Genomic DNA, 57,671 nt, shown 5'->3' on the forward strand with positions numbered 1-57,671 from the left:
GAAGCAGCGGGAGTGGAGCTCCCAGGGCAGGTCGCGCGGCTCCCAACCGGGCTGGGCGCGGCGGACGTCCTCGTGGTGGACGAGGAACTCCGCAGTATTCATGAGCCGGTCCACCGGACCCCAGCTCGCCGGGTTCCAGACCGGAGCACCCTCGGCCACACGGCCGACGAGCTGTTCCCAGGGCAGTGCGGTGAGTTCCGCCTCGGCGCCGGCGGCCCGCTCCTGCAGGAGCTGCGACTTCCCTGCGAGCGCGGGGAACGCATTGCCGACGAGGGCGTCCGGCCGACGGTCGCGGATCACGATGTGCACGGCGAGGTCCCGGGTCGTCCACCCCTCGCACAGGGTCGGGGCATCGGGGCCGATGGTGCGGAGCAGGGCGGCGAGGGAGCGGCGCTCGGAGCGGGCGAAGTTCGTCATCCGTCCAGTCTGCCCTGCCCGTGGGCGCCTGTCGACGCGGCGGGCTTGCGGGCTGCGGGCTGCGGGCTTGCGATCAGCCTGCGCCCTCCAGCGCGCCCTCCCAGGCCGCGAGGAAGTCCGCGACGCGGCTGACCGAGCGCAGCACCGGGAGCTCGTCGGCGCGCGTGGGGCCGTCGGTGACGACGACGACCGGCATCCCGGCCTTGACGGCCGCGCGCACGAACCGCAGCCCGGAGTGCACCGCGAGCGAGGTGCCGAGCACCGCCAGGCCCGCGGCCTCCTCGACGAGGGCGAAGGCCGCGTCGACCCGGGGCCGGGGCACCGATTCGCCGAAGTACACGACATCGGGCTTGAGGAGGCCGCCGCAGCGCGGGCAGTCGTAGACCCGGAAGCCCGCCGTGTGCTCGAGCTCGACGTCGCCGTCTGGCGCGGTCTCGAGCGTCTCCGGGGACACCGCGAGCTCGGCGAGGAAGTCGGGGTTGAGCGCGTCGAGCTCCTCCTGCACGCGGTCGCGGCCGAGGGTGAGCCCGCAGTCGAGGCACACCACTCGGTCGAGGCGCCCGTGGAGATCGATGACCGGTTCCGACCCGGCCGCCTGGTGGAGGCCGTCGACGTTCTGCGTGATGATGCCCAGCGGTGCGATCCGGGCCAGTGCCCGGTGCCCGGCGTTCGGATGGACCGCGGTCATCCGCTTCCAGCCGATCCACCCGCGCGCCCAGTACCGCGCGCGCTGCGCGGGGTGGGAGAGGAAGGTCTGCACGGTCATCGGGGTGCGCGCCGGGGAACCGGGCCCGCGGTAGTCGGGGATGCCGGAGTCGGTGCTGATCCCGGCACCGGTGAGAACCGCCCAGCGTGCGGGCGGGATCGGCGACATGGCGGCGACGATCTGCCCGTCCGTGTGCTCCGGTTCGGGGCGCACACGCCCGCGCAGCGGGTCCCGGACGACTCCCACTGCACCCTCCTCGCACATCGTGGTGCGGCGCTCGGCGCCGCCGGATCCCGCGCTCGGGGACCCCGGACCAGCCTACGGCCTCTGCGGTTGCCCGCACGCGTTCCAGGACCGCAACACCGACCCCGCTCGTGTGTCCGCACCGCACGGTAGTCTTGGTTCGGTCAGCCGCCCCCGAACCCGACCGGAGCCGTCATGGGAGACTTCCTCTCCACCCTTGTCACCGCCGTCATCGCCATCGGGATCGTGCTGGTGATCATCCTCGTCGTCAAGCGGATGCGCGCCTCCGATCGCCCGGTGCACGTCGATGCCGGCCCGCGCGCCCACGACCCGTTCGCGCCCGGGCAGGACACCGGCGGGGACCCGCTGAAGATCCACGCCGGCGACATCCTTGAGTTCGGCTCGGAGAAGCACTTCGTGCGCGGCACCCTGCGGATCGCGGAGGGCGGCTACACCTGGGCGGAGCACTTCTTCCAGGCCGACGGCAGCGCCCAGCGGCAGTGGCTCACCGTGGAGGAGGACCCCGACCTCCAGCTCTCGATCTGGAAGGACCGCCCGGACCTCGACATCGAGCCGCGCTCCGAGCAGATCGACCTCGAGGGCACCTCGTACACGCTCGTCGAGCACGGCACCGCGACCTACCGCTCCGAGGGCACCACCGGGCTGCGGCCGCAGGGCGCGCTCGACTACGTCGACTACGAGGCCGGTGACGGCCGTCATCTGTCCTTCGAGCGCTTCGACCACGGCCGCTGGGAGGTCAGCACCGGGCAGCCGGTGGCCCCCGGCTCCTTCACGATCTATCCGGGCAGCTGAGATGCACACCGTCGAAGTCCCGTTCGCCGACACCGCGGCGGCCGACCTCACCTTCTCCCTTACGCAGGGCCGGCTCCCGTCCGTCCACAGCTCCGTCGCCCACCTCACCGCGGGCTCCGGGCGGGCGCTGCGGGTGGAGCTCGCCGTGCTCGGCTGCTCCCACCAGGTGATCGTCAGCGGCGGCGGCACCGCTTTCATCGAGACGCTCGCCTGTCTGCCGAGCTCCGCCCCGACGCTGCCGGACAGCCGGCTCACCGCCGGGATCGCCGGTGCCGGGGTCCACGACTTCCGCTCCCGCGTCGAGCGCGTGGCGGCGGACCGGTTCCTCACCGCGGTCGACGACATCGTCCGGGCCGCCCGAGGCGCCGAGCACCACGCCGTCGTGTCCTTCCCCGGGCATCCCGGCGCCGTCACCGCGCTCGCCCTGGGCACCTCGGCAACGGCCGGTGACCCGGCAGAGACCGGGGCCGAGGCTGGTACCGACGCCGAGGCGGGCACCGCCGGCGGGCACCCGACCGGCGATGCCCTGTCGTGGCGGACCTGGCACTGCTACCCGCAGCACGGCGAGATCGTGCACACCCGCACCACCCTCACCGGACTCGCCCACGCCTTCCGTCCGTCCGCCGGCGCCCACCCGTGCCCGGCTCGACCGAGCGAGGTCTCGATATGACCTTCCCGCCCCCGAATCCGCAGCCCGGTCCCGGCGACCGCATCCCGCTGCCCGGCTCCGGCCCCGGCCGTCCGGGTCGCGGCCCATCGGGCCCGGGCCGTCCCAAGGTGACGATGAGCGGCCGGAGCTTCGACTTCGACGCGGAGAACGGCCGCGGCGGCCCCGGCGGCGGCCACCGGCCGTGGACGCCGGGTGAGAACGAGTCGGCCAAGCGCGGCGGCAAGGGCTGCGGCTGCATCATCGGTCTGCTCGTCGTCCTCGTCCTCCTCCTCTCCCTCATCGGCTCCTGCTCGAGCTCGGCGACCTCCGGCTCGGCACAGTGCGGCGACTACGACCTCGTCAACGGCGAGTACGTCAGCGCCCCGAACCGCGGCGACTACGACAAGCAGGGCGAGAACTACACCTACGTCGGCTGCGACTCCTCGACCCGTTCCGGCGGCGGGGGCTTCTGGTTCTTCCCGTTCATCTTCGGCGGCGGCTCCTCCGGCTCCGACTCGAACTACGGCGGCGGCCCCGGCTACCGCGGCGGCGGCTCGGGCACCGGCAAGTGACCGGCTCCCCCGCCCAGACCGGCGCTCCCGCACCGGCAATCGCACCCGACCACCTCAGCTGACATCCACCGTCCGAAAGGCCCATCATGATCGTCCCCCTCCTCATCGAATCCGGAGTCGTCCTGGCGTACGCGGTGGCCGGCCTCCTCCTCATGCTCGTCGGCTACGGCGTCGTCGACCTCATCACCCCGGGCAAGCTCCACGAGCTGCTGTGGACGGAGAAGTCCCGCAACGCCTCGATCCTCGTCGCCTCGAACCTGCTCGGCGTGGCGATCATCGTCGCGGTCGCGATCCGTGCGAGCGCCGGCGACCTCGTCTGGGGTCTCGTCTCGACGATCGTCTACGGCGTCATCGGGATCATCATCATGGCGGCGAGCTTCCTCATCGTCGACGCCCTGACCCCGGGCCGGCTGGGCGAGATCGTCCACTCCGAGACCATCCACCCTGCGGTGTGGGTCAACGCCTCGGCGCACTTCGGCATCGCCCTCATCATGGCCTCCGCCCTCCTGTGATCGGCTGACCCGCGTCCTCCGTGAGCACCGCCGCCGCTGAACAGGAGTCCCTGCGCCTGCCGGTGCGCCCCGGACCGGCGCGGTTCCTCGTCCTCTTCGCCGTCTTCCTGTGCGCCTCGTGCGGCATGGTCTACGAGCTCGCGCTCGTCGCGCTCGGCTCGTTCCTGCTCGGCGACACCATCGTGCAGGCCTCGATCGTGCTGTCGGTCATGGTCTTCGCGATGGGCGTCGGCTCGATCCTCACCAAGCGGCTGACCCACCTCGCCGCGGTGTCCTTCGCCCTCATCGAGGCCTCGCTCGGGATCATCGGCGGCCTGTCGGTCCTCGCCCTCTACCTCGCGTTCGCCTACCTCGACCTCTACACCGCGGCGATGATCGTCATCGCCTTCGTCATCGGCGTCCTCATCGGGGCGGAGATCCCGCTCCTCATGGAGCTCATCCAGCGCATCCGCGCCCAGCGCGCCTCGGCCGCGGTCGCCGACCTCTTCGCGGTGGACTACGTGGGCGGGCTCATCGGCGGCCTCGCCTTCCCGTTCCTCCTGCTGCCGCTCCTCGGCCTGCCCCGCGGCGTGCTCGCCGTCGGGATCGTCAACGCCGTCACCGGCATCCTCATCGTCGTGTGGCTGTTCCGGCACGAGCTCTCCCGGCGGGTGCGCATCGGGCTCACCCTGCTCCTCGTGCTCATCGTCGGCGTGCTCACCGCCGCCTGGGTGTACACCGATGCGATCGAGGTGACCTCGCGGCAGAAGATCTACCGGGACCCGATCGTCACCGCCGAGCGCAGCGCCTACCAGGACATCGTCGTCACCCGGCACCCGCGCACCGGCGACACCCGCCTGTTCCTCAACGGGGACCTGCAGTTCGCCTCGAACGACGAGCACCGCTACCACGAGTCGCTCGTGCACCCGGTGCTCGACGGCCCGCGCACCCGGGTGCTCGTGCTCGGCGGCGGCGACGGCATGGCCCTGCGCGAGATCCTCAGGTACTCCGACGTCGAGGAGGTCACGCTCGTCGACCTCGACCCGGCCGTCGTCGAGCTCGCCCGGACGGACGAGGCGTTCACCGAGTTCAACCGGCAGTCCTTCGCCGACCACCGCGTCGACTACGTGCCCGCCGACGCCTTCACCTGGCTGCGGGAGGAGAACGAGAAGGCCTACGACGTCGTCATCGCCGACCTCCCCGACCCGGACGACGTGTCGACCTCGAAGCTCTACACCATCGAGTTCTACGGCCTCGTCGAGCGCGCGATGAACCCCGGGGCGCGCCTCGTCGTGCAGGCCGGGTCCCCGTTCTTCGCGCCCGAGGCGTACTGGGGGATCGGGGAGAGCATCGCGCAGGCCGGCTTCGCCACCACGCCCTACCACGTCGACGTCCCGAGCTTCGGCGACTGGGGCTACTTCCTCGCCGCGACCGGCGAGGCACCGGAGATCGGGGTGCCCGCCGATGCGCCGGACGACCTGCGCTTCCTCACCCCCGAGGTGGCCCGCGCCTCCCTCGTGTTCCCGCCGGACCGCGACCGCGACTCCGTCGGCGCGGTGGAGCCGTCCTCCCTGCTCCACCCGCGGGTGATCGATCAGCAGCGCGGCGCCTGGGTGGGGTACTGAGCGCGTTCGGCAAGCGCACTCCCCCAGGTGACCGGACATCACTCCACCACGGGCCCGGACATGGAGCCGAGGCGCCCGCCGGCACCCTTCAGGTCACCGGCGGCGTCCGTCCGGAGGCCGGCGGCGTCCGGACGGAGGCCGCCGGGACCATCGACCGCGGCGCGCTCGATGCGTAGAGTGACTGCATGAGCACCGTTCTCCTCGTCCATCACTCGCCGTCCGATGCCACCGCCGCGCTCGCCGAGGCCGCGCGCGCCGGGCTGACCATGCCGGAGCTCGAGGGGGTGGAGCTCGTCGAGAAGGCCGCGCTCGAGGCAACCGTCGAGGACGTGCTCGCCGCCGACGCGTTCGTGCTCGGCACCACCGCGAACTTCGGCTACATCTCCGGGGCGCTCAAGCACTTCTTCGACACGACGTACTCCGCCACCCGCGAGCAGACCGCCGGCCGCCCGTTCTCCTACTGGATCCACGGCGGCTACGACACCACAGGTGCGGAGCGCGCAATGGAGTCGATCACCACCGGCTACGGCTGGGAGAAGGTGTGCGACCCGGTCGTCTTCACCGGCGAGGTCACCGAGGAGCACACCGCGGCGGTGACGGAGATGGCGGCCACGGTCGCCGCGACGACGATGGCCTGAGCCGCCCGAGCTTGAGCGGGAGGCGCGGCGCACCCCCTGAGCAGGCTGTTCAGCTGGGCATGCTGTTGAGCCGAGTGGATCGCTGAGCCGAGCGTGCTGTTCGGTTGAGCGGGTCGTTCAGCCGAGCAGGTACATCACCGAGTGGGCCGCGGCGGCGCCCGATTCGAGCGCTCCGTTGTGCGAGCTCGTCCGGTACCGGTCCCCGGCGACGACGATCGGCCCGTCGAGCGCGGGTTCGCGCCGGTCGAGCACCCCGACCCCGGAGGCGGGCAGGGCATGGGCGATGCGGTCGACCGCGACGACCTCCCAGCGGGCGGCGTCCACCCCGGAGAGGTCGGCTGCGGCGGCGCGCACCTCGCCCTCGGTGGGCTCCCGGTGCTCGGCCTCGCCGCCGGGTCCGGTCTCCCCCAGCGGCACGTTCGCGGCGAGCAGATGGCGGCCGCGCGGTGCGGCCTCGGGCACGGGGGCGGTGACCTCGGCCAGGGTGGTCACCGGTCCGCGCGGGTGCCGGCCGTCGATGCCGAGCAGCCGCTGCCTCTGCGGCGGCTCGTCCGCGGCGAACCACCACGTGGTCATCCCGCGGGTCCGCACCGGCGGCAGCGCCAGGCCGAGGTCGGTGGTGAGCCCGGCGGCGACGACGACCGCCGCCGCCTCGCGCGGGCCCGCGCTCGTCTCGAGGCCCACGCCGCTGCCCGTGCGCCGCACCCCGGTGACGCGGACGCCGGTCTCGATCACGGCGCCGGCCCGGTGCGCGACGGCGGCGAGCGCCTGCGCGAGAGCCTGCATGCCGCCGGCCGGGAGCATGGGTGTGGCCGAGGCGAGGAGCTTGAGCTGCCACAGCAGGTACTGGGCGCTCGAGGTCCGCGCATCCTGGGCGACGAGGCCGGAGGCGAAGGGCTCGATGACGGCACTGCGCAGCGGGCCGGTGATGCGGTGCTCGTCGAGCCAGTCCGCGAACGGGATGTCGATGGCCGGTGCGCGGCCGAGCAGGGCGGTGAGCCGCGGGATCTCGCGCGGGGAGAGCAGCCCGGAGCGCAGGGTGCGGAAGGCGAGCTGCGGTTCCCGGGAGGGGTCGGCGAGGACGACGCGGGACTTCGCGGTGCGCACCGACACCCCGGCGGGGAAGGCGGTGAGGTCGAGGGCGTCGACGTCGAGCGCCTCGCGGAGCGCCGGATAGGCGGGATTGACGAGCTGGAAGCCGTGATCGGGCCGGAAGGGGCCGACGGTGCGCCCGCCGATCCGGCCGCCCACGCGCTCGGCGGCCTCGAGCACGCTCACCTCGTGCCCGGCCCGGGCGAGGTGCGCTGCGGCGCGCAGGCCGGCGGCACCGGCGCCGACGACGATGATCTCGCTCACGACTGTCCTCCCTCACGCGTGCGCGGCGCCGGCCGCGCCACGGGATCCAGCGTAGTCGGACTGCGGTGAATGGCGAACGGGCCGGACGACCTGGTGGTCGTCCGGCCCGTCGAGCGGTGCCGTGCTCCGGCGCGGTGCGGCCGGGATCCGAGGCCCGGCCGTGAGCACAGCTCAGTACGTCGAGTACGAGGCGCTTCCCGCCACGACGACGAGGATGATGGCGAGGATGATGCCGATGACACCGAGGATCAGGAAGATGATGCCGAGGATGAAGCCCCACTTGCCGAGCGTGTTGTCGGCCAGGCCGGCCTCACGCGACTTGGTGCGGGCCATCTTGCCGCAGATGATGCCGACGATCGGGCCGATGATGGCGAAGCCGATGAAGGTCGACAGCGAGGCGATGAGGGCGACGATGCCGAGGGTCTGTCCCGGATCCTGCTGGCCCGCGCCCGCCGTTCCGGCCGGCTGCGAGTACTGGTTGGAGTAGGACGAGTTGTCCGAGTAGGACGAGTTGTCCGAGTAGGACGAGTTGTCCGAGTAGGACGAGTTGTCCGAGTAGGACGAGTTGTCCGCCTGCTGGGGATTCTACTGATCGTTCAAGACGACCTCCTTGGATGGTGGTCCACCGCTGGTCTGCGGCGGTACTTCAGGGAATGCCAGGCTCATCGTAACGCCACCGGGCGCCGGGTAGGAGTCACGACACTGTTCCGATCTCGTTACACCACCGGTGCAGGAGCGCACCCCGCGAGGGTGAGCGGACGGCCGCCGGGGCCGTCCGCCCGTCCCCGCGGGGACGGATCACTCGGCCCGGCGACGGGCGAGGAGCAGCAGCGCACCGCCGGCGAGGAGCAGGACCGCACCTGCGGCGAGTGCCGCAGTCGTCTCTCCGGCGCCCGTGCGCGGGAGCCGGTCGTCGCCACCCGGGTTCGTTCCCGGAGCCGGGTTCCCGGGCTCCTCACCCGGTGCGGGGCGGTTCGGCTCGTCACCGCCACCGGGTGCCGGAGCCTCCTCCGGCGCGGTCGTCGAGGGCTCCGGGGAAGCGGAGCCCGTGCCCGTCGGCGTCGGCGTCGCGGTCTCCGACGGGGACGGGGTCGCGGTCTCCGTCTCCGAAGGTGTGGGCGAAGCGGACTCGGACGGGGTCGGGGTCGCGGATTCCGAGGGAGTCGGGGTGGGCGATGCCGTCTCCGAGGGAGTCGGCGACGGGGTGGGCGACGCGGTCTCCGGGGGCGTCGGCGACGGGGTGGGCGATGCGGTCTCCGAGGGGGTCGGGGTAGGCGATGCCGATTCGGACGGGGTCGGTGATGCGCTCTCCGAGGGCGTCGGCGAAGCGGTCTCCGAAGGCGTCGGGGTCGGGGTCGGGCTGGGCGAGGCGGTGCCGGATCCGTCGCCGCTGCCGGACACCGTCACGACCTGGGTGTTCGTCGACCACTCATCGACCTCGTCGGCCGACAGGGTCGCGGTGTTCGTGTAATCGCCGTTGACGAGATTCGGGATCGTTCCGATGATCGGGTCGAAGGTCACCGTCGTGCCCGCGGGGAGGCGATCGATGCGGATCTCGAGCCGCTCCGGATCGCAGCTCATTGAGATCGTGCTGCGGTCGATCGACCCCTCCGGTGCGATCCGGGTGCTGCGCTCGGTGAGGAGGTTGGCCTCGATGTAGGCGCAGTTGAAGCTCCACTTCTCATCGGTCGATTCGTCGACGATGACGACATTGTTGAGGTCGGTGTCGTACTTCGGGGTGATGATCCGCCAGCTCAGCGCGCGCTGCGGGTTGAAGTACTGGTGGTCGACGGGCAGGGTCAGCCAGCCGTCCTTGCGGAACAGATCCGCCGGCGGCGGGGCGAGACCCGGCCCGAGCTCGATGGTGATCGTCTTGAGGTCTTCGAACTCGATGGGGTACTCGGTCTGCCCCTCCTGGTGGTCGACGATGATCCGGGCCCGGAACCGCAGTGTGCCGGAGAAGTCCTGCTTGCCCTCGACCTGATCGTTGAAGACGGCGGTGACGAGCCCGCCGCTGGACACCTCGGCGCATCCGACGATCGCACCGGTGCCGGGGTCGATGATGTCGAAGGTCGGCACGGCCTGCGCCCCGAGCGCATCGGCGGGCAGCTGGTAGGTGAACCAGTCGCCGCCCTGCGCGGCCTGCTTGAGCGAGTAGTCGAGGCGCAGGTTCGCGACGTCGTTCTCACGGTAGGACGGGGCGTCGATGACGACGCCGTTCTCGTCGACGAAGTTGATGTCGTCGACGCTGTTCGCCAGTTGGGCGCCGGTCGGCACGCAGTCGGCGGCTCGTGCCGGCGCGCCGGTCATGAGGATCAGGCCGCTGCCGAGCAGCCCGAGGATGAGGGTGATCACGAGGATCACTGCGCGTGGGTGGAAGGTTCTGACCATGGGGTGTCCTCGTGCTCGCGTTCCAGGGGCGGCGCACCGCGCGCTACCCGCTGGGACGATCCTACGTCAATCGTCTGGTCATGCACTCTCCGGGCTGATCAGATCGAACAGAAGTCCATACCGCGCCGCGGAGCGCGCTCGGCATCACTGGGATCACCGGGTCCACCGGGTCCACCGACATCACCGGGGTCGGGGTCGCACACCGGAGCACGGACCCACGATTGACTCGACGACCTCGGCGACGGCGAGCAGCCGGGAGTCGCAGTCCCGCGGTCCGATGAGCTGCACCCCGAGCGGCACCGGTCCCGGCGACTGCGCAGCGGGCAGGCTGAGCGCGGGGTGGCCGGAGAGATTGAACGGCGCGACCATGCGGGTGAGCGCGGCCGGGATCGGCATCCGGGTCGTCGTCAGTGCGGCGTCGACCTGCCCGATCTGCGGGGACAGGACCGGGAGTGTCGGGGTGAGCATGACATGGCACTCGGCGAAGGCCGCCTCGACCGCAGAGCCCCACCGCGCACCGACGTCGAGTGCGAGCGCATGGGCCTCGGCCGGGACGAGCAGGCCGGTCTCGAGCCGCAGTCGGACCGCTTCGGGCAGCACATCCGCGTCTGTCCGCAGGGTGGCGAGGTTCGACGCGAGGGCCTCGGCCCCCATCACCAGGCTCTGCGCGACCCCCGCAGCGCCGCCTGCCGTCAGCGCGACCTCGACGAGCCGGATCCGTTCGTCCTCCTCGAGCCGGAGCAGGACCGCATCGAAGGCCGTGCGGACCGCCGGCTCCAGCTCGTCGAGGAAGTACGCGCTCGGCATCCCGATGACGATCACAGCGCCGTCGTCGACCGCCGGGCCCCGGCCGGCCGCGCCGCGCGGATCGATCACCGAGAGCACTGCGGCGACGTCGGCCACCGTGCGAGCCAGGGGTCCCAGATGATCGAGCGAGGGTGCCAGGGGCATGACGCCGGCACCGGGGATGCGCCCGCGGGTGGGCTTGAGACCCACCACGCCGGTGAGGGCGGCGGGGATCCGGTTCGACCCGCCGGCGTCGGTGCCGAGGGAGAAGTCGACGAGCCCGGCCGCGACGGCGACTCCCGATCCGGAGCTCGAGCCCCCGGGGATCACAGCAGGATCGAGCGGATTGATCGCCGGGCCGAGCGCACTCGACATCCCGGTGGGCCCATAGGCCAGGGCATCGAGATCCAGCATCCCCCTGATCCCGACACCGGCGTCGCGCAGGCGCTCCACCACCCACGCGTCCCGTTCCGCCACCGGCACCGGTGGCCGGCGCAGCCCCGCGCTCGAGGCGTGGCCGGCGACCGCGATCATGTCCTTGAGACCGACCGTCGGCACGCCCTCGGGAACGTCGTCGACGACCGCGGTGAACGCATGCAGCTCATCGGGATCGTCGGGGCGGCGCCGCCCGGCCGGCAGCGGTCGGTCGACGTCATGGAGCGGGAGCCCGTCGATCACCGCCGGCACCACCTCGGCCGCGTCCGGCAGCCGCGCACCGCGCAGCGCCTCGATCGCGCGCTCCACACGCGGGCGATGCTCCTCCCACAGCTCGACGCGTCCGGCCGAGGGGATCCCCCGGGCCGCGGCCTCCTCCACCAGATCGATCCGCATCGTCACCGGGCTCCTCTCCGCACCATGTCTGCCTCGCACACCACGCTCGCAGGCGCTCGGCACGGCGGCCATGTCGCCACGGCCCACCAGCCCACAGTTCCGGACATCTCCGCGCGCGAGGATTAATGCTCGAAATGTGTGTACGGGCTCAGCTCCCTGACCAGTCGCCCGGAGGGCAAGGACGGCCTGCACGTGCTCTGCAAGCATGTGGAGTGCCCGGCAATAGCGAACAGCCCCGCTGCGGTGAATGGGCGAGAGGCCCTCTGATCGCAGATCAGAGGGCCTCTCGGCGGCGGAGGATAGGGGATTTGAACCCCTGAGGGCGTTAACCCAACACGCGTTCCAGGCGTGCGCCATAGGCCGCTAGGCGAATCCTCCGCAGAGAACGTTACCCGAACGCGGCGTGAATAGGCCAATCAGCCGAGCATCGGGCGCCACGGAATACACCTCCCCCGTCGTCCCGTTCCCTTTGTGTACACGCAGTCCCGGACGCCCCGCGCTCCGGGCGCACCCGCGTTCCCACCGAACGCGCACCCGACCACGAAGGAGCATCACCATGGCAGTGTCCGAGAAGAAGGTCGCATTCCTCCTCACCCGCGGCGTCGAGCAGGTCGAGCTCACCAGCCCGCGCGCCGCGCTCGACGGCGCCGGCGCCACCACCGTCATCGTCTCGCCCGCAGAGGGCACCCTGCAGGCGATGGAAGGCGACTGGGAGCACGCCGACACCTTCGACGTCGACGTCCCCGTCGCCCAGGCCTCGGCGGACGACTACGACATGCTCGTGCTCCCCGGCGGGACGCTCAACGCCGACTCCCTGCGCCTCGACGAGGATGCGGTCGCCCTCGTCAAGGCCTTCTTCGCCGCGGACAAGCCGGTCGCCGCGATCTGCCATGCGCCGTGGATCCTCGCCCAGGCGGACCTGGCGCGCGGGCGGAAGCTCACCTCGTACATCTCCATCCGCACCGACCTCGTCAACGCCGGCGCCGAATGGGAGGACTCCGAGGTCGTCGTCGACGGCAAGCTCATCACCTCGCGCAACCCCGGCGACCTCGACGCATTCAACCGGGCGATCGCCGCAGCGCTGAGCTGATCGGCAGCCGACCGCGCCCGAGGCGATCCGCGGGCATCCCGGCGGGCGCACCTCGGGCGCGGTGGCGGCAGAGCCCGGGTGATTTCTCGTCCCCCGGGCTCTGCACTACACTGGGTGGCGGCTCTCCGTGTGGCGTCATCCTGCGAACCCCCCAGGACCGAAAGGTAGCAAGGGTAAGAAGGCTCTGGCGGGTGCACGGAGAGTCCTTCACATTCACCCGCGCCCGCCACTGCGCCCCGCTGGCCTGCGCGCAGCCGCCCGAACGTTCGAGACCGACCGGTCACCCCCGACTGTTTCAATCCGACCCGAACGTACGCTAGGGTTCGATTCATGGAAGCACCGGCGCTTTCACCCCGGGTCTGGCCGCTGTACCTGGCGACTTTCCTCTCCACGTACGTGTTCGCCGTCGCGAACATCTCCGTTCCCGGGATGCAGGCCGCACTCGACCTCCCCGGATCACGGACGACCCTGGTCATCGGGGCCTATTCGGTGTCCTTCGCCGCCGGTCTCATCATTTGCGGGCGCCTGGGCGACACCTTCGGCCGACGGCGCCTGTTCCGGATCGGGATCGCGGCGATCCTCGTCTGCTCCGTCCTCACCGCGTTCGCCCCGAGCGTCGAGCTGCTCGTGCTCGGCCGCCTCCTCCAGGGCTGCGCGGCCGCGCTCACCACCCCGCAGATCCTGTCGACCGTCCAGGCCACGCTCACCGGCACCGCCCGCTCCCGCGCCATCAGCGGGTACAGCATCTTCGCCGGGATCGGGACCGTGGGCGGCAACATCATCGGCGGTGCGATCAACAGCCTGTTCCCCGTCGAGTTCGGCTGGCGCGCGGCGTTCCTGTCCATCGCCGTCATCGCCGCCGTCACCTGGGCCGGCACCGGGTACCTCCGCGAATCGCGCTCCCCCGACCCCGAGGGCTTCGACGTCCCGGGCTCCGCGATCGTCGCCTTCGCCCTCCTGTGCCTCATCACCGGCCTGACCAACGCCGCCGCGCTCGATCCGCTCGACCCGTTCTCCACCCCGGGGATGCTCGCGCTCACGCTGGGACTGCTCGCCGCCTCGGCCGTGGGGTTCCTCGTCCTGCGCCGTCACCTCCTCAACCGGGAGCTCTCCCAGCGGCCCTCGGTGCTGCCCCTCCACGTCATCACCGAGCCGGCGGTGAAGATCGGGATGATCCTCGCCGCCCTGTTCTTCCTCATGCTGTCGGCATTCATGTACAACTTCGCCGTGTTCACCCAGCAGGGGCTCGGCTGGCCGCCGCTCAAATCGGGGATGTCGCTGCTCGTCCTCGCGACGTCCTTCGTCATCTCCTCGACCTTCGCCACCCGGCTCCTCGATTCGTTCGGCCCGCGCATCCTGCTCGTCGGCTCGGCCTTCCAGGCGACCGGGTTCGCGGTGCTGGCGACCCTCGCCTTCGTCGACGCCCAACCGTTCCTGCTGTGGTACCAGCTCGTCGGCATCCTCATCGGCGGCGGGCAGGGGCTGATGTTCGGTCCGCTGATCTCCGTGGTGATGAACCACGTCCCCAACCGCGTCGCCGGCCTCACCGGCGGGCTCATCGCCACCACCCAGCAGGCCGGGATGGGGATCGGCGTCGCGACCCTGTCGAGCCTCTTCACCGTCCTCTTCACCCTGCTCCCGCCGATGCACGCGTTCGGCTGGGTGCTCATCGCCTCGGTCGTTCTCTCGCTGCTCTTCGGCCTCATCGCCACCCGGCTCGTCCGGCCCGCCGCCGGGGCGTGAGCCGGGGCGGAGTCGTGTGGGCGCCCCGGGCGCCCGCTGTCACAATTCCGCAACGTCTGCTCCGATCGAAGCCGCAGGTCAGAGGCCGTGATCCGGCACATCCCGGGCGGTTCCGGGAGTCGCCGCCGACGGATCGCAACACACCGCGGTCTACTCTGATCCAGAGTCCCCCGACATCCCGCTTCCGCACCGCCCGCCCCTGCACTCCTGTGCTCGCCTCGGCGGCGCCGCCCGGTCGGACCCGGCTCCACCCCACCCGCATCGTCCTCAGGAGAGCGCCCGTGCTCCGTCGCCCACTCACTCGGCTCATCGCCGTCGCCGCCACTGCGGCCCTGCTCAGCGCGTGCACCGCCCAGCCGTCCGGCCCGTCGACCCCGGACAGCACCCGACCGACCGACAGCGCCACCACCGCCGCCGCGCCCGCCCCCGTCGTCGAGGTCGTCGACCCCGAGCAGGTGGATGCCGATGACGCGGCCGGTGCGGACATCGATTTCGCGCCCGGCGACACCTTCGCCCTCGCCGTCACCGGCGGGGAAGTCGCCTCGGTCGAGCTCCTCGACGCCGACCACGACTCCGTGCCGGCGGATCCCGGCACGGTGAGCGAGGACGGCACGGTCTGGGAGTCGCGCGCCGGACTGGCCGGCGGCGCCTCCTACGAGTGGCGGGCCGTGACCACCGCCCCCGACGGCAGCGAACACACCGCCACCGGCACCTTCGAGACGAGTGCTCCGGCCGGCGGCCCGCAGCGGGCGCGCTCGGTCATCGCCGATGACGACACCGTGGGCGTGGGCGCCCCGATCATCATCAACTTCGGCGGCTCGGTCGATGAGGAGTTCCGCGACGACGTCGAACAGCGCCTCAGCGTCGCGGTCACCGACGAGGACGGGAAGCCGCGCGAGGTCGACGGTGGCTGGGCCTGGCTGCCGAACATCGACGGCCACTCCCGCATCCACTACCGGCCCGCCGAGTTCTGGCCCGCGCACTCGCAGGTCGCCGTCGACCTGCCGCTCGAGGACGTGCCGTTCTCCGAGTCCGCGCACGGCGGCAAGGACATGACGCTCGACTTCGAGATCGGCCGCGAGCAGATCACCGTCGCCGACGCGGAGACCCACCGGATGACCGTCACCCGCGACGGCGAGGAGGTCATGGACTTCCCGGCCTCGCTCGGCGCTCCGCGCTCGCCGTCGTACAACGGCATGCACATCGTCATGTCGAAGGCCGAGTCCTACACGATGACCTCGGAGCAGTGGGGCTACTCGACCCCGGTCACCCACGCGGTGCGCATCCACAACAACGGCGAGTTCATCCACGCGGCTCCCTGGTCGGTGGGCTCGCAGGGTTCGGCGAACGTCTCCCACGGCTGCATCAACCTCTCCACCGAGCGCGCGAGCGAGTACTATGACTCCGCGATCTACGGCGACCCGGTGGAGATCACCGGCTCCTCCGTCGACCTCACGGTGGACTCCGGCGAGGTCGCCGACTGGGTCTACACCTGGGAGGAATGGCAGGAGCTCAGCGCGCTGCGCGACTGAGGCGGGTGCCTACGGTGCGGTGACCGAGCCTCCGGGACCGCTCCCGGCGGATGCGATGCCGCCCGGGCCCGCGCCTCGGCTCCGGTGATGATGCGGTGGGGTGGGCGCCTCGGCGGCGGCGTCCGCTGCGGACCGTCATTCCGCGGGCGACGTCACTCCATGAGCGCGGAGCGGATGAGGAAGCGCTTGCCGGTGGGTGACTCCACGCTGAAGCCGGCGCCGCGGCCGGGCACCACGTCGATGGTGAGCTTCGTGTGCTTCCAGTACTCGAACTGCTCCACGGACATCCAGAACTCGAGCGGGCTCGTCCCGCCGTCTGCCAGCGGGACCTCGAAGGTGCCGAGCAGCACGTCGGCGTCCGAGGTGAGGAACTCCCCGGCGGGGAAGCACATCGGCGCCGAGCCGTCGCAGCAGCCGCCGGACTGGTGGAACATGAGTTCGCCGTGCTGGGCGATGAGGTCCTGGAGCAGGTCGATCGTCGCCTGCGTCAGGCCCACGCGGGAGGCGGCCTCCCCGGCGATCGCCGGGGTGGATTCCAGGACTGCGGCTGCGGTGCTCATGTCGTCACGCTCCTCCTCCGGGCGGGCGGTCCGCCCGGTATCGTCCTCAGCTGCGGGGCATGCGGCCGAGGAGGTAGAACTCGGGGTTCGGGCGCATCCCGGTGACCGTCGCCAGGCGGTTCGAGAGGCCGTAGAAGCCGGTGATCGCGGTGATGTCCCAGATGTCCTCGTCGTCGAAGCCCTGGGCGTGGAGCACGTCGAAATCGGCGTCCTCGACCGTGCCGGGGGCCGTGCAGACCTTGAGGGCGAAATCGAGCATGACCCGCTGGCGCTCGGGGAGACCGGCCGCGCGGTGGTTGACCGCGACCTTGTCCGCGATGTGGAAGTCCTTGGCGTAGATCCGCAGCAGCGCCCCGTGGGCGACGACGCAGTAGAGGCAGTCGTTCGCCGCCGAGGTGGCGGTGACGATCATTTCCCGGTCGGCCTTGGTGAGCCCGCCGGTGTCCTTGTCCATGAGCGCCTCGTGGTAGGCGAAGAAGGCGCGGAACTCCGCTGGCCGGCGGGCCATCGCGAGGAACACGTTGGGGATGAACCCGGCGCGCTCGGCCTGCTCCTCGATCATCGTGCGGATGTCGTCGGGCAGGTCGGCCAGCTCGGCGGGCGGGTATCGGACGTCGTCGTCGCTCATGACCCCACTGTAGGCCCGCGCCCCGGACCGGTCCAGGTGCGGCTGAGATCGCGGAGTCCGGCGGATCCGCTCTCAGGAACCTCCGGTCATCGCACTCCCGGTCAGGGGGATCGCCGGCGCAGGACGAGCACGACCGCGGCGATGACGACGAACAGCACCGCCCCGACGAGCACCGCCTGCCCGGACACCGTGAAGGCGAGCAGCAGGCACAGGACGAGCCCGAGCACCTGGAGGACGCGCGGATAGAGGCGCTGCGCACCGGTCTGGGTGAACGCGGTGATGTTCGTGATCGCGTAGTAGACGAGCACCCCGAAGGACGAGAACCCGATCGCCTGCCGGATGTCGCCGAGGAGCACGAGCACGACCGCTGCCGCGCACACGAGGAACTCCGCCCGCGCCGGGGTCCGGAACCGTTCGCCGACGTGCGCGAGGAACCCGAAGTGCCGGGAGTCGCGCGCCATCGCGAAGATCGTGCGTCCGAGTCCTGCGGCGAGCCCGAGCAGCGCGCCCAGGCAGGCGAGCGCGGCCCCCACCCGCACCAGTGCCTGCGCCCAGGTGGAGCGGCCGACCGCCTCGGCGAGGGGCACGGCGCTCTGGGCGAGCTGGGCGGGGCCGAGCACGCCCATGACCGCGACGGCGATGACGGCGTAGAGGGCCGCGGTGATGGCGAGCGCGGTGATGATGGCGCGCGGGATGGTGCGCCGCGGTTCGCGCACCTCCTCGCCCAGAGTGGCGATGCGGGCGTAGCCGGCGAACGCGAAGAACAGGATGCCGGCGGCCTGGAGCACGCCGAACAGGTCGAAGCCGGCCGGCACGACGAGGTTCCCGGACGCATCGATGCGGGAGGCCGCCGAGGAGATGACGCCGAAGGAGAACTCGTCCCCGGCGGCGATCACGGCGAGCAGCACGCCCAGGATCGCGAGCACGCTGAGAACGATCCAGCGGGTCATCCGCGCCGTCTTCGAGATCCCCAGGGTGTTGACCGTGGTGATCGCGAGGAGGGCGAGGACCGCGAGCGGCTTCTGCCACGCCTCCCCCGCGGCATAGGCCGCGAAAGTCAGCGCCATCGCTGCGGCCGAGGCCGTCTTGCCGATGACGAATCCCCACCCGGCGACGAGTCCCAGGGAGGGGTTCAGCTGTGCCCGGGCGTAGGCGTAGGTGCCCCCGGAGGTCGGGTACTGGGCGGCGAGCTGGGCCGAGGAGGTGGCGTTGCAGTAGGCGACGAGCGCGGCGAGGGCGAGGGCGAGGAACACCCAGCTGCCCGCCTCGGCGGTGGCGGGGGCGAGCGCGGCGAAGATGCCGGCGCCGATCATCGACCCGAGCCCGATGATCACCGCATCGCTGAGGCCGAGGGTGCGCGACAGCGCGGCACCGGGCTGGGAGGCCGCGCTGGTGCGGGCCGGCGGGCGGTCCGGGGTGGAGTCCGGAGGCGGAGGGGGCTGAGTCGTCACACGAGCCGTTGTACCAGAACCGTCCGACGCCCCGGTGAACTCCACGCCGCAGACGCCCATTCGGTGCGGCATCGAATGGGCGAGGGGAACTGCTGCGGCGGGCGCAGCCTGCGAATTCTGCGTCCGCCACCGCCGTTTCCGTCGCACTCCGGCGCGGCGCACAGCGGGAACACTCCCCGAACTCGCTGCCGCTCGGGGGCGCGAAGCCGCCGGCGCGATTCGACGGATCCCCGGTACGAGGCGCCCCGGAAGGCGCTGACCTTGCAGAGATCGGCGGAACCGTTCACAGGAACCGCCGAAAATTGCATGGTGGATGGGGCCTCAGGTGAGCGCGGGGCGGGAGCGGCGCAGGAGCAGGGCGATGACGAACGCGGTGGTCATCATCGCGCCGGTGAGCACGGTGACGCCCCACCAGCCCTGCGCCTCCCAGGCGACCGGGGCGAGGTTCCCGTTGATCGAGGACCCCGTGTAGTAGAAGAGCATGTACATCGACGCCGCCTGCGCGGGCACCCCGACCGTCGCGGTCGAGCGGGAGGCCACCCATGCGGAGGCGAGCGAGTGCATGACGAAGAAGCCCATCGCGAGGATCGCCATCCCGAGCACCACGAGGACGAGCGGACGGGCGGCCATGATCCCGATCCCGGCCAGCGCCATGAGCGAGCCGAGCGGCAGCACGGAGCGCAGGGAGTACCGGTCGGCCGCCCGCCCGGCGAGCACGCTCGCATAGCCGGCGACCGGGTAGATGAGGTAGAGGAGGCCGATCGCCCCGATGCCGAGCAGATAGGGCGCGGCCTCGAGCCGGAAGCCGAGCACGTTGAACGCCCCGACGAAGGTCCCCATCCCCAGCCCGCCGGTGAGGTAGAGGCCGAGCAGCACCGGATCGCGGAACGCCCGGCCGAACTTCCGCACGAGCGCGGCCGGCGCATCGCGGTGCGGGGAGAAGCCGCGCGACTCCGGGAGCAGGAACCAGCACGCCACCGCACAGCCGATCGACAGCAGCGCGGTGCCGAGCAGCGCCATGTGCGAGGGCGACAGCGGCATCCGCTCGGCGATGCCGAACCGGTCGAGGAGGTCGATGATCCCCGTCGACACGATCCGCCCGGCGAGCCCGCCGAGCGTGGTGCCGAAGATGTAGATGCCCGTCGCGCTCGTCGCGTACGAGCGGTGGATCTCCTCCTTGAGGTACACCGCGGCGGTGGCCGGCAGCCCGGCGAGCGCGAACCCCATGACGAACCGGGTGAGGAGGAAGAGGTTCCAGTCGTCGACGAGGGCGACGAGCACCCCGAGCACGGAGGCGAGCGCGAGCGACCAGCGGATGAGGCGCACCCGGCCGATCCGCTCGGAGATCGGCACCGCGAGGATGAGACCGATGCCCAGGCCCGCGGTGGCGACGGACACGGAGAGCGCCGCGACGGCCGGGCTGATGCTGTACTCGCGCGTGAAATACGGCAGGATGGCCTGAGTGCTGTAGAGCAGGGTGAACGTGGCGAGACCGGCCATGAGGAGGCCGACCTCGATCCGCCGCGTCATCGGGTCACCGTGCCGGTACCCCTCGAATCCGCTCATGGAGCACCACACTACGCGCCCGTAGGAACCGTCGACCCGAGGAGTCCGCAGTGCAGACCGACCAGCGCCCGGCGTCCAACCCCGTCTGGGACTTCGTCTCCGCACCACCCGACCTCGCACTCCCCGACTTCTCCGCATTCACCCCCGAGCACCTCCACGATGCCGCGCGCCGGGCGATCGAGCACCAGGAGACGCGCATCGCCCGCATCCGCTCCGCGTCGACGGACCCGACCTTCGCGAACACCACCCTGCAGCTGGGCGAGGCCGGCCACCCGCTGTTCCGGCTCCAGGCGCTCGTCCGGGTCATCGAGGCGAACCTCCTCACCGAGGAGTGGGCGGAACCGGTGGCCGAGGTGACCCAGGTGCTCCTCCAGGCCCGCCTCCACGCGCTGCTCGACGGGGAGCTCTTCTCCCGCCTCGAGCACGTGCCGACCTCCGAGCTCAACCCGGTCGACCGCCGCCGCCACGAGCTGCAGCTCCTCGATGCGGTCCGCGCCGGCGCCCGGCTCGACCTCGAGTCGCGCTCGCACGCCGGGGAGATCATCGCGGAGATCGAGGCGCTGAGCAGCGAGTTCACCCGCATCCTGCGCCAGGAGTCCCACGACCGCGCGCTCCACCTCACCGACCCCGAGGCGCTCGCCGGGCTCGGGGAGACCGCCCGCGGTGCCGCCGCCCGGGAGGCCGCCGAGCGCGGGGTCGAGGGCTGGGTGCTGCCGCTGGCGAACACGAGCCAGCAGCCCGCGCTCGCCCAGCTCACCGACCCGCGCACCCGGTCGGAGCTGTTCGCCGCCTCGCTCTCGCGCGGCTCGCAGCGCGGCCCCGGGGACCTGCGGGAGATCGTCTCCGACATCACCACCCTGCGCGCGGCGCTTGCCGGGCTGCTCGGCTACCGCTCGTACGCCGGGTACGCGATCGACGCGCAGACGGCGAACAGCCCCGACGCCGCCGGAGGTCTGCTCGCCGCGCTCGTCGATCCCGCCCTCGCCCGGCTCGCCGAGGAGCTCGCCACCGTCCGCGAGCGCTGGTCCCCCGACCGGCTCGAGGCCGCCGACATCTCCCACTGGGTGCAGCGGCTCGTCGCCGAGGAGTCCGGCCTCGACCCCGCCCGCATCGCCGAGTACTTCGAGCTCGACCGGGTGCTGTTCGACGGGGTGTTCTACGCCGCGCACAACCTCTACGGGGTGGAGTTCTCCGAGCGGCGCGACATGCCCGCCTGGCACCCCGACGTGCGCGTGTTCGAGGCCTTCGAGGACGGCCGGGTGATCGGCCTCGTGTGCCTCGACGCCTGCGCCCGCCCCGGCAAGGGCGGCGGGGCCTGGATGGACCAGCTCGTCAGCCAGGGCCGGCTGACCGGTGAGAAGCCGATCGTCACGCTCAGCCTCAACCTCACTCCCGCCGCCCCCGGAGCCCCGCAGCTGCTGAGCCCGGACGAGACGATCACGCTGTTCCACGAGTTCGGCCACGTGCTCCACGGTCTGTTCTCCAACTCGACCTACCCGTCGCTGTCGGGCACCGCGGTGCCGCGCGACTACGTCGAGTTCCCCTCCCAGCTCAACGAGATGTGGGCATTCCACCAGCAGGTGCTGCCCAACTACGCCGTCCACGTGCACACCGGCGAACCCCTGCCGGCCGCGGAGGCCGAGCGGCTGCGCCGCGCCCGCACGCTCGGCCAGGGGTTCCGGACCGTCGAATACCTCGCCGCCGCGCTGCTCGACCTCGGCTGGCACTCGCTCGACCCGGGCGACCAGGTCACCGACGTGCTCGCCTTCGAGGCCGAGGCGCTCGCCGCCACCGGCCTCGACTCGCTCGTCCCGCCGCGGTACCGCACCACGTACTTCGCCCATATCTTCGGCAACGGCTACGCCGCCGGCTACTACTCCTACCTGTGGTCGGAGGTGATCGCCGCGCACGCCGCGGAGTGGTTCGAGGCCCACGGCGGCCTCGACTTCGAGGCCGGCTCCGCATTCCGCAGGGAGATCCTGGCGCCGGGCAACGCCGTGCACCCGATGACTGCGATCATCGACTTCTTCGGCGGTGTCCCGCCCATCGACGCGCTCCTGCGCCGGCGCGGGCTCGACGCCGCAGAACCCGGCGGGAGCGGCACCGGCGGGGACCCCGCCGCGGAGAGCACCACCTCGGCCGCGGAGGCCGGCGCCGTCCCCGAGGTCGACACGAGCGGCGCCGGGTCGCCGGATGACGAGGATGCCCACCACGCCGCCCCCGCCCCCCGAGGAGACTGACATGCACGCCCGCACCGAAGCCGTGATCCGCGACCTGCGCGCCCGCGGCATCGATTCCGAGGTCCGCGACCTCGACACCGGCGCCCACACCGCGCAGGAGGCCGCCGACCACCTCGGCGTCGAGCTCGGCGCGATCGCGAACAGCCTCGTGTTCTCGGCCGACGACGAACCGATCCTCATCATGACCTCCGGCGCGCACCGCGTCGACACCGACCACACCGCCCGGGCGCTCGGGTACACGCGCATCGGACGGGCGAAGCCGGAGATGGTCCGGGCGGCGACCGGCCAGATCATCGGCGGGGTCGCTCCGTGCGGACACCCGGCTCCGCTCACCACCTACGTCGACACGGCGCTGCGCGGCCATCCGGTAATCTGGGCCGCCGGCGGGACCCCGGACACCATGGTCCCGCTGACGTTCGACGAACTGCTCACCGTCACCGAAGGAAGAGAGATTTCCGTTGCACCCGACTGACCCGTCCGCAGCCGACCGCCCCGCATCTGGGCAGCCGGGCCGCCCCAGCGACCCGGCGACAACCCCCCGGACCGACACCTCCCGATCCCCCGAGGCACATCCCCCGGCGCACCGCGCCCACCTCGCGGCCTTCGCCTCGACCCGCGGCGCCTACTACGCCGTCATCCTCGCAGTGTTCTGCTGCGTGCTCCTCATCTCCAACATCGCCGCCACCAAGATCATCGGGTTCGGCCCGATCGTCGCCGACGGCGGCGCCTTCCTCTTCCCGGTCGCCTACATCCTCGGCGACGTGCTCAGCGAGGTGTACGGCTTCCGCGCCGCGCGCAAGGCCGTGATCACCGGCTTCGCGATGCAGATCCTCGCCTCTGCGGTGTTCTACCTCGTCCAGATCTCCCCGGCCGGGCCCGGCTACGAGCACCAGGAGGCCTTCCAGGCCGTCATCGGATTCTACCCGCGGATCGTGCTCGCCTCGCTCGCCGGCTACGTCGTCGGCCAGCTCCTCAACTCCTTCGTCCTCGTCCGGATCAAGCGCCGGATGGGCGAGAAGCACCTGTGGGTGCGGCTGCTGACCTCGACCGGCGTGGGCGAGGCCGCAGACACCGTGATCTTCTGCACGGTCGCGTTCCTCGGCGTCATCCCGGGCACCGAGTTCCTCAACTACGTGCTGTTCGGCTTCGTCTACAAGGTCGCCGTCGAGGTGCTCCTCATGCCGGTGACGTACCAGGTCATCGGCATGATCAAGAAGCGCGAGGAGACCTACTCGATCGAGACCGACCGGCTCCGCCAGGAGACCGCCGCCCGAGTCTGATCGACCCGCGGCACGACCCGCGGCGCCTCGCGCGCAGCACGCACGGGTCGCACCCGGCACATCCGGACCGTCGATCACCGCTCACCGCGGGGTCGGCGGTCCGGTGTCGTCGAGGGACACCTCGGGAGCCCACCGGATCGGCCCTCGGGGACCGTGGGATCAGCGGCGGTTCGCGTAGTAGCGGCCGAGCACCTCAGCCTCGAGCTCGTGGAAGCGGCCGTCGATGATCGCCTGCCGGATCCGCGCGACGAGATCGACGATGAAGTGCTCGTTGTGGATCGTCACGAGCGTGGAGAACAGCATCTCCTTGGCCTTGTAGAGGTGGCGCAGGTAGGCGCGGGAGAAGGTCGCGCACGTGCTGCACGTGCACTCCGGGTCGAGGGGTGAGAAGTCGCGGCGGTACTTCGCCCCGGTGAGGTTGTAGCGACCGTCGCGCGAGTACACCGCGGCATTGCGCGCCACGCGGGAGGGCGAGACGCAGTCGAAGGTGTCCGCGCCGGCGGCGATCGCGGTGAACAGGTCGTCGGGCTCGGAGATCCCCAGCAGGTGTCGGGGCTTGGCCTCCGGCAGCTCCTCGGAGACCCAGCCGACGATCGTGCCGAGCCGGTCCTTCTCGAGCGCCCCGCCGATCCCGAAGCCGTCGAAGTCCATCGCGCCGAGGTCCCGGGCGGCCTTGCGGCGCAGGTCCTCGTACTGCGCGCCCTGGATCACGCCGAACAGCGCCTGGTAGGGGCGGTGGGAGCGGGCGGCGGTGAGGCGCTCGTGCTCGACGATGCAGCGCTGCGCCCACAGCCGGGTGCGCTCGAGCGCCTCCTCCTGGTAGCCGCGGGTGTTGACGAGCGTGGTGAGCTCGTCGAAGGCGAAGATGATGTCCGCTCCCAGCTGGTGCTGGACCTGCATGGACACCTCGGCGGTGAACCGGTGACGGCTGCCGTCGAGGTGGGACTTGAAGGTCACCCCGTCGTCGTCGACGTTCGCCATCCGCTCCTTGCCCGCCGCCACGGCCTGGTCGCTGCGGGCGCCGGAGAACTCCTCGGACAGGACCTTCTTGAACCCCGAGCCCAGGCTCATCACCTGGAAGCCGCCGGAGTCGGTGAAGGTGGGACCGGGCCAGCCCATGAACGCGCCGAGCCCGCCCGCCTCGTCGATGAGGTCCGGGCCCGGCTGCAGGTAGAGGTGGTAGGCGTTGGCGAGCACCGCGTGCGCGCCGAGCGCGGCGACGTCGTCAGGCTTGACGGCCTTGACAGTGGCCTTGGTGCCCACCGGGACGAACGCCGGAGTGGGGATGTCACCGTGCGGGGTCCGGATCACCCCGGCGCGCCCGCCCGACTCCATCCGCGCCTCGACCGCGAACCCGAACCGGGAACGGTCATTCACGCCGGTGTCGCCCGTCGGGGCGGCGCCGGGTGCCGAGGCGGCGCCGGCCTGTTGCGAGGCGGCTGCGGGGCCGGTGGGTGCCGAGGCGCCGGCCGCCGGTCGCACGGCAGGCGCAGGGCCGGCAGGCGCCGAGGTGGCGTCCGCCGGTTGCGAGGCAGGCGCAGGGCCGGCAGGTGTCGAGGTGCCGACGGGCGATGCGGGAGCAGAGGTGTGCGCGGGGACGGTCACGGCCGAGCTGTGCTCGGGAGCGGGCTGGCTGGAAGTCACCGGACCAGTCTAGTGGCCGACCGCATCCGCGCCCCGGAACACCCGGAACCCCCGAGCACCCGGAACCCCGAGCGCCGCTCCCCGGCCGTTCTATCCCGGTTCGCGGGCTCCGGGGTCACCTGAGTGCGGTTTCACGTTCGAAAACGCACTGTGCTGCACCCGGAATGCAGCGGACCGCACTGGATCGCACCGGGAACCGGCAGACCGCACTGTGCTGCACCCGGAACCGGCAGACCGCACTGTGCTGCACCCGGAATGCAGCAAACCGCACTGGATCGCACCCTGAACCGGCAGACCGCACTGTGCTGCACCCGGAACCGGCAGGCCGCACTGGATCGCACCCCGGAACCGGAACCAGTCCGGGACCGGCTCCGCACTGCCGCCTGCTCAGAGGGAGGCGAGCATCTTGCCGGGGTTGAGGATGCCGAGCGGGTCGAGCGCGCGCTTGATGCCCAGGTGGATCTCCTTGGACACCGGGTCGAGCTCGCGGGCGAGCCAGTCGCGCTTGAGGTAGCCCACTCCGTGCTCGCCGGTGATCGTGCCGCCGAGCTCGAGGCCGGCGGCCATGATCTCGCCGAACGCCTCCTGCGCGATCCGGGTCGACTCGGGGTCACCGGCGTCGAAGAAGATGCTGGGGTGCATGTTGCCGTCGCCGGCGTGGCCGCAGGTGCAGATGGTGATCTCCGGGTGCTCGGCCTCGATCTCGACGAGCCGGGCGAAGAACTCGCGCAGCCGGCCGCGCGGCACGCACACGTCGTCGACGAGCTCGCCGCCGCCGTGGGTGCTCGCGTACTTCTCCATCGCCGGGGCGACCGCGCGGCGAGCGGCGACGAGCAGCTCGGAGTCCGCGGGGTCGTCGGAGAACATGACCTCGCTCGCACCGCAGGCGTTCGCGACCTCGGTGAAGCGCTCGAGCTCGCGCACCGCGGCCTCCTGGCTGCCGTCGCCGTTCGACTGCACGAGGAGCATCGCACCGGCACCCTCCGGCAGCCCGAAGTCGCCGTAGGCGTTGAGGATCTCGAGCGTCCGGCCGTCGAGGAACTCGAGCAGCGAGGGCCGCGCACCGGTGGCCATGAAGTCGCACACCGCACCCGAGGCGCTCACCACGTCGGGGAACAGGCCCACCGCGGTGAGAGGGTCGGGGATGCGCGGGATGAGGTCGAGGGTGATCCCGACGATGACGCCGAGGCTGCCCTCCGAGCCGATGAACAGGCCGGCGAGCTCGAACCCGGCCACACCCTTGGCGGTGGGCCGGCCGACGGTGGTGACGCGGCCATCGGCGAGGACCACGGTGAGGCTGCGGACGTAATCGCGGGTGACCCCGTACTTCACGCAGCACAGCCCGCCGGCGTTCGTCGCGACGTTGCCGCCGATGCTCGAGATCGCCACCGAGCCGGGGTCCGGCGGATAGGCGAGGTCGAAGTCGGCGAGGTGGCGCTTGAGGTCCTGGTTGACGATCCCGGGCTCCACCGTGCACGTCATCTCGACGGTGTTCACCTCGAGCACGCGGTCCATCTTCGACACGCTCAGCAGGAGCGCGCCGTCGGTGGCGTTGGCGGCGCCGGACAGACCGGTGCGGGTGCCCTGCGGCACCACCGGGATGCGGTGCTCGCTGGCGAAGCGGAGGGTGGCCTGCACGTCCTCGGCGGTGGTCGCGCGGACGAGGGCGCGGGCGGCGCCGACCTCGCAGAACAGCGCCCAGTCCTTCGAATGGGCGGCGACGACGTCCGGTTCGGTGACGAGCGCGCCGGGCGAGAGCGCCGCGGCGAGCGGGTCGAGGTCGACGTGTGCGGTGGGATGGAGGAGCTCAGCAGTCATCACCCGGACAGTGTAGACCTGCCCGGGCGCGCCCCGCTGGGCCGGTCGCGCGCCGGGCCCCTCAGTGGTAGCGGGCGCGGAACTCCGCGGCGATGTCGAGCACCCGGCGCATCGAGGCGTCGGGTCCGATGCTGATCCGCACCCCGTCCTGCAGGTTGCGCACCGCGATCCCGGCGGCCAGGCAGGCCTGTTCGAAGTCCGCGGACTTCGCGTCGAGCGGCAGCCACACGTAGTTGCCGTGGGAGTCCGGCACGTCCCAGCCCTGCTCGCGCAGGCCGGCGATGAGCTCGTCGCGAGTGGCGGCGATCTCCTTGGCCCGCACCTCGACCTCGGAGACACGGGACAGCGATTCGCGGGCGGCGGCCTGGGCGACGGCGGTGACGGCGAACGGGAGCACGGCCTTGCGGAGCTCGAGGATGATCTCCGGGTCCGCGACCGCGTACCCGATCCGCAGGCCGGCCAGCCCGTGGGCCTTCGAGAAAGTGCGCACGAGCACGAGGTTGGGATGGGCATCCAGTGCGGTGAGCCCGTCGACGGCCTCGGGGTCGGTGCAGAACTCGCGGTACGCCTCGTCGAGGACGACGATGACGTGCTGCGGGACGCGCGCCATGAACTGTTCGACCTCGTCGGTGCGGATCGCGGAGCCGGTGGGGTTGTTCGGCGAGCACAGGAAAACGAGGCGGGTGCTGTCGGTGATCGCATCGGCCATCGCATCGAGGTCGTGGCGGAAGTCCTCGGTGAGTCCGATCCGCCGGTGCGTCGCCCCGCGCAGCGAGGCGATCTGCGGGTACATCTCGAAGGACGGCCAGGGGTAGACGACCTCGGTGCCGGCCTCGAGGGTGATGTTGGCGAGCGCACTGATCATCTCCGAGGCGCCGGCGGAGAACAGGATCATCTCGGCCGGGCGGTCGAGGTGGGCGGCGAGCTCGGCGGTGAGCGCGCTGACCGCGGGGTCGGCGTAGAGCGCCGGAGTGGTGGCGGCGGCGGCGATGACGTCGGTGAGGCCGGGCAGCGGCGGGAGGTGGTTCTCGTTGGAGGAGAGCTTGTACGACTCGATGCCCTCGACGGCCTGGGGCGGCTTGCCCGGGATGTAGGCGGGAGTGGTGGACAGCGCGGAGCGGACGGCGAACTTCTCAGTCATGGCTCGATCATAGTGACTCCGCGCGGCAGCGGGCCGGTAAGGAGGCCGGCGGTGCTCTGCGATACTGGCGTCATGGAATCCACCGAGCCGAGCGCCGACCCCGCGTGGGAGCCCGACCGCCTCGGTGAGGACTTCGAGTGTGCGACCCTGCCCCTGCCCGGCGGCGAGCGCGCCACGCTCATCGCCTTCCGCGGGGAGCGGGCCGCGGACGGTCCGGCCGCCGGACGCACGGTGCTCTACCTCCACGGCTGGTCGGACTACTTCTTCCACGACCACGTCGCGCGGTACTGGGCGGAGCAGGGCGCGGCGTTCTACGCCGTCGACCTGCGGGCCTACGGCCGCAGCCTCGACCTCGAGGACCCCGAGGTGCGGCCCGGCTACATCGCCGATCTCGCCGACTACGACGCCGAGCTCGAGGCGGCGCTGGCGATCATCGCGAGCGAGCATCCGAAGGAGCACCTGATCCTGTGCGGCCATTCGACCGGGGGCCTCGTCGCCGCGCTGTGGGCGGGCCGGAACCCCGGGCGCGTCGCAGCGCTCGTCCTCAACTCGCCCTGGCTCGAGTTCCAGCTCGACTCCTCCACCCGGAAGCTCATCACCCCGTGGCTCACCTGGCGCTCGCGCCGTGCGGAGCAGGCGCCGTTCAAGGTCCGCTTCCCGCACAACTACGCGCGCTCGGTCCTGTTCTCCCGCGGGCGGCTGCCCTATGACCTCGCGCTCAAGCCGCCGGAGAGCTTCCCGGTGTACCCCGCCTGGCTGCGTGCGGTGTTCGCCGGGCACGAGGCGGTGGAGAAGGGCTTGACGATCTCCGTGCCGATCCTCGTCCTCATGTCGACGCAGTCGCTGCGCGAGCGGTCCTACAGCTCGGCGATGAACGCCGCGGACATCGTGCTCGACGTCGACGTGATCGCCCGCCGTGCGCCCTCGCTCGGCCGGACCGTGATGATCGAGCGCGTCCCCGGGGCGCTCCACGACGTCTTCCTGTCCGATCGCCCGGCGCAGAGGTCCGCGTTCGACCGGATCACGCGGTTCCTCCGGGGATACGTGCAGCGCTGAGCCGCATCGCATCGAGCGGCGCCCAGCGGAGTGTGCGGCACCGCGCAGAGCACGTGCGGACGAGCCGCACCGCGGCCGGGTGTCCGGGCTACGATGTCACCATGTCTGCTGCTTCCGATGTGTGGTTCCCCCGGCTCGCCGAACGCGCCCAGGCCGGGCCCAGCGAACTCTCCGCCGTGCTCGCCCTCGCCGCGTCCGGCGGCGGCCTCGTCGACTTCTCCGGAGGCTTCCCCGACCCGGCGCTGTTCGACACCCGGTTGCTCGCGGAGACCGCGTCGAAGGTCATCGAGACCCGCCCCGAGGTGGCGCTCCAGTACGCCTCGAACACCGGCCTGCCGGGCCTGCGGGAGGCACTGCGCCAGGACGTCGCACGCACGCAGGCGGTGACACCGGCCGAGGACGCGCTCATCGTCACCTCCGGCGGCGTCGACGCGATGACGCTGATCTCGAAGGCGATGCTCAACGTCGGCGACGCGGTGCTCGTCGAGGCCCCGTCGTACCTCGGCGCGTTCAGCGTGTTCCGCACGCACGAGGGCCGCTGCCTGTCGATGCGCAACGACGAGCACGGGCTCGTCCCCGATTCGGTGCTCGACGTGCTCGAGGACGCGCGGATGGGCGCCTCGCGGCCGAAGTTCGTCTACGTCATCCCCGACTTCCAGAACCCCTCCGGCCTGCGCCTGTCCGAGGACCGCCGTGAGCGGCTCGTCGAGATCTGCCGCCAGCACGGGCTCCTCATCCTCGAGGACGTCGCCTACCGCGATCTCGCTTACGACGGCTCGTACCTCCGCTCGATCTACGAGATCGGCCCCGACGTCACCGTGCAGATCGGCACCTTCTCCAAGACCTTCACCCCGGGCACCCGGATGGGCTGGGCGTGCGGCCCGGCGACCGTCATCGACGCGATGGCCCAGGCGAAGACGAACACCGACCAGTGCGCCGGGGCGCTCGGCCAGTGCATCCTCGAATCACTCCTGCGCGAGGGCCACTACACCCAGGCGCTCCCCCGCCTGCGCGAGGCCTACGCGACGCGCGCCGGCGCCCTGATGAGCGCCTTCGACGCGGGCCTGAGGGACACGGCGACGTGGACGGTGCCCGAGGGCGGCTTCTTCACCTGGCTCGACATCCCCGGTGTGGACACCCGCCGGCTCGCGGAGGTCGCGGTGGAGAACGGGCTCGCGTTCGTCCCGGGCGCACCGTTCTTCGCCGACCGGACCACGAGCTCGAACCTGCGGATGTCGTTCTCACGCACCCCGACGGACCAGATGGTCGAGGGCGTGGAGCGGCTCGTCCGCTCGATCGAGGCCGTGCGCGCCTGACCACAGCCCCGGGCCGGCCGCGGGCGCGCAGCCGCGCGCTGGACGCCGCAGGGGTCCCGCTCGCTGCGATCGGCCGGCAGTCGGCCGCACCCGGCCTCATGCGGCGGAGCGCACCCCGTGCCCGCGGGTGCACAGCGACACCACCTCCGCCCCGGTCCCGTCGACGGGCTCCCCGCCGCGCGGATACGCGTCGAGCACGAAGGTGCCCACCCGCAGGAGCCCGGGATCGCTCAGGCCCCGGGAGCGGAGCAGCCCGAGCACGGACTCGGTGACCGCCTCGCGCGGATCCGCGACGGCGGCCCGGTGCCAGTTCGGGGAGCTCGTCGCGATCGCCGAGGTCTCCATCGGCGGGGTCCACTCGCGCACCGCGAGCACCTCCGGCCGCTCCTCCCAGACCTCGCTCGGCAGGTACTCCTCGCTCACGATCTCCATCCAGTAGCCACGCGGGTTCGCCGCGATCTGCGCGTACGGCCAGGCCGCGTCCTCCGGCAGCGCCCACAGCCGGTGCACCTCCGGATTGTCCGCCAGCACGGTCCGGTCCCCGAAGCTCGGTGCCGCCCACGGCTGCTCGACGTCGGCCGAGCGCCGCAGGTCCCGGGCGAGCCGGCGCCGCGGGACGGTGCCGAACGTGCCGTCCGGTGCACGCTCCGGCCGCTGCAGGCCGAGCACCTCGGCTTCGCCGTATTCGATGAGCACGTACTGGTTCCAGGTGCAGGCCGCGAGCCGGGCGATGGTGGCGTCGACGAGCCTGCGCAGGGCGTCAGGTGCTGCGGGTGCGGTGCAGGGATCCGTGCGTGTATCTGTCAGCCGGGTCATGATGTCCTCCTCACGAGCGTGTGGAGTCCATCGTCGCGCGAGCCACGGACACGGGCCCGGCGGGCGTCCCCGGCCACGCACCGCTCCGCATGCGAGCCCCGGTCGACGCGACGGCCGAGTCTCCTCCGCCGACCCGAGCTCCTCGGGTCCCGTCCCCCGGCGCCTCACCTCCCCGGACGGTTCCCCGGATCCGCACCTCCCGGCGGCGGGTCGCGCTCGGCCGCCGCAGCGCTGACCTCCCACTGGAGCAGCACACCGGTGGCGGGCACGAGCTGCCCGGTCATCTCCCGGTGCACGGCGTCCGAGCGGAGGAACGGGTCGACGATGTCGTCGGCGGCGGGATCGCCGGCGGCGCGGCTGCGACGGCGCCCGGCCAGCACGACGGAGGACCGCCACCGGGCATCGGCGGACGCGCCCCGTTCCGCCGGCACCTGGGGCAGGATGCGCGCGAACTCCCGCAGGGTGAAGGTCCGGTGCAGAGCCTGCGGCACGATCTCCACCACTGCCGCCCGGTAGCTCCGGTCCATCGCGAGGATGAGGTCCGCGCTGCGGATCTGCTCGGCACTGAGCCGGCGCGCGCGGAACTCGGTGAGCGACACCCCGAGCCGGCGCGCGATCTCGATCACCTGGGGGGTCGCCCGGTCCCCGGCCCGGGCGTGGGTGCCGGCGCTGCGGACGGCGAACCGGCACAGCGCGATGTCGTCGAACCCCGACTGCAGGATCGCCGCGGCCAGCGGCGAGCGGCAGATGTTTCCGGTGCACACCGCGAGGATCTCGAACGCCTCCTCCTCGACCATCCACGACGCGTGCCCTCGTCAACGAGGGCGCAGGCGTGCGCGATGAGCCTGTGGGCCGCGTCCTCGCGGTGCCCGGCGAAGGTGCTGTGCCAGAGGGAGAGTGCGGGGTCGGCATCTTCGCAAGCGCGCATCATCTGCACGTGGAGGGCCGCGCGTTCTCCGGCGGACATCGCCCCGTGGATGCTCGAGCGGATGCGCGGGTCACGGATCCGCAGGTGGGATCCGACCCGACTGACGAGGTCGCGGGCCTCGAGCTCGGCGAGTTCCTCCCCCATGGTCGCATAGCCGGCGAGCAGGGGCAGGAACGACGAGCGCGGAGCGACGGCGAGGGTGCGGAGAATCGTCAGCGCCTCCTCGGACAGCCCGTGCAGCTTTGCCGACGCGAACGCATCCATCGCCTCGGTGGAGCGCAGCGGGTGCGGCAGCGAAGCCCGCCCGATGCGCTGGCGCTCGCCGAGCGTGCCGATCACCTGCTCGAGCGTGAGCAGGTGGCCGACGGCACCGGCTGCGACGAGCCGGGCCGCCGCCGGGTCGAGACCCGGGCTGATCTCGAACGCCGCACGCATGCTCTCGGCCGGATCGAGCCGTTGGAGATCGATGGTCGTCGTGCCGCCGAACGGCCCGTCCGGGTCCAGTGCGGCCACGCTCACCGCGAAGCGCACGCGCCCACCGGTGAGCCGGCGCAGGACGAAACCCAGGAAGGACTGCGTCAGCGGGTCGAGGACATCGGGGTCGTCGAGGTCGAGGTCCTCGATCCGGGCGGCGAGCGTCCCGTCGCCGACCACCCGCAGGGCGGCGGCGAGGATCGCGATCCCCGAGCCCGGCAGCGGCTGCTCCGCGGCGTTGACCGGCACGGTGACGACACGCATCCCGCTCTCCTCCGCGGCGGTGCGCAGCACCGTCGATTTCCCGGCCCCCGATTCTCCCTGCACGACGACGTTCTCGCGGGCACCCAGGAGGGGACGAGCTGGTCGATGTCGGTGCGGCGGCTGAGCACGGTGATCACTGATCCTTCGTGCAGGAGGATCCTGCACCTCAGGTGTACGTCGCGACCGGGAGGGCCTCAACAGTGCGGATCATGGAGCATGAGGGTCGGTGATCCGGTGCTGCCCGTCATCCTGACCGGCCTCCGGCGCCAGGAGCGCCCGTGCGCCGGCGTCCATGCGATCCTGCCCTGGACCCCCACCGGCCGATGGAACGGGGCACGCTGTTCGATTCCCCGGGCCGGGATACGGCGCCGGGTGAGGTCCTCCTGCGGGGAGCCGCACACCGCGGCCCGCGGAGATCGGCGGTCGCCGGGGCGGCTTGCCCGCCGTCCCGGCGGGTCCCCACTTGGTCCGATCATTGGTCCGAGGGGTCAGCGGCCCCGGACAGCCGTGAGGCCCCGGATCCACAGGACCCGGGGCCTCACATTCCATCATTCGAGAATTCATCCCGCTATATGGGCAACGCGGTAGCGGTGGGATTTGAACCCACGGTACGGGGTTACCGTACACAACATTTCGAGTGTTGCACCTTCGGCCGCTCGGACACGCTACCGCCGGATACTCTACCCGGACGGCCCGCTCGGTCCAAAATCGCGCCTCCGACCGACCCCGGTGCCCGCGGCCGCATGGGCGCGGGTCACCGCGGAGCGGTCGGCCCGCGGCGCGTCACCGGCGGGCGGCGAAGAAGTCGCTGAGTCGATCCGTGCACTCTGCGGCGAGCACCCCGGAGTAGACCTCGGGCCGGTGCAGCGACCCGCGGTCGCGGGGCAGGTCCCACACCGAGCCGCAGGCTCCTGCCTTGTCGTCGAAGGCCCCGAACACGATCCGGGAGACGCGCGCGGCGATCGCCGCTCCGGCGCACATCGCGCACGGCTCGAGCGTGACGACGAGCGTCGCACCGGCGAGCCGCCATGCGCCGTGCGCCCGCCCGGCGGCGCGCAGCGCGACGACCTCGGCATGCGCGGTCGGGTCGTGGTCGAGCTCGCGGCGGTTGAACCCGACGCCGAGGATCTCGCCGTCCGCTCCTGCGACGACCGCTCCGACGGGCACATCGTCGCCCGCGGATGCCGCAGAGGCCTGGGTGAGCGCGATGCGCATCCAGGCCTCGTGCTCGGGCAGGTGCTTCAGCGCGCCGCCTCGAGTCGATCGGCGAACCCGGCCTCCTCGCCGACGTGCGCGACGACGCGGGCGGGGTCCGAGGCGTGCGTCCGGGACTGCTCGACGAGCTCCTCGGCAGGCACCCCGAGGTCGGCGAAGATGTCGGCGTCACCGCTCCATTCGGCGTCGTCCTCGAGATCGAGCATCGGCACCTCCTCCACCTCGTCCTCTGCGGCGTCGTCGTCGCCATCGGCCTCCTCGCCGTCCGCGGGGTAGGCGTCCTCGTCGGCCTCGTACTCGTCGTCCTGGGAGTCGAGGTAGTCGACGAACAGCTCCGCGAAGGGGCTGTCGGCCACCGCGTGGACATCGGACAGGAAGACCTTGACCTCGTCGGCGGCGGTGAGCCGGACGAGCGCGAACCACTCGTCCTCGTGCTCGATCACGGCGACGGCCTCGCCATCGCCCTCGCCGCCGTTGCGCATCGTCTCGAGCAGGTCGTCGAGGTCCGCGGCGTCGCGGACGTCGTAGTCGAGCGCACGGTATTCGTCGTCGGACTGCGCCAGTACTGCGGTGAAGTAAGACATGGCCCTATTCTGTCCCCTGCCGCCCCGGTTGCACCACTGCGACGCGGAGGAGCGGACCCTATGACGCCGCCTCGACGACCGCCGCACACCTCGGCGGCGATTCCGGTAGATTCTGGAGCATGCATCTTCACGTGGCTGACCATCCGCTGATCGCTCATAAGCTCACCGTCCTGCGCGACGAGCGCACCGATTCTGCACGCTTCCGACTGCTCACCGATGAGCTCGTCATGCTGCTCGCATACGAGGCCACGCGCGGCATCCGCGTCGAGGACAAGGCCGTGAGCACCCCGGTGGGCCCGATGACCGGGACAGCGCTGTCGAATCCGCGGCCGGTCGTGGTGCCGATCCTGCGCGCCGGGCTCGGCATGCTCGAGGGCCTGCTGCGAATGCTCCCCACCGCGGAGGTCGGCTTCCTCGGCATGGTGCGCGACGACGAGACCTTCGAGGTCACCGCCTACGCCGAGCGCCTGCCGTCCGACCTGTCGGGCCGGCAGATCTTCATCATCGACCCGATGCTCGCCACCGGCGGCACGCTCGCGATGGCCATCGACTACCTGCTCGCCCGCGGGGTCTCCGAGGTCACCGCGATCTGCCTGGTCAGCGCCCCTGAGGGCGTCGCACACATCGAGCACACCTACGCCGGTCGCGCCGACGTCACGATCCACACCGCCGCGCTCGACGAGAAGCTCAACGAGACCGGCTACATCGTCCCGGGACTCGGCGACGCGGGCGACCGCATGTACGGCGTCGTCTGACCCGCGGCGCGGACCGACCCAGCTCCACCAGCGGCGTTCCCCGCTGTCATATTGCGTCTTATTCGAGCGCTTCGGCACCCTCATGCTTGCCGTTCGCGTCGAGCATGAAGAATAATGACGAGCATGCTCAGTTCCTTCCCGGTGCCGCTCCGCCGCACCGCAGACGCCCGGCGCCGATGTCCGCGCCCCCGGTGTGCACAGCTCATGCTGTGCGTTCGCGACTGACCCCGACACTGCCGCACGGTCGCGAACGGTCACCGATGAGCGGCACCCGCGAGGTCCGGCACTCCCGCCTCGCACGCGAACATCGCGCCGACAGAAGGAACCGCACACCATGTCCGTCCCCCAGCCTCAGCAGCGCCCGGTCCACCCACGCAGCGCCGCCGCCACCCGACGCCAGGGAGCCCGCTTGACTCCGGTCGACCCCCGTTCCGCTCCGCGCACCTTCGGCCCCGCAGGCGTGCGCCCCTCGCAGAAGGCCGCACGCGGCATCGTCCTCTACATCGGACTCGACGAGACGAAGGCCGCCGAGGACGGGACCAACCTCGCCGCGATCGCGCAGGCCCTGCAGGAGTACGCACGCGAGCTCGCCTCCCAGGCGGACACCCAGGCCGTCATCGCGCTCGCCCCGGACGGCCCCGGCAAGGACCTCGACGCGGTGCGGGCGGTCGCGATCGGATCGCCCGCCGCCACCGGCGACCCCGCCGGTCGCCACGGACCGGTCCGCTCCCGCATCCCCGCCCGCATGCACCCGCCCGCATCGAGCGAGGACCTCACCCCGGTCGGCGCCCCGGCCCGCCGCCTGCAGATCGACATCCCGCGCCGCGAGGTGCACGTCGACGGTGAGCTCGCCGGGCTCACCACCAAGGAGTTCGACCTCCTCGCAACGCTCGTGTCCCGCCCCGGCGAGACCCTCTCCCGCCTCGACCTCATCGTCAGCCTCTGGGGCACCGAGGACGATGCCCCCGACGAGCGGACGGTCGACGTCCACGTGCGCCGCCTGCGACGCCGGCTCGGCCCGTTCTCTGCGATCGTGCGGACGATCCGCGGCGGCGGATACCGGTTCGACGACCACCCCGACGTCACCGTCTGGCGCGCCACCGCCTCACGCTGAACCGGCACCGCCCGGGGCCGCGGCCGCACCCATCGCGCAGCCCGGCTTCCTCCAGCCTTTCGTCAGTTTCCGGGCATACACTCGGGGGCGATGTCCGCAACTCGAAACCCCTCCAAAGGGATCCTGACCTTCGTCGTCGGCGCCCTCCTCGCAGCCCTGCTCGCGATGCACGAGCTCGTGCCCACCACCCGTGGGCTCGCCCTCGTCGTCGAGTCCGCGCTGCCCTGGACCGGGCTGCTCATCGTGCTGCTCTTCATCGTGGCGCTCTTCCGCTTCTCGGTGCTGAGCATCATCGGCGTGCTGCTCCCGGCGCTCGTCTGGTTCCTCATGTTCGGCAGCTACCTGCGTCCGGCCGACACCCCGGACGACGCCGACCTCGTCGTCGCGACCCAGAACGTCGGCGCGCGGATGCCGCAGCCCACCGCGACGGCGCAGAACATCATCGACCACGACCCCGACATCGTGTCGGTCCAGGAGATCGAATCGCTGTCCGGGGAGATCATCACCGAGCAGCTCACCGAGCACTACGCGCACTCGACGGACCAGGGCACGATCGGCATCTGGTCGAAATGGCCGATGAGCGAGCCCGAGGAGATCGACCTCGGCATCCAGTGGACCCGGGCGATCGCCACGACGATCAGCACCGACCACGGCGATGTGCGCTTCTACAGCGTCCACCTGCCCTCCGTGCGCCCTGGCCAGGAATCGCTGCGCAACAACGCGCTGTCCAAGCTCTCCGACGCGATCGAGGCCGACGGAGCCGAGCACATCATCGTCGCCGGCGACTTCAACTCCGGCAGCGCGGACCGCTACTTCGAGCGCCTCGACGACGAGCTCACCGACACCCGCGAGGCCGTGGGCGGGGGCTTCGGCTTCACCTGGCCCTCGATCTTCCCCGTCGTGCGCCTCGACCACGTCATGGTGCGCGGCCTCGAGCCGGTCGGCGACTCCGTGCTCGACCGCGGCACGAGCGACCACCGCGCGGTCATCGGCTACCTCGACTACCCCTGATCGGCCACCCGACCCCGGGGTGCGACGGACCGGCGCGGCCGCGGCCCGAGCACCGGCCCGGGCTCTCAGCCGGCCGGCGGGGACTGCACCGCGCAGCTGCGGGTGTCGACCGGACGGGTCCGCTCCTGCGCATCGCGCAGCACGCCGTCGATCTCGTCGAGCGTGAGCGCATAGCCGGTCTCCGGGTCCGTGGCGGACTTCGCGAACACCATCCCCACGACCCGACCCTGGGAGTCGAGCATCGGTCCGCCGGAGTTTCCCGGCCGGATGATCCCGCGCATCGAGTAGACCTCGCGAACCACCGTGTCGTCGTTGTAGATGTCGAGGCCGCGCGCATCGAGCCGGTCGCGCACGCGGGTGGGTGAGATCGTGTACGGCCCGTTCTCGGGGAAGCCGACGACCACGGAGTCGGCGCCGACGGTGAGCGTGCTGCCGAACTCGAGCTCCGGCGCGGCGAGCTCCGGCACCCGCAGGACCGCGACGTCGAGCGCCGGATCGAACGCCACGACGTCCCCGGAGTACGGGTGTCCGGTGCCGCCCACCTGCACGCTCAGCGCCTGCGCACCGGCGACCACGTGGGCGTTGGTCGCGACGAGCCCGGAGGAGTACACCCAGCCGGTGCCCTCCTGGAGCGTGCCGCACTCGGTGACGGTGGTGACGATCTTGACCACGGAGTCGTCGACGTCTCGGCCGACGGCGACCATCGCCTCGTTCGGCTCCCCGACCCCCCGGATCTGCTCCGGCTGGCCCTGGAACACCTGCGGGAAGCCGGTGTCGGCGAGAGCGGTGCCGATCTCGCCGAGCGCCTCGGTCGAGGTGATGGGCGCATAGCGGTCGAGCGCGGCGATGATCGCGGACTCCGCAGCCCACCGGTTGGGGGTGAGGAGCGGGGTGGTGGCGATCCAGCCTGCCGCGAGCCACACGATGAGGGTGAAGGCGACGAGCCCGGAGGCGCCGCCGCCGAGCGCATCGACCCCGCGCCCCCAGCGGCTGGGGATCCGGTCGCGCAGGGAGGCGCCGACGAATCCGCCGACACCGGAGAGCACGACGCCGAGCACGAGCGGGAGCGCCACCGTCAGGCCGGGCTCCGCGGACGCGTCGAGCACGCCGGCCCCGGTGAGGAGGTCGGCCGCCCAGGGCCCGAGGAAGCGACCGGCGACGAGTCCGACGACGAACCCCGCCACCGCTCCGCCGCCGGCGAGGAAGCCCTGCTGCCAGCCGAGGAGCGCGGCGAGCAGGGCGAGGGCGAGCAGGGCGAGGTCGACCGGGGTCATCAGGCCCTGCCGGGCCGGTGGGAGCGGTGGTTGACCGCGCCCATGAGAGCACTGCGCTCCATGGTGAACTGCTCGAGCAGGTAGAGCTCGACCTTGCGCTCGGTCTCCCCGCCGACGCCGGCGAGCACCCGGGTGCGGGTGGCCGCGAGGTTGGCGGCGAGCCGGATCATCGTGCGCATGTGGTCGCGCGCGTTCGGGTACTGGCCGGCCCAGCGCTTGCCCGCCCGGCGGCCCTTCCAGGTGCCGAGCATGTCGACCTCGGAGTGGGTGAGCCAACCGGCGTTCGCGTAGTCGCCGAGCGACTGGCGGGTGTGGGTGGACTCGTTGTGGCGGAACACGAGGCCGAGCACGAACCAGCTGATCGCGATGAGGGCGGACAGCACGAACAGGATGCCGAGGGACACGAACACATGGATCGCGCCGGTCGCGACCAGCGCCGAGGTCAGGGTCGCGGTCCCGTTCCACACGGCGTGGAGCACCATGCCGGCGATGAGACCGGGCAGCCACATGATCGCGGTGAGCCACCAGGCGCCGCGGCGGGCTGCGAAGCCGATCGACACGCCGGCGCAGGCGACGAACGTGGAGTGGAGCAGCGGGCTCATGAGGCAGCGGACGATGAAGGTCTGCCACAGCCCCGCATCCGCGTTCTCGACGTAGGCGCTGCCGAGGTAGAGGATGTTCTCCGTGAAGGCGAACCCGGCGCCGATGAGGCTGCCGTAGACCCAGCCGTCGAGCGGCCCCTCGAAGTGTTTGCGGGCGGCCAGCACGATGACGACGAGCAGGACGCCCTTGGTGATCTCCTCGATCACCGGTGCCATGACGACCGCGCCGAATATGTCGCCCGAGGCGTCGAGGCCGACGATGGAGAGCGCGACGAGGCCGAACCAGCTGGCGATGAGGGTCATGATGACCGAGGCCACGGCGCCCCACAGCAGGCACACGAGCAGGAGGAGCTTGGGCTGGGGCTTCCAGCGGTCGAACCACAGCACCATGAGGATGATGAGGACGAGCGGGATCGCGGACAGCCCGATGACGAGCAGGCCGGCGCCGTCGAAGGAGAAGGCGCCGAAGATGAGGATGGCGAGCATACCGAGCAGGAGGATCGCGCCGACGATCGAGGCCGCCACGATGCGGGCGATGTTCGCCCCGGCGGTCGGGTCCTCCTGCGGGAGCCGACGGGCGGCCTGAGCAGCCCACGGGGCGTCGACCGGGGCCCCGGAGCGCTGCTGCACCTGGTGCCGGATCCGCATCTCCTGGGTGACCGTGGGTGAGAACCGCGGCTGGGCGTAGACGCGCTGGGCCGGCTGCTGCGCACCGTGCTGAGGGGCCGGCCGGTACGGACCGCCGGGCTGCTGGGCCTGCGGGTGCGGCGCGCCGTGGGGCACGGGGCCGGAGCCGTACTGCCCGGGCTGCCGGGGGCCGCCCGGGCGGCCGTGCGGAGGCATCCCCTGCGGCAGGGGACCCTGTGGTCCGCGGTGCTGGGGCGCAGCACCCTGCGGCGGCATGCCGGGGTGCGCCGGCGCTCCCTGCGGCCCGCTCGAGTGCCCGCCGGGGGCGGGGCGGGCGTGCTCGTCATGGGGATGGTGGCTCATACCTGCCTCGATCGTCTGCGGCGGCCGGGACGCGCCCGGTGTCTGTGCTCGGATCCAGCATAGGCACTGGCGCGGACGCGCGTGCACCGAACGCGGTGTCGGTTGTGCAACACCGCGGTGCGAGCTCGTCGCACGGGAGACCCGAGTGGGTGCTCGGCACCGTCCTCGGTCCAGCATCCGAGCGACGGGCGAGCGACCGGACGGACGAGGGGCCGGACACCGGTCGTCCGGTGTCCGGCCCCTCGGCGGCGTCGTCTGCCGCGAGTGCGCACGGTGTCAGACCGCGGGCTCGTCCTTGATGAGCTGGAGCGTCCGCGCGGTGTACTCGGAGAGCTCGGTGAGCAGCGTCTCGTCCTCGTGGAGCTTGCGCCCCAGTGAGGGGACCATGGCCTTGAGCTTCGGCTCCCAGCCCGTGTACTGCTGGGGGAAGCAGGTGGCGAGCAGGTTGAGCATGATCGGCGCGGCCGTCGAGGCTCCGGGCGAGGCGCCCAGCAGCGCTGCGATCGAGCCGTCGGCGGCGGAGATGAGCTCGGTGCCGAAGCCCAGCACGCCACCCTTCTTGCTGTCGCGCTTCATCACCTGCACGCGCTGGCCGGCGGTGATGAACTCCCAGTCGCCCGGGTCGACCTCGGGGGTGAACTCGGCGAGCATTTCGTAGCGATCCTTCTTCGAGGAGGCGAGCTCGCCGACGAGGTACTTCACCAGGTCGAAGTTGTCCTTCGCGACGTTGAGCATGACCGGCAGGTTGTTCCCGCGCACGGAGAACGGCAGGTCGGTGATGCGGCCCGACTTGAGGAACTTCGGGGAGAACCCGGCGTAGGGCCCGAACATGAGGTAGCGCTTGCCGCCCACCACGCGGGTGTCGAGGTGCGGCACCGACATCGGGGGTGCGCCGAAGGCGGCCTGGCCGTAGACCTTGGCGTGGTGGCGCTCGACGAGCTCGGGGCGGGAGGTGCGGAGGAACAGCCCGGAGACCGGGAAGCCGCCGTAGCCGCGGCCTTCCGCGATGCCGGACTTCTGCAGCAGGTGGAGGGCACCTCCGCCGCCGCCGATGAACACGAAGCGGGCGTTGACGTCGAACGCGTCGGCGGCTGTGGAATCCTTCACCGACACGCGCCAGCCGTCGGCGGTGCGGTTGAGGTCGGTGACGGCGTGCCCGGTGCGGATCTGCGTGCCCTTGGTGCCCATGTGGGTGAGGAGCTGCCGGGTGAGCGAACCGAAGTCGACGTCGGTGCCGGTCCGGAACCGGGACACGCCGTTGACCTGGCCGGGGCCGCGGTTCTCGAACATCAGCGGCAGCCAGTCCGCCTGCGTCGCCGGGTCGTCGGTGTACTCCATGTCCGCGAACAGCGGGTTGCGGACCATGGTCTCGTACCGCTTGCGGATGTAGTCGCGGCCCTTCTCCCCCCGGCCGTAGCTCATGTGGGGCACCTGGTTGATGAAGGTCGACGGGTCGGTGATGACGCCCTCGTCGATGAGGTAGGACCAGAACTGGCGCGAGACGTGGAACTGCTCGTTGATGTTGATGGCCTTGGTGATGTCGACGTCACCGTTGGCATCCGCCGGGGAGTAGTTGAGCTCGCACAGGGCGGCGTGCCCGGTGCCCGCGTTGTTCCACGGATCCGAGCTCTCGCGCGCGACGTAGTCGAGTCGCTCGTAGACGCGGATGTCCCATTCCGGCTGGAGCTCGGTGAGCATGGCGCCCAGGGTGGCGCTCATGATCCCGCCGCCGATGAGGACGACATCGACGCTTTCCTTGGTGTACGTCATAGTTACCTCGGCTCAGTTCGCACTCGGCGCACCCCTTGCCGGCACGCCCGATTCCATTACCCGACTCTACTCCGCTCGCGCGGCCTGACCGAACTCGGGTCCGCCCTGCGCACAGGCCCCGGGGCCCGCCTTCCGGGGGCGTCCGGGCGTCCCCTCCGATGCGCGTTCGGCTGTGGAACATCGCCGGCACCGATGCGGTCGCCGAGCTGGGGACAGCGGCTCCCCGTCCACAGGCCGAGCGGGGCCCTGTCGCCGGGGCACCCGGTCGAGGTGCGATGGCGCCATGACCCGATACCCCGCTCCCGACCTGCCCACTCCCGCTGCTCGGCGCCCCGTGCGCGCGCTCGCCCCCTCCCCTCCGCGACGTCCCGCTCGGGCGATGCGGCGGGTCCATGCACTCGTGTCCGCCGCCCTCCTCGCCCTGCTCCTCACCACCGGGCCCGCTCTCTCCCCGGATCATCCCCCGGCTGCCAGCGCCGCCGGGCTCGGACCCGCGACCGAGGCGGACTCCGCACGCGCACTCGGGTCCACCGCTCCCGAGGTCCTGGGACCGGGGCGCTGGCATCGCACCAAGGAGGGGCGCACCTGGTACGGGGCGTACCGCTCCCTCGAGGACGGCTTCGCCTACTGCGTCGACGCCGGGCGGGCCACCCCGCTCCCGCGCTTCTTCTCCGAGTCCACCGGCCGGGCCATCACGAGCCCGCGCACGGCCTGGGCGCTGCACACCCACTCCGGCTCGGAGCGGCGCGATGTGCAGTCGGCGCTCTCCGCACTCGCCAAGCTCGATGAGCAGGTGCCGCACCGGCACGTCATCGCTCCCGAGCTGCCTGCCGATCTGGGTCCCGGGTTCCGCGGGGCGGCCGCCGAATTCACCGCGATCTCCGAGGATGCCGAGCGATTCGCCGGCCCGTACACGCTCCACCTGGACATCGCGGAGTTCGCTCCGGGAGCGCACTCGACGACGGTGCGCATCCGGCTCGTGTCCGCGGCCGGGGAGCCCGTCCCCGGCATCCCCGTCGATCTCGAGGCGAGCGGAGGACTGCTCAGGGAGACATCCGTGACCACGGCCGCCGAGCCCGTCGAGGTGGCCCTCCGGGCGATCCCCCGGCTCGAGGCCTACGAGCAAGCGCCGACGCAGGGAGCTGCCGGGCCCGGCGAGCATCCGGCCGATGACGATTCGACCGTCGAGGAGGCGATCGTGCCCGGGGACGGAACGCTCACGGAGGTGAACGTGACCGCCCGGGCGCACGACGTGCCGCCGACCTCGGTCCGGTTCCACGAGGCACAGGGCCAGGGTGCCACCCGGGTGCAGAACGTCATCACCGCTGGTGCCCCGGATGAGATCATCACCGAGCGATCCCGCACCGCCCGTTCCGAGCCCGCGCCGTCACCGGCACCGCCGACCCACCCGGCCCCGTCATCTCCGGCCCCGACGCCTTCAGCCCCGTCGTCCCCGACCCCGACGCCGGTGCCGACGCCCGAGCCGTCGGAGCCTGAGCCCGCACCCTCGGAGTCGACTCCCGCGGCTCCTGAGCCGGAGCCCGCACCCTCGGAGACACCTGCGCCGACAGCCACCGCACCGGAGCACGAACCTGCACCCTCTGCGGAACCCGACCACGAGCCGACACCGCCGGCGGAGCCGGGCGCGACCCCGAGCACGCCGGCACCGGGTGCGCCGGCACCCGGTGCTCCCGAGACCCGTTCGTCTGCTCCCGCGGAACCGGCCGGCGGACCGGCACCCGAAGCTCCTGCGGAGCCGGAGCCCGCTCAGGCCGACGAACTGCCGCGGACCGGACCGACCTCGGGCTCCCGGGCCCTCCTGGGGCTCTCCCTCGTTCTCATCGGCACCGGAGCCGGAGCGCTCGTCCTCGGCGGCCGGGCCCGGCGGAAGTGACGCCGGACCGCTCGGACAGCAGTCCGTGCAATGGCGCAGCCGCCTCCCGGACACACCAGCGGCGCCCCGGCTGTTCGCCGGGGCGCCGCGGTTCGGAGCTCATCGCAGGAGCAGCACAGGGTGCGCCGTCGGCTCCCGCTCCAGCTCGGGCCTCTTCGTCAGCCGCCGGAGACGGCCGCCGCGAGGCGGTTGAGGGTGTCTTCGAGCTGCTGCTCGGACACGAGCGGCAGGCCGATCTTCTGCGCGGTCTGCGCGTCGACCTTGTCCCAGGAGTAGGTGTGCACGACCCGGGTGGCGTCTGCGCCCTCCGGCTCGAGCTCCCACACCCATTCCCAGCCGGGCGGCTCCGTGCCCGCGGGCGCGGTCTGCCAGGCGAGGAGCTTGCCGTCGTCGTAGCCGGTGACATGGTTGTCGGTCTGGTACTCCCCGCCCATGTGCTCACCGTCCATGTTCATCGTGAAGACCTGTCCGGTTCCGGTGATCCGGTCCGTCTTCGAGTCCGACACGATGAAACCGGAGCCGTCGAGCTCGTGGTGGCGTTCGGGGTTGGACAGCACCTCGAAGATGTCCTTGGCGGGTGCGTCGATGGTGCGCGACACGGTGATGCTGGTCTGATCCGTCATCATGACCTCTCTTTCCTCGTCGTTCGCTGTCCTTCGACGCTATCGGTCCTGCCTGCCGGCGGCAAAGCTCTGGGCGTAATTCACATACCAGTCCAAGATTTCTGGGTCGGCGGCCGTGCCGCGGTTGATCGTGTCCGGGGAGGCGCCCTGGAAGATCTTCTTGATCGGCACTTCCATGAGCTTGCCCGTCCGGGTGGTCGGCACGGCCGGCGCGGCGATGATCTCGTCGGGCACGTAGCGCGGGGACACGTCGGTCCGGATCCGCTGCACGATCCTCTCCCGCAGCGCGTCGTCGACCTCGACGCCGGGTTTCGGCACGACGAACAGCGGCATGTAGTAGTCGCCGCCGGACAGCTCCGCGCCGATCACCATCGAGGACTGCACGCCCTCGACGCCGTCGACGGCCTGGCAGATGTCGGCGGAGCCCATGCGGATGCCGCCGCGGTTGATCGTCGAGTCCGAGCGCCCGTGGATGACGTACTGCCCACCGGGGCGCTTCGTCACCCAGTCCCCGTGGCGCCACACGCCGGGGTAGGCGTCGAAGTACGCGGACTCGTAGCGGCTGCCGTCCGGATCGTTCCAGAACTTCACCGGCATCGACGGCATCGGCTTCGTCACCACGAACTCCCCGACCTCGTCGACCACCGGGCGGCCCTGCTCGTCGAAGGAGTCCGCGGCGACCGCGAGGTAGGCGCCCTGGAGCTCGCCGCGCACGATCGGGTCGTAGGGGTTGGACCCGATGAAGCCCGTGGCGATGTCGGTGCCGCCGGAATCGGAGCCGCAGTGGATGTCGGGACTCACGTGCGCGTACACCCATTCCCAGGTGGAATCCGGCAGCGGGGACCCGGTCGAGAGGATCGAGCGGAGAGCGGACAGGTTGTAGCGGGCCGCCGGGGACACCCCCGACTTCTCGATCATCGTGAGGATCGCCGCCCCGGTGCCGAAGTTCGTCACCTTCTCCTGCTCGATGATCTCGAACTGCTTGTCGGCGACCCCGGCGACGGGCGAGCCGTCGTAGGTGACGATCGTCGCGCCGACGAGCATGCTGTTGACAAGGAGGTTCCACACCACCCACGTCGTGGCGACGGCCGAATAGTGCCGGCCGCCCTCGAGCGCCTCCTGCTGGAGGGTGTTGGCCTTGAGCGCCTCGAGGGTGACGCCGCCGTGTCCGTGGACGATCCCCTTGGGCTTCCCGGTGGTGCCCGAGGAGTAGAGGACCCACAGTGGGTGGGAGAACTCGACGGGTTCGAACACCGGCTCCTGGGAGACGGCGACGATCTGCGAGTAGAGGGTCGTCGACTCCCGCGCCGCAGCGGTCTGCTCGGCGCGCTCCCCGGCCCCCGGGAACTGGTCGACGAGCACGTGCTCGCGCACCGTGGGGAGGGCTGCGAGCAGGTCTCCGACGGTGCCGGTGGGGTCCTGTTCGCGCCCGTTGAACAGGTAGCCGTCCACGGTGAGCAGCACGGACGGCTCGATCTGGGCGAAGCGGTCGGCGATGCCCTTGACCCCGAAGTCCGGGCTCACCACCGACCACACCGCACCGACAGCGGCACAGGCCAGCAGCGCCTCGACCGCCTCCGGGATGTTCGGGAGCACCGCGCACACGGTGTCGCCCGGCTCCACCCCGTGCTCCCGGAGCCAGGCCGCGAGCGCTCCCACGCGTCCGCGGAGCTCTCGCCAGGTGATCGAATCGCGGCGCTCGTCCTCGTGCAGGCCGACGATCGCCTCGGCGTCCGGGCGGGTGTCGGCGTGGCGCAGGATGTTCTCCGCGTAGTTGCAGGTCGCACCCTCGAACCAGCGCACCCGCGGCATGGTGTCGCCGGTGAGGACGGGTCCGTCACCGCGGTCGCCGACGACGTCGAAGTACGTCCACATGGTCTCCCAGAAGTCCTCGATGTTCTCCACCGACCAGTCGAGGAGCTCCTGGTACCCGGAGGTGGACACCCCGTGCTCGCGGGCGAGCCAGCGCTGGTAGTCGGCGAGCGCGCTCGATTCGACGCGGTCGCGCGGAGGGGTCCAGAGAACGGTGCGTTCGGGGGTGCGTTCGGTCATGCGGGTCCTTCACATCGGTGGGAAGTCAGCTGTCGACCCCACCAGTTCTACCAGTACCGGAGCCGCCTGCGCCGATCCGCCCGTCTGCGCCCACGAACCGAGCACCGCCGCCCAAGGCCACCCCCTGCCGCGCTTCGCCGTCCCATCCCCCGCCGCGAGCGCGCCTCAGCCGCCGGTGAGCCGGGCCCACACGGTGACGTCGAAGCCGCGGTGCGCGGCGATCCCGGCCATGTGGCGCACCGCGTTGTCGAGCTTGCCGCGCCAGGCGTCGACCGCGGCAGCCGCATCGCCGACCTCGAGGGCGCGGAGGATCCGGCGGTCGTCGAACAGGATGCGGTCGGTGGCCGGGGTGTAGTCGAGGAGGAGCACGGAGATGTACATCCGCAGGCGCCGGGTGAGGGATTCGAAGGTCCGCGCCGTCTGCGTCAGGCCCGAGGCACGCGCGAGCTCCTGCTGGAAGCGCAGGTCCGCGTCGTCGACGTCGGTGCCGCGCCGCAGCGCCGCAACGGCCTCGACCCGCCGCAGCGCCTGCCGGACGGGCACGAGGTGCCGGCGCGGGCGGGCTGCGAGCCCGCGCAGCAGCACGGAGCCGAGCACGAGTCGGGCGGCGTAGAGATCGATGACGTCATCGGCGGTGACGGCCGGAATCCGCACGCCGCCGCGCGAGCCGTCGAGGAGCTCCTCGTCGATCATCCGACGCACCGCGGCCTCGACCGCCGCCTGCGGCAGTCCGAGCCGGGAGGCGAGGGTGCGCGGGCGGATCCGGTCGCCGGACCGGTAGCCGGAATCGATGATCTCCTGCCGCAGCGCGATCGCGAGCTGTTCGGTGAGCGAGAGGTTCGCTCGCGGCAGCCAGTGCGAGTCCGGCACCCACGACCCGGGGTCCGGCCCGCGGCTCGAATCAGGCCCGTTTGAGTCAGAACTCTTGGATTCCCTATGAGGCGGGCGCGGAGAACCCAGGTCGTTCCACTCGAGTCCCTCGAGTCCGCGATTGACCGTCGCCGCCAGCGCGTTGAGGAGGGACCCGGGCACCGCCTCGACCTGTCGCAGCACTGCACCGACCTCTGCGACGAACCCGTCGAGGTCAGTGCTCGCCACGCTCTCCGACCGGGCCGGCACGATTCCGCGGGGGTCGTACGCGATGATCCGGTCGACCGCCTCGGCGTCGAGCACCGACTGCACCGCCGGCGGCACGACCGGCGGCGCGGCGGTCCCGAACTGCTGCGCCCATCGACCCAGACCGGAGCTCCGCAGCGCGGCCACGAGGCCCGCACCGCGGCGGCGGAAGGCACGCTCGGAGCGGGTCCGGGCAGCGGGCCCGGACTCCCCGGGGTCCGGGAGTGCGGCGAACCCGAGCACGAGCACCGGGTAGGCGGCGGCGACGGCGACCAGGCGCAGCCGCGGCGCCAGCGGCGGGGAGGCGAGCTGGGCCATCGCGCGGGCGACGACGCTCTGGCTCAGCCCGGTGGCGGCGGCGACCGCACGGGTCGAGTAGTCGGCGGTGTCGACGCGGGCACCGGCGGTCGCGAGGACCGCGGACACCACCGCGGTCGCGGTGTCCTGGATGCGCGGCCGGCCGGTGCGCGGCCGGTCGCCGAGCCCTTCGCCGGCGGCCGCCCGCGCCGTCCACCGGCGCACCGTCGGGGCGGACACGCCGAGCGACGCCGCGACCTCCCCGGCCGGGCGCCCGGCAGCCACCTCCCGGCACGCCTCCGCCCGCACCTCGACCGGGACCCGTCTGCCGCCCATCCCCGCCCCCCGTCCGGTGCTGTCCCGCCTGCTCCAACGATATCTTCTGACTCATTGTACGTGCGGATGCTCACACCGGACCCTGGTCGTCCGGACAGCCGCCGCGCACACTGGGAGCACGGACGAAGGCCCGCGCTCGACGACGAGCGGACACCCGGGCCGGGCGGTCGGCGCACGGCCCGCCTGCCGGTCCGGGCGGAGCCCAGCACAGCCGCCGGGCCGGACCAGCAGCACGATTCGAGACGGAGGACATCATGCTCAGCACCCCAGGGACCATGCCAGCACTCACCGACGCCGGACTGGCACCCCTCACCGACTCCGCAGTGGCGCGGGTGCGCCGCTGGCTGCGGATCTCCGCCGGCACCCCCACGGCCAAGGACGCCGCCGCGGACCGGCTCGCCGCAGTCCTCTCCGATCCCAACGGCCTCGACTTCACCGTCGGCTTCGTCGACCGGGTCGTCGGCACCGATGACGTCCACGCCGCCGCGGACGCGCTCGTCGACGTCGCACGCCTGACCCCGGACACCATGTCCGCGCTCGACCGCGCACAGGTCAAGGCCGGTGCCGCGCTCGCCCCGGTGCTGCCGCAGGTCGTCGTACCCGCCGCCCGTGCGCGGCTGCGCTCGATGGTCGGCCACATGGTCGTCGACTCCCGCGACAAGCAGTTCGGGAAGGCCGTCGCGGAGCTCACCGCCGACGGGCACCGGCTCAACATCAACCTGCTCGGGGAGGCCGTGCTCGGCGAGGAGGAGGCGGACAAGCACCTCGCCGAGACCCGCCGCCTGCTCCAGCGGTCCGATGTCGACTACGTGTCCGTCAAGGTCTCCTCGGTCGCCTCGCAGGTGTCGATGTGGGCGTTCGACGAGACCGTCGACTACGTCGTCGAGCGGCTCCTGCCGCTCTACCGCGAGGCCGCCGCCTCTCCGGCCGGCAGCAGATTCATCAATCTCGACATGGAGGAGTACAAGGACCTCGAGCTCACGCTCGCCGTGTTCATGCGCATCCTCGACGACCCGGAGCTCGCGCACCTCGAGGCCGGGATCGTGCTCCAGGCCTACCTGCCCGACGCGCTCGGCGCGATGCAGCGGCTGAGCGAGTACGCGAGCGCCCGGGTGGCCGCCGGCGGGGCCGGGATCAAGGTGCGCCTGGTCAAGGGCGCCAACCTCGCGATGGAGCGCGTGCACGCCGAGGTCGCCGGCTGGGAGCTCACCACCTGCCCGTCCAAGCAGGCCACCGACGCGAACTACAAGCGCGTCCTCCACTGGCTGTTCACGCCCGAGCGGATGGCCGGGGTGCGGATCGGCGTCGCCGGCCACAATCTCTTCGACATCGCCTTCGCCCACGAGCTCTCGCTCGCCCGCGGCGTCACCGACCGGGTCGAGTTCGAGATGCTCCAGGGCATGGCCGCGGAGCAGGCCGCCGCGGTGAGCGCCGACGTCGGCGATCTCCTCCTCTACGTCCCGGCGGTGCACCCGCAGGAGTTCGACGTCGCGATCTCCTACCTCGTCCGCCGGCTCGAGGAGAACTCGGCGAACGAGAACTTCATGTCCGGGATCTTCGAGCTCCGCAACGGCAACGCCGTGTTCCGGCGCGAGGAGGACCGCTTCCGCGCCTCGGTCGACGACCTCGCCGCCGTCCTCGCGGCCGAGGGCGAGACCGCTCCCCTGCCCACCCGCCGCCAGGACCGCGGTGCCGAGGCGGAGCAGGGTGCGGCGTACACCTCGGGCGCGGAGCTCGGCGGGTTCGCCAACGAGCCCGACACCGACCCCTCGCTGCCGGCGAACCAGCGCTGGGCACGCGCGCTCCTCGAGCAGTCGTCCGCACCGGGCTGGCTCGACACCCGCCCCGCCCCGGAATCCCTGGACTCCGTCGAGGAGGTCGACGCCCGCGTCGCCTCCGGCCGCGAGGCCGCACTCGCCTGGCGCGAGCTCGGTGCCCGCGCCCGCGGGGAGATCCTGCTCCGCGCTGCGGACGTGTTCGCCGCCCGTCGTGGGGAGTTCCTCGCGACGATGGCCGCCGAGGCCGGGAAGACGCTCGACCAGTCCGATCCGGAGATCTCCGAGGCGATCGACTTCATCCGCTACTACGCGGATCGCGCCCTCGAGCTCGAGGCGGTGGAGGGCGCCGAGTTCACTCCGGACGCGCTCGTCCTCATCACCCCGCCGTGGAACTTCCCCGTCGCGATCCCCACCGGGTCGACGGTCGCCGCGCTCGCCGTCGGCGCCGCGGTCATCCACAAGCCCTCGAGCCCCACCCCGCACTGCTCGGCGCTGCTCGTCGAGTGTCTGTGGGAGGCCGGCGTCCCGCGCGAGGTGCTCCAGCTCGTCGCCCCGACCGAGGGCGAGGTCGGCAAGGCGCTCGTCGCGCACCCCGGCGTCGACCGGGTCATCCTCACCGGCGCCTCGGAGACCGCGGCCCTGTTCCGGGGCTTCAACCCGGAGCTCGACATCAATGCGGAGACCTCGGGCAAGAACGCGCTCATCGTCACCCCGGCGGCGGACCGCGACCTCGCGATGGCCGACCTCGTCCACTCCGCGTTCGGCCACGCCGGGCAGAAGTGCTCGGCGGCTTCGCTCGCGATCATGGTCGGCTCGACCTACGACTCCGAGCGCTACCGCCGCCAGCTCGTCGATGCGGCGTCCTCGCTCATCGTCGACGTGCCCGCGAACCTCCGGGCGACCATGGGCCCGCTCACCGAGGAGCCCTCGGACAAGCTGCTCCGCGCGCTCACCACCCTGGAGCCCGGGGAGAGCTGGGTGCTCGAGCCGCGCCGGCTCGACGACTCCGGCCGCCTGTGGTCGCCGGGCATCAAGGACGGTGTGAAGCCGGGCTCGTTCTTCCACCTCACCGAGTGCTTCGGACCGGTGCTCGGCCTCATGCATGCGGACACGCTGGCCGAGGCGATGGAGCTGCAGAACCAGGTCGACTTCGGCCTCACCGCCGGCATCCACTCGCTCGACGCCGCCGAGGTCGCGACCTGGCTCGACACCGTGCAGGCCGGCAACGTCTACGTCAACCGCGGCATCACCGGCGCGATCGTCCAGCGTCAGCCGTTCGGCGGCTGGAAGAAGTCCTCGGTGGGCCTGGGGTCCAAGGCCGGCGGCCCGAACTACCTCATGCTGTTCGGCGACTGGTCGGACGGCTCGGTACGCGACGAGGCCTGGCTCGACGCCGCCCGCGCGAGCGATCGGCGGGCGTGGGAGCAGGAGTTCGGCCGCGCCTCCGACCCCACCGGCCTCACCGCCGAGGCGAACATCTTCCGCTACCTGCCGCGCGCCGTCACCGTGCGCGTCACCGCCGCCGCACTGGCCGTCGAGGTCACCCGCACCGCGCACGCCGCGCAGCTCGCCCAGGCCCCCATCACCTGGTCGGTGTCCCCCGACGCCGCCGCTGAGGTGCGCGCCGCGGTCAAGGCCGCCGCCCGGGGTGCCGGGCAGCCGGCAGGGTCTGACGGGCCGGCGGGCGCCTCGGGCACGGCCGGGTCCACCGGTGCGGTTTCCACCGGCGAGGGTGGCGTCGCGATCGAGTCGGCGGCCGACTTCGCCGCGCGCGTGGAATCCGGCGCTTACGACGACGGGGTGGGCGCACGGGTGCGGATGATCGGCGCGGTCGAGCCCGAACTCACCGGCGCGATCGCGCAGCGCCCGGAGGTCGCGGTCGTCGACGATGCCGTGACCGGCTCCGGCCGCGTCGAGCTCCGCTACTTCGTGCAGGAGCAGGCCGTGTCGATGACGCTCCACCGGTTCGGCAACCCGAGCCGCAGCTTCAACGCGCTCGCGGAGTCAATCTGCCCCGACCGCCGCGCCGGCTGATCGCGCGTCCGTTCGGGAGTGTGGGGCTTCCGGTGGAGTGTGGTGGCATCAGCGCCACCACCCTTCATCGAAAGCCCCGCAGTCGTGTCCACGGATGCCGTGCACTCGGGCTCGTGCCCCGGGGTGCGCCGGCGGTCTTCCGCGGGGGTGGGCGTTCGCAGTAGCGTGGACGCATGAGTGAGTACACACCGGCGATCGCCACGGTCCAGATCGACAACGAGTTCACCCGCGTCACCGAGTGGCGGTTCCCCCCGGGCACGGAGACCGGCATGCACGTCCACGAGATGGACTATGTGGTCGTGCCGACCGTCGCCGGCACGCTGACGGTGGTCACGCCGGAGGAGACCTTCGCCAATGAGATCGTCCCCGGCGCCTCGTACACCCGGTCGGTGGGCAGCGAGCACAACGTCATCAACGAGACGGATGCCGAGTGCGCCTTCGTCGAGGTCGAGTTCAAGCAGCGCCGCGGCTGATCGACCGCTCGCGCATCACTGGTACGACACGAACCAGGGGCGCGGTTCGACCTCGTAGGTCTGCTCGGGGGTGAAGGTCGGGGTGTCCTCGTCGTAGAAGTTCTTCCACGCCATGAAGATGCCCTCCGGCAGCCCCTCCTGGAGCGCGTTCCACGTGCCCATCTTGAGGTCCGGGGTGCCGTTGCCGTCGGCGTGGAGGACGATCGCGAGCTCGGGGTGCGAGGTGTCGATGTCCTGCCGGTCGGAGATCATCCCGAGCGAGAACTGGTGGAGGATGAACACCTTCTGCGGCAGTGAGTTCTCCGCGGTGAGCTCGGCAAGCCAGGCGGCGGTCTCGTTGACCTCCTCCGCGCTCACCGAGCCGATCTGCTCCATGTGGCGCTGCCCGGGCTCGAGCCGCCATTCGGGATCGAGTGCGAGGCCGACGTGGGGCTCCTTGAGCAGCTCCTCGTACTCCTTGGCCTGGGTGAGGAAATCGGTGGTGCCGGGCTGCAGGTCGAGGACGACGTAGACGCCCGCCTCGCCGGCCGCGTCGACCCATTCGCGGATGAGCTCCGGGTCGAGCTCGGTGGAGTAGTTGCCGTCGGGCCCGGGGACCGCCGAGGCGACGGTCGTGATGATCTCGAACGCCGGCACCACCTGGACGTCGGAGTGCGGCTCGTAGTCCTCGGCCAGCCCCTTGACCCGCTCGATCGTCGCCTCGAGGTCCTGCTCGCCGAGGATCCCGAGCGAGGCCACCCCGGGGGAGCCGTAGGCGGCGATCATGCGCCGGCCCGGGAAGGCGAGCTGGCCGCCGCCGGGGAGCTCGGGGGCGGTCGCCGCGGTGGCGGCCTTCGCGGTGAAGTCGTCCGCCTCGCCGAAGGTCTCGCCGAGGGCGAGCAGACCGCCGGCCGGGTCATCGCCCGCGGCATCCTTCGTCGCGGCCACGGTGTCGCCGTCGAGGCGCGGGTCGCCGCCGGGCACCTCGGCCACGGCTCCGCCGGCGGCCTCGACGTTCGCGCGCGCGGCGACCTCGGCCGGGGACTCCGCCTCCGGGTCGACGAAGAGCGAGGCGCCGGCCGGCTGCTCGTCGACGGCCACCTCGGGAACGGCGCCGGTGTCCTCGGCCTGCACCTCGACGACCTCGAACCCATCACCCAGCGCGGAGAGGTCGGTGCCTGCCGGGGTGACGAGGGTATCGGCGCCGAGGCGCTCGAGCTCGTCGGCGACGGCCTGCTCGGTACCCAGCAGGAGCGGCAGCCGGGCCTCCGATGCCACCGGGGCGGCGGCTTCGGCGGCATCTGCGGGCGCGACGACGGCGACGTCGGCGGATTCGAAGAGGAGGGAGCTGAGCTCGACGGCGGTCTGCGCGGCGTCGTCGCCCGGCAGCACTGCGGTGGCGGGCGGGGTGTCGACGAACTGCACGGACTTCTCCGAGTCGGTCGAGCACGCGCCCAGGGTGACGACGAGGACTGCCGCCGCGCCCGCCGCGACGGACCTGCTGATCCGACCGGACCGACCACTCATCTGCACCACCACTGCGCACCGCACCCTTCTTCGAAACAAGATTCCTTGGCGCCAGTCTACGACCGTCGGGTAGGGCCCGGGTCCGCACGACGCCGGGAGCAGCGACGGCACCAGGGCCGGATTGGTGTGATGTTCAACTTCCGTTGCGACGCCGGCCACCCGTTCCTGAGTGTCGCCTGAGTACAGTGCTGGCATTCCCGCTTCCGAACAAAGGTTCTCCATGCGCATTCTCAGACTCTCGAGCAAGACGGGACCGGTGAGCGTCCTCGCCGCGACCGCCGCCCTCTCCCTCGCCGCACTCCCCGGCCTCACCCCGGTCCTCGCCGCCGCTCCGACAGAGATCTCGGAGATCGCCTACGCCGGCGGCGACGACACCGACTTCATCGAGATCAAGGGTGCGCCGGGCACCGACCTGGGCGGCTTCGTCGTCGGCTCGGTGAGCCGCGGCGGCTCCCCGCAGACCGCCGGTCACTGGACCACCCTGCCCGCAGGCACCGCGGTGGACGACTCCGGCACCGCAGTCGTGCGACTGCCGATCACCAACTCGGTGAACTCCGGCGCCGCGGCGGACGGCAGCTACGGCTCCTCGGTCTTCCTCATCGACCCGGCCGGCACGCTCGTCGACTTCGATCAGGTCGGCGGCGTGGTCGGCGGCCGCGGTGTCACCGCCGGGACCGGTGCCGCGGTGCCGGAGGGCCTGCGCGGCGAGACCGCCACTCCCACCGGGGCGACCGCCCCGCGCGGCAGGTCGATCTTCTGGGACGGCACCACCTGGACCGCCGGCGACCCCACCCCGGGCGCGCTCCCCGACGCCACGCCGACACCGGACCCCACGGATCCGACCCCGGATCCCACCGACCCCGCCGACATCACCGCGATCGCCGACATCCAGGGCACCGGTGCGGCGAGCCCGCTCGACGGGCAGACGGTGACCACCCGCGGCGTCGTCACCGCCGTCTACCCGACCGGCGGCCTGAACGGGTACTACATCCAGACCGAGGGCACCGGCGGGGACGAGCATGCACTCGACGGCGCCTCGCACGGGATCTTCGTCTACTCCCGAGACACTGCCGGTCAGGTGCAGACCGGCGACTTCGTCGAGCTCACCGGCCGGGTCTCCGAGTACTACGAGCAGACCCAGCTCACCGTCGCCGCCGGCGGCTTCCGGTCGGTCGCCGAGGCGGCCGCGGCACCCAAGCCCTACGCCGGGGAGTTCCCCGACGGGGACGAGGCGCGCGAGTCTCTCGAGGGCATGCTCCTGCAGCCGTCCGGTCCCGTCACGGTGACCGACAACTACGGCACGAACCGCTACGGCGAGGTCGGTCTGGTCAACGGCACCGACACCCTCCGCCAGCCCACCGACGTCCACCGTCCCGGCACGCCCGAGGCCCAGGAGCTCGCCGCCGCGAACGCCGAGCGCGGCTATGTGCTCGACGACGGCGCGACGGTCGACTACACCCGCGGCGCGACGGAGACCCCGGTCCCCTACCTGGGCGGCGACGTCCCGGTCCGTGTCGGCGCACCGGCGGCGTTCACCTCGCCGGTGGTGCTCGGCTACGGCTTCGATGCCTGGCGGATGCAGCCGCTCACCCACCTCACCGGTGAGAATGCGGAGAGCACCCTGCCGGTGACGGTGGAGAACACCCGCGAGGACGCCCCCCGGGAGGTCGGCGGGGACGTCACCGTCGCGAGCTTCAACGTCCTCAACTACTTCGTCTCGCTCGGCGAGGACGAGTCGGGCTGCCGGTACTACGCCGATCGCGAGGGCAACCCGACGACGGCGAACAACTGCGATGTGCGCGGCGCCTACGACCGGGCGAGCTTCGACCGGCAGTGGCCCAAGATCGTGTCGGCGATCAACACGCTCGATGCTTCGGTGGTCTCGCTCGAGGAGATCGAGAACTCCGCGCGCTTCGGCAAGGACCGCGACGCCGCGCTCCAGGACCTCGTGACCCGGCTCAACGATGCCGCGGGCACGGAGAAGTGGGCATACGCCGAATCGCCGGCGCAGCTGCCGGAGAACGGCGAGGACGCGATCCGCACCGCGTTCATCTACCAGCCCGCCGAGGTCGCGCCCGTGGGCGATTCCGTGCTCCTCGACGACACGGCGTTCGACAATGCGCGCGCCCCGCTCGCGCAGGCCTTCGCACCGGTCACCGACGGCCCGGACACGGACGATGCTGCCGGTGCCCGCGCGCAGCAGGCCGCGGCGGACGACGACGCGACCTTCGTGACGATCGCCAACCACTTCAAGTCGAAGGGCTCCGGCTCGGGGCCCGGCAACGCGGATTCCGGTGACGGGCAGGGCGCCTCGAACGCGGACCGGGTCGCACAGGCGCGAGCGCTCGTGACCTTCGCCGACGAGCAGGAGGCCGCGCACGGCACCGAGCGCACGTTCCTGCTCGGGGACTTCAACGCCTACACCGAAGAGGACCCCATGCAGGTGTTCTACGAGGCCGGGTACCGGAACATCGGCAAGGAGATGACCGAGGAGTCGACGTACTTGTTCGGCGGCCTCACCGGCAGCCTCGACCACGTGCTGGCCACCGAGCCGCTGTTCGCGGCCGCGACCGGTGCGGACATCTGGAACATCAACTCCGTCGAGTCGATCGGGCTCGAGTACAGCCGCTACAACGCGAACGTCACCGACCTGTACGAGACCGGTCCGTTCCGCTCATCCGACCACGACCCGCTGATCGTGGGCGTGGACCTGGTGGAGGACGACGAAGCACCCGGTGAGGAGCCGAGCGAGGACCCGACCGACGGTCCGAGCGACGACCCGACCGACGGTCCGAGCGACGACCCGACCGAGGGGCCCGGCGGCGATGACCCGTCTGCGGAGCCGACCCCCTCGGACACTCCCGGCGGCGACCCGGCTCCGAGCGATGAGCCCGGCGACCGGCCGACCGACGACGGCCGGGGTGATGACGGAACCGACGGCGGCGATGACGGCCGCGGCGACCGCGGCGACCGCGGTCAAAACGATAGCGGCCAGGGCGGCGACGACCGGGACGACGACACCGCCGGCTCCGGCGAGCGCGGCTCCGACCGCGACGGCGGCAGCCTGCCGCGCACCGGCTCCGAGCTCGGCGGGCTCGCGATCGGCGCTGCGCTCCTCGCGATCGGCGGCCTCACCCTGCTGATCTCCCGCCGCCGCAGGGGCTGATCCCCGGGCGGCCGGC

General features: G+C 71.8%; 46 protein-coding genes, 2 tRNA genes and 1 other RNA gene (1 of these 49 only partly in view). 22 read left to right on the forward strand and 27 right to left on the reverse strand.

The window, feature by feature from the left end; genetic code table 11:
- Window positions 1–417 carry the 5' portion of a TIGR03085 family metal-binding protein gene (locus tag AB0I45_RS01325; protein WP_360316214.1) on the reverse strand. Its footprint begins 207 nt before the window's first position, so 417 of the gene's 624 nt are visible here — the first part of the coding sequence; the start codon lies at window positions 415–417; its stop codon lies beyond the left edge, outside the window.
- A 73-nt stretch (window positions 418–490) separates the two neighbouring features.
- Window positions 491–1,369, reverse strand: a complete 879-nt coding sequence (locus AB0I45_RS01330; RefSeq protein WP_254668853.1) for a Sir2 family NAD-dependent protein deacetylase — start codon at window positions 1,367–1,369, stop codon at window positions 491–493.
- Window positions 1,370–1,561: 192 nt separating this feature from the next.
- Here AB0I45_RS01330 and AB0I45_RS01335 point away from each other — a divergent pair, with 192 nt between their 5' ends.
- From AB0I45_RS01335 to AB0I45_RS01360, 6 genes are all read left to right on the forward strand, one after another.
- Window positions 1,562–2,179: a DUF4178 domain-containing protein gene (locus AB0I45_RS01335; protein WP_101652467.1), complete on the forward strand. Its 618-nt coding sequence runs from the start codon at window positions 1,562–1,564 to the stop codon at window positions 2,177–2,179.
- Between the two features lies 1 nt (window position 2,180).
- Window positions 2,181–2,849 (forward strand): DUF2617 family protein, encoded by a 669-nt coding sequence (locus AB0I45_RS01340; RefSeq protein WP_295690049.1) that lies wholly within the window; start codon window positions 2,181–2,183, stop codon window positions 2,847–2,849.
- The gene (locus AB0I45_RS01345; RefSeq protein ID WP_360316219.1) at window positions 2,846–3,400 is read left to right on the forward strand and encodes a hypothetical protein; all 555 of its coding nucleotides are present in this window, start codon (window positions 2,846–2,848) and stop codon (window positions 3,398–3,400) included. Before AB0I45_RS01340 ends, AB0I45_RS01345 begins: the two co-directional genes overlap by 4 nt.
- An 86-nt stretch (window positions 3,401–3,486) precedes the next feature.
- The gene (locus tag AB0I45_RS01350; protein WP_217494877.1) at window positions 3,487–3,912 is read left to right on the forward strand and encodes a DUF350 domain-containing protein; all 426 of its coding nucleotides are present in this window, start codon (window positions 3,487–3,489) and stop codon (window positions 3,910–3,912) included.
- A 20-nt stretch (window positions 3,913–3,932) separates the two neighbouring features.
- Window positions 3,933–5,516, forward strand: a complete 1,584-nt coding sequence (locus AB0I45_RS01355) for a polyamine aminopropyltransferase (RefSeq protein WP_360316223.1) — start codon at window positions 3,933–3,935, stop codon at window positions 5,514–5,516.
- A gap of 185 nt (window positions 5,517–5,701) precedes the next feature.
- The gene (locus AB0I45_RS01360; protein WP_295690052.1) at window positions 5,702–6,154 is read left to right on the forward strand and encodes an NAD(P)H-dependent oxidoreductase; all 453 of its coding nucleotides are present in this window, start codon (window positions 5,702–5,704) and stop codon (window positions 6,152–6,154) included.
- 117 nt (window positions 6,155–6,271) lie between these two features.
- On the opposite strand, the gene AB0I45_RS01365 is transcribed toward AB0I45_RS01360, so the two are convergent.
- The 5 genes from AB0I45_RS01365 to AB0I45_RS01385 all read right to left on the reverse strand — a co-directional run bounded on the left by AB0I45_RS01365 (window position 6,272) and on the right by AB0I45_RS01385 (window position 11,896).
- Complete coding sequence (locus tag AB0I45_RS01365) at window positions 6,272–7,510, reverse strand: FAD-dependent oxidoreductase (protein ID WP_360316226.1); 1,239 nt, start codon at window positions 7,508–7,510, stop codon at window positions 6,272–6,274.
- Window positions 7,511–7,681: 171 nt separating this feature from the next.
- Window positions 7,682–7,843, reverse strand: coding sequence for a hypothetical protein (locus AB0I45_RS01370; RefSeq protein ID WP_360316229.1), 162 nt, complete (start codon window positions 7,841–7,843; stop codon window positions 7,682–7,684).
- A 465-nt stretch (window positions 7,844–8,308) separates the two neighbouring features.
- Window positions 8,309–9,901 carry an Ig-like domain-containing protein gene (locus AB0I45_RS01375; protein ID WP_360316232.1) on the reverse strand — a complete coding sequence of 531 codons (1,593 nt, stop codon included), beginning with the start codon at window positions 9,899–9,901 and terminating at the stop codon, window positions 8,309–8,311.
- Window positions 9,902–10,081: 180 nt separating this feature from the next.
- Window positions 10,082–11,518, reverse strand: coding sequence for an amidase (locus tag AB0I45_RS01380; protein WP_360316235.1), 1,437 nt, complete (start codon window positions 11,516–11,518; stop codon window positions 10,082–10,084).
- Window positions 11,519–11,811: 293 nt separating this feature from the next.
- Window positions 11,812–11,896, reverse strand: a tRNA-Ser gene (locus AB0I45_RS01385).
- 178 nt (window positions 11,897–12,074) lie between these two features.
- On the opposite strand from AB0I45_RS01385, the gene AB0I45_RS01390 reads away from it, so the two are divergent.
- The 4 genes from AB0I45_RS01390 to AB0I45_RS01405 all read left to right on the forward strand — a co-directional run bounded on the left by AB0I45_RS01390 (window position 12,075) and on the right by AB0I45_RS01405 (window position 15,883).
- On the forward strand, window positions 12,075–12,608 hold the full coding sequence (locus AB0I45_RS01390; protein ID WP_360316238.1) for a type 1 glutamine amidotransferase domain-containing protein: 534 nt from the start codon (window positions 12,075–12,077) through the stop codon (window positions 12,606–12,608).
- A 116-nt stretch (window positions 12,609–12,724) separates the two neighbouring features.
- Window positions 12,725–12,819, forward strand: an RNA gene (gene ffs / locus AB0I45_RS01395) — signal recognition particle sRNA small type.
- Between the two features lie 119 nt (window positions 12,820–12,938).
- Complete coding sequence (locus AB0I45_RS01400; protein WP_360316241.1) at window positions 12,939–14,351, forward strand: MFS transporter; 1,413 nt, start codon at window positions 12,939–12,941, stop codon at window positions 14,349–14,351.
- Window positions 14,352–14,632: 281 nt separating this feature from the next.
- On the forward strand, window positions 14,633–15,883 hold the full coding sequence (locus AB0I45_RS01405) for an Ig-like domain-containing protein (protein WP_360316244.1): 1,251 nt from the start codon (window positions 14,633–14,635) through the stop codon (window positions 15,881–15,883).
- Window positions 15,884–16,035: 152 nt separating this feature from the next.
- Here AB0I45_RS01405 and AB0I45_RS01410 read toward each other — a convergent pair whose 3' ends face one another.
- The 4 genes from AB0I45_RS01410 to AB0I45_RS01425 form a co-directional block, all read right to left on the reverse strand.
- On the reverse strand, window positions 16,036–16,443 hold the full coding sequence (locus tag AB0I45_RS01410; RefSeq protein ID WP_360316247.1) for a DUF779 domain-containing protein: 408 nt from the start codon (window positions 16,441–16,443) through the stop codon (window positions 16,036–16,038).
- Between the two features lie 46 nt (window positions 16,444–16,489).
- Window positions 16,490–17,071: a peroxidase-related enzyme gene (locus AB0I45_RS01415; protein WP_360316250.1), complete on the reverse strand. Its 582-nt coding sequence runs from the start codon at window positions 17,069–17,071 to the stop codon at window positions 16,490–16,492.
- Window positions 17,072–17,172: 101 nt separating this feature from the next.
- On the reverse strand, window positions 17,173–18,522 hold the full coding sequence (locus AB0I45_RS01420; protein ID WP_360316253.1) for an APC family permease: 1,350 nt from the start codon (window positions 18,520–18,522) through the stop codon (window positions 17,173–17,175).
- Between the two features lie 321 nt (window positions 18,523–18,843).
- Window positions 18,844–20,088, reverse strand: a complete 1,245-nt coding sequence (locus tag AB0I45_RS01425) for an MFS transporter (RefSeq protein ID WP_360316256.1) — start codon at window positions 20,086–20,088, stop codon at window positions 18,844–18,846.
- A gap of 50 nt (window positions 20,089–20,138) precedes the next feature.
- On the opposite strand from AB0I45_RS01425, the gene AB0I45_RS01430 reads away from it, so the two are divergent.
- From AB0I45_RS01430 to AB0I45_RS01440, 3 genes are all read left to right on the forward strand, one after another.
- Window positions 20,139–22,328, forward strand: a complete 2,190-nt coding sequence (locus AB0I45_RS01430) for a M3 family metallopeptidase (RefSeq protein ID WP_360316259.1) — start codon at window positions 20,139–20,141, stop codon at window positions 22,326–22,328.
- A 1-nt stretch (window position 22,329) separates the two neighbouring features.
- Window positions 22,330–22,800 (forward strand): YbaK/EbsC family protein, encoded by a 471-nt coding sequence (locus AB0I45_RS01435; RefSeq protein WP_137318140.1) that lies wholly within the window; start codon window positions 22,330–22,332, stop codon window positions 22,798–22,800.
- Between the two features lie 163 nt (window positions 22,801–22,963).
- A complete protein-coding gene (locus AB0I45_RS01440) occupies window positions 22,964–23,608 on the forward strand; it encodes a queuosine precursor transporter (protein WP_137320307.1) in 645 nt (214 codons plus the stop codon).
- A gap of 159 nt (window positions 23,609–23,767) precedes the next feature.
- Here AB0I45_RS01440 and tgt read toward each other — a convergent pair whose 3' ends face one another.
- The 3 genes from tgt to hisC all read right to left on the reverse strand — a co-directional run bounded on the left by tgt (window position 23,768) and on the right by hisC (window position 28,211).
- Complete coding sequence (gene tgt, locus AB0I45_RS01445; RefSeq protein ID WP_345030686.1) at window positions 23,768–24,985, reverse strand: tRNA guanosine(34) transglycosylase Tgt; 1,218 nt, start codon at window positions 24,983–24,985, stop codon at window positions 23,768–23,770.
- 654 nt (window positions 24,986–25,639) lie between these two features.
- On the reverse strand, window positions 25,640–27,070 hold the full coding sequence (locus tag AB0I45_RS01450) for an FAD-linked oxidase C-terminal domain-containing protein (RefSeq protein ID WP_360316262.1): 1,431 nt from the start codon (window positions 27,068–27,070) through the stop codon (window positions 25,640–25,642).
- 61 nt (window positions 27,071–27,131) lie between these two features.
- The gene (gene hisC, locus AB0I45_RS01455; RefSeq protein WP_360316265.1) at window positions 27,132–28,211 is read right to left on the reverse strand and encodes a histidinol-phosphate transaminase; all 1,080 of its coding nucleotides are present in this window, start codon (window positions 28,209–28,211) and stop codon (window positions 27,132–27,134) included.
- A gap of 72 nt (window positions 28,212–28,283) precedes the next feature.
- Here hisC and AB0I45_RS01460 point away from each other — a divergent pair, with 72 nt between their 5' ends.
- On the forward strand, window positions 28,284–29,267 hold the full coding sequence (locus AB0I45_RS01460) for an alpha/beta hydrolase (RefSeq protein WP_360316268.1): 984 nt from the start codon (window positions 28,284–28,286) through the stop codon (window positions 29,265–29,267).
- A gap of 101 nt (window positions 29,268–29,368) precedes the next feature.
- Complete coding sequence (locus tag AB0I45_RS01465; RefSeq protein ID WP_360316271.1) at window positions 29,369–30,583, forward strand: PLP-dependent aminotransferase family protein; 1,215 nt, start codon at window positions 29,369–29,371, stop codon at window positions 30,581–30,583.
- Between the two features lie 96 nt (window positions 30,584–30,679).
- Here AB0I45_RS01465 and AB0I45_RS01470 read toward each other — a convergent pair whose 3' ends face one another.
- From AB0I45_RS01470 to AB0I45_RS01495, 6 genes are all read right to left on the reverse strand, one after another.
- A complete protein-coding gene (locus AB0I45_RS01470; protein ID WP_360316274.1) occupies window positions 30,680–31,399 on the reverse strand; it encodes a hypothetical protein in 720 nt (239 codons plus the stop codon).
- 164 nt (window positions 31,400–31,563) lie between these two features.
- Window positions 31,564–32,133 carry a low molecular weight phosphatase family protein gene (locus AB0I45_RS01475; RefSeq protein ID WP_360316418.1) on the reverse strand — a complete coding sequence of 190 codons (570 nt, stop codon included), beginning with the start codon at window positions 32,131–32,133 and terminating at the stop codon, window positions 31,564–31,566.
- Complete coding sequence (locus AB0I45_RS01480) at window positions 32,022–33,128, reverse strand: hypothetical protein (protein ID WP_360316277.1); 1,107 nt, start codon at window positions 33,126–33,128, stop codon at window positions 32,022–32,024. Before AB0I45_RS01480 ends, AB0I45_RS01475 begins: the two co-directional genes overlap by 112 nt.
- A 519-nt stretch (window positions 33,129–33,647) precedes the next feature.
- Window positions 33,648–33,735: transfer RNA gene (locus AB0I45_RS01485), tRNA-Ser, on the reverse strand.
- A 113-nt stretch (window positions 33,736–33,848) separates the two neighbouring features.
- Window positions 33,849–34,301: a tRNA adenosine(34) deaminase TadA gene (gene tadA, locus AB0I45_RS01490; protein WP_282599256.1), complete on the reverse strand. Its 453-nt coding sequence runs from the start codon at window positions 34,299–34,301 to the stop codon at window positions 33,849–33,851.
- Window positions 34,302–34,306: 5 nt separating this feature from the next.
- Window positions 34,307–34,864, reverse strand: coding sequence for a tRNA adenosine deaminase-associated protein (locus AB0I45_RS01495; protein WP_265809513.1), 558 nt, complete (start codon window positions 34,862–34,864; stop codon window positions 34,307–34,309).
- Between the two features lie 119 nt (window positions 34,865–34,983).
- Here AB0I45_RS01495 and upp point away from each other — a divergent pair, with 119 nt between their 5' ends.
- From upp to AB0I45_RS01510, 3 genes are all read left to right on the forward strand, one after another.
- A complete protein-coding gene (gene upp, locus AB0I45_RS01500) occupies window positions 34,984–35,619 on the forward strand; it encodes a uracil phosphoribosyltransferase (RefSeq protein ID WP_265809514.1) in 636 nt (211 codons plus the stop codon).
- Between the two features lie 409 nt (window positions 35,620–36,028).
- Window positions 36,029–36,733 carry a winged helix-turn-helix domain-containing protein gene (locus AB0I45_RS01505; protein WP_345030269.1) on the forward strand — a complete coding sequence of 235 codons (705 nt, stop codon included), beginning with the start codon at window positions 36,029–36,031 and terminating at the stop codon, window positions 36,731–36,733.
- Between the two features lie 90 nt (window positions 36,734–36,823).
- The gene (locus AB0I45_RS01510; RefSeq protein ID WP_137318151.1) at window positions 36,824–37,744 is read left to right on the forward strand and encodes an endonuclease/exonuclease/phosphatase family protein; all 921 of its coding nucleotides are present in this window, start codon (window positions 36,824–36,826) and stop codon (window positions 37,742–37,744) included.
- 65 nt (window positions 37,745–37,809) lie between these two features.
- Here AB0I45_RS01510 and AB0I45_RS01515 read toward each other — a convergent pair whose 3' ends face one another.
- The 3 genes from AB0I45_RS01515 to AB0I45_RS01525 all read right to left on the reverse strand — a co-directional run bounded on the left by AB0I45_RS01515 (window position 37,810) and on the right by AB0I45_RS01525 (window position 42,380).
- Window positions 37,810–39,018 (reverse strand): MarP family serine protease, encoded by a 1,209-nt coding sequence (locus tag AB0I45_RS01515; RefSeq protein ID WP_345030272.1) that lies wholly within the window; start codon window positions 39,016–39,018, stop codon window positions 37,810–37,812.
- A complete protein-coding gene (locus tag AB0I45_RS01520; RefSeq protein ID WP_345030274.1) occupies window positions 39,018–40,610 on the reverse strand; it encodes a PrsW family glutamic-type intramembrane protease in 1,593 nt (530 codons plus the stop codon). The genes AB0I45_RS01515 and AB0I45_RS01520 overlap by 1 nt, the downstream gene beginning before the upstream one ends.
- Before the next feature lie 276 nt (window positions 40,611–40,886).
- Window positions 40,887–42,380 (reverse strand): malate:quinone oxidoreductase, encoded by a 1,494-nt coding sequence (locus AB0I45_RS01525; RefSeq protein ID WP_360316284.1) that lies wholly within the window; start codon window positions 42,378–42,380, stop codon window positions 40,887–40,889.
- 283 nt (window positions 42,381–42,663) lie between these two features.
- Here AB0I45_RS01525 and AB0I45_RS01530 point away from each other — a divergent pair, with 283 nt between their 5' ends.
- Window positions 42,664–44,274 (forward strand): Ig-like domain-containing protein, encoded by a 1,611-nt coding sequence (locus AB0I45_RS01530; protein WP_360316287.1) that lies wholly within the window; start codon window positions 42,664–42,666, stop codon window positions 44,272–44,274.
- Window positions 44,275–44,432: 158 nt separating this feature from the next.
- Here the strand turns inward: AB0I45_RS01530 and AB0I45_RS01535 are convergent, their stop codons facing one another.
- The 3 genes from AB0I45_RS01535 to AB0I45_RS01545 all read right to left on the reverse strand — a co-directional run bounded on the left by AB0I45_RS01535 (window position 44,433) and on the right by AB0I45_RS01545 (window position 48,698).
- On the reverse strand, window positions 44,433–44,897 hold the full coding sequence (locus tag AB0I45_RS01535) for an SRPBCC family protein (RefSeq protein WP_137318155.1): 465 nt from the start codon (window positions 44,895–44,897) through the stop codon (window positions 44,433–44,435).
- Window positions 44,898–44,936: 39 nt separating this feature from the next.
- Entirely contained in the window at window positions 44,937–46,949 is a 2,013-nt protein-coding gene (locus tag AB0I45_RS01540) for an acetoacetate--CoA ligase (protein WP_295688925.1), read from the reverse strand.
- A gap of 165 nt (window positions 46,950–47,114) precedes the next feature.
- A complete protein-coding gene (locus tag AB0I45_RS01545) occupies window positions 47,115–48,698 on the reverse strand; it encodes an FCD domain-containing protein (protein WP_360316292.1) in 1,584 nt (527 codons plus the stop codon).
- 254 nt (window positions 48,699–48,952) lie between these two features.
- Between AB0I45_RS01545 and AB0I45_RS01550 the strand changes: the two genes are divergently transcribed.
- Together AB0I45_RS01550 and AB0I45_RS01555 are read left to right on the forward strand one after the other, a co-directional pair.
- Window positions 48,953–52,510, forward strand: coding sequence for a bifunctional proline dehydrogenase/L-glutamate gamma-semialdehyde dehydrogenase (locus AB0I45_RS01550; protein WP_360316295.1), 3,558 nt, complete (start codon window positions 48,953–48,955; stop codon window positions 52,508–52,510).
- A 173-nt stretch (window positions 52,511–52,683) separates the two neighbouring features.
- Window positions 52,684–52,983 (forward strand): cupin domain-containing protein, encoded by a 300-nt coding sequence (locus AB0I45_RS01555; protein ID WP_295688919.1) that lies wholly within the window; start codon window positions 52,684–52,686, stop codon window positions 52,981–52,983.
- Window positions 52,984–52,998: 15 nt separating this feature from the next.
- Here AB0I45_RS01555 and AB0I45_RS01560 read toward each other — a convergent pair whose 3' ends face one another.
- Window positions 52,999–54,489, reverse strand: coding sequence for a hypothetical protein (locus tag AB0I45_RS01560; protein ID WP_295688917.1), 1,491 nt, complete (start codon window positions 54,487–54,489; stop codon window positions 52,999–53,001).
- Between the two features lie 220 nt (window positions 54,490–54,709).
- On the opposite strand from AB0I45_RS01560, the gene AB0I45_RS01565 reads away from it, so the two are divergent.
- The gene (locus tag AB0I45_RS01565; RefSeq protein ID WP_295688914.1) at window positions 54,710–57,655 is read left to right on the forward strand and encodes an ExeM/NucH family extracellular endonuclease; all 2,946 of its coding nucleotides are present in this window, start codon (window positions 54,710–54,712) and stop codon (window positions 57,653–57,655) included.
- Window positions 57,656–57,671: the final 16 nt, after the last annotated feature.

This window comes from Brevibacterium sp. NPDC049920 (assembly GCF_040656435.1).
GTDB classification, from domain to species: Bacteria; Actinomycetota; Actinomycetes; order Actinomycetales; family Brevibacteriaceae; genus Brevibacterium; species Brevibacterium pityocampae.

Coding starts and splice junctions, on each gene's coding strand:
- AB0I45_RS01530 (WP_360316287.1), top strand. CDS start 42,664: ATGACCCGATACCCCGCTCCCGACCTGCCCACTCCCGCTGCTCGGCGC.
- AB0I45_RS01450 (WP_360316262.1), bottom strand. CDS start 27,070: ATGACTGCTGAGCTCCTCCATCCCACCGCACACGTCGACCTCGACCCG.
- upp (WP_265809514.1), top strand. CDS start 34,984: ATGCATCTTCACGTGGCTGACCATCCGCTGATCGCTCATAAGCTCACC.
- AB0I45_RS01550 (WP_360316295.1), top strand. CDS start 48,953: ATGCTCAGCACCCCAGGGACCATGCCAGCACTCACCGACGCCGGACTG.
- AB0I45_RS01400 (WP_360316241.1), top strand. CDS start 12,939: ATGGAAGCACCGGCGCTTTCACCCCGGGTCTGGCCGCTGTACCTGGCG.
- AB0I45_RS01495 (WP_265809513.1), bottom strand. CDS start 34,864: ATGTCTTACTTCACCGCAGTACTGGCGCAGTCCGACGACGAATACCGT.
- AB0I45_RS01390 (WP_360316238.1), top strand. CDS start 12,075: ATGGCAGTGTCCGAGAAGAAGGTCGCATTCCTCCTCACCCGCGGCGTC.
- AB0I45_RS01415 (WP_360316250.1), bottom strand. CDS start 17,071: ATGAGCGACGACGACGTCCGATACCCGCCCGCCGAGCTGGCCGACCTG.
- AB0I45_RS01515 (WP_345030272.1), bottom strand. CDS start 39,018: ATGACCCCGGTCGACCTCGCCCTGCTCGCCCTCGCCCTGCTCGCCGCG.
- AB0I45_RS01410 (WP_360316247.1), bottom strand. CDS start 16,443: ATGAGCACCGCAGCCGCAGTCCTGGAATCCACCCCGGCGATCGCCGGG.
- AB0I45_RS01350 (WP_217494877.1), top strand. CDS start 3,487: ATGATCGTCCCCCTCCTCATCGAATCCGGAGTCGTCCTGGCGTACGCG.
- AB0I45_RS01520 (WP_345030274.1), bottom strand. CDS start 40,610: ATGAGCCACCATCCCCATGACGAGCACGCCCGCCCCGCCCCCGGCGGG.
- AB0I45_RS01555 (WP_295688919.1), top strand. CDS start 52,684: ATGAGTGAGTACACACCGGCGATCGCCACGGTCCAGATCGACAACGAG.
- AB0I45_RS01340 (WP_295690049.1), top strand. CDS start 2,181: ATGCACACCGTCGAAGTCCCGTTCGCCGACACCGCGGCGGCCGACCTC.
- AB0I45_RS01565 (WP_295688914.1), top strand. CDS start 54,710: ATGCGCATTCTCAGACTCTCGAGCAAGACGGGACCGGTGAGCGTCCTC.
- AB0I45_RS01435 (WP_137318140.1), top strand. CDS start 22,330: ATGCACGCCCGCACCGAAGCCGTGATCCGCGACCTGCGCGCCCGCGGC.
- AB0I45_RS01335 (WP_101652467.1), top strand. CDS start 1,562: ATGGGAGACTTCCTCTCCACCCTTGTCACCGCCGTCATCGCCATCGGG.
- AB0I45_RS01510 (WP_137318151.1), top strand. CDS start 36,824: ATGTCCGCAACTCGAAACCCCTCCAAAGGGATCCTGACCTTCGTCGTC.
- hisC (WP_360316265.1), bottom strand. CDS start 28,211: ATGACTGAGAAGTTCGCCGTCCGCTCCGCGCTGTCCACCACTCCCGCC.
- AB0I45_RS01545 (WP_360316292.1), bottom strand. CDS start 48,698: ATGGGCGGCAGACGGGTCCCGGTCGAGGTGCGGGCGGAGGCGTGCCGG.
- AB0I45_RS01375 (WP_360316232.1), bottom strand. CDS start 9,901: ATGGTCAGAACCTTCCACCCACGCGCAGTGATCCTCGTGATCACCCTC.
- AB0I45_RS01540 (WP_295688925.1), bottom strand. CDS start 46,949: ATGACCGAACGCACCCCCGAACGCACCGTTCTCTGGACCCCTCCGCGC.
- AB0I45_RS01345 (WP_360316219.1), top strand. CDS start 2,846: ATGACCTTCCCGCCCCCGAATCCGCAGCCCGGTCCCGGCGACCGCATC.
- AB0I45_RS01380 (WP_360316235.1), bottom strand. CDS start 11,518: ATGCGGATCGATCTGGTGGAGGAGGCCGCGGCCCGGGGGATCCCCTCG.
- AB0I45_RS01535 (WP_137318155.1), bottom strand. CDS start 44,897: ATGACGGATCAGACCAGCATCACCGTGTCGCGCACCATCGACGCACCC.
- AB0I45_RS01370 (WP_360316229.1), bottom strand. CDS start 7,843: ATGGCCCGCACCAAGTCGCGTGAGGCCGGCCTGGCCGACAACACGCTC.
- AB0I45_RS01360 (WP_295690052.1), top strand. CDS start 5,702: ATGAGCACCGTTCTCCTCGTCCATCACTCGCCGTCCGATGCCACCGCC.
- AB0I45_RS01560 (WP_295688917.1), bottom strand. CDS start 54,489: ATGAGTGGTCGGTCCGGTCGGATCAGCAGGTCCGTCGCGGCGGGCGCG.
- AB0I45_RS01470 (WP_360316274.1), bottom strand. CDS start 31,399: ATGACCCGGCTGACAGATACACGCACGGATCCCTGCACCGCACCCGCA.
- AB0I45_RS01425 (WP_360316256.1), bottom strand. CDS start 20,088: ATGAGCGGATTCGAGGGGTACCGGCACGGTGACCCGATGACGCGGCGG.
- AB0I45_RS01460 (WP_360316268.1), top strand. CDS start 28,284: ATGGAATCCACCGAGCCGAGCGCCGACCCCGCGTGGGAGCCCGACCGC.
- AB0I45_RS01465 (WP_360316271.1), top strand. CDS start 29,369: ATGTCTGCTGCTTCCGATGTGTGGTTCCCCCGGCTCGCCGAACGCGCC.
- AB0I45_RS01525 (WP_360316284.1), bottom strand. CDS start 42,380: ATGACGTACACCAAGGAAAGCGTCGATGTCGTCCTCATCGGCGGCGGG.